The organism is Streptomyces sp. NPDC051576 (assembly GCF_040681835.1).
Lineage (GTDB): Bacteria > Actinomycetota > Actinomycetes > Streptomycetales > Streptomycetaceae > Streptomyces.
This window is the reverse complement of the sequence record NZ_JBFAZO010000002.1, coordinates 227,951-284,755: the sequence shown is the minus strand read 5'-3', so window position 1 is coordinate 284,755 and position 56,805 is coordinate 227,951. Positions and strand designations below refer to the sequence as shown.

Annotated in this window: 53 protein-coding genes and 1 riboswitch (2 of these 54 only partly in view); of the genes, 39 read left to right on the top strand and 14 right to left on the bottom strand. The window is 71.1% G+C overall.

Annotation, left to right across the window (positions count from 1 at the left end; translation table 11 throughout):
* The 3 genes from AB0M63_RS07215 to AB0M63_RS07205 form a co-directional block, all read left to right on the top strand.
* Positions 1–599 carry the 3' end of a metallophosphoesterase family protein gene (locus tag AB0M63_RS07215; RefSeq protein WP_366018709.1) on the top strand. It extends 1,009 nt beyond the left edge of the window, so 599 of the gene's 1,608 nt are visible here — the last part of the coding sequence; the start codon falls outside the window, past its left edge; it ends in the stop codon at positions 597–599.
* A gap of 252 nt (positions 600–851) precedes the next feature.
* Positions 852–1,559, top strand: a complete 708-nt coding sequence (locus tag AB0M63_RS07210; RefSeq protein WP_355907431.1) for a response regulator transcription factor — start codon at positions 852–854, stop codon at positions 1,557–1,559.
* Positions 1,560–1,562: 3 nt separating this feature from the next.
* Positions 1,563–2,675: a HAMP domain-containing sensor histidine kinase gene (locus tag AB0M63_RS07205; protein WP_355907219.1), complete on the top strand. Its 1,113-nt coding sequence runs from the start codon at positions 1,563–1,565 to the stop codon at positions 2,673–2,675.
* Between the two features lie 64 nt (positions 2,676–2,739).
* Here the strand turns inward: AB0M63_RS07205 and AB0M63_RS07200 are convergent, their stop codons facing one another.
* The gene (locus AB0M63_RS07200; RefSeq protein ID WP_366018708.1) at positions 2,740–3,093 is read right to left on the bottom strand and encodes a metalloregulator ArsR/SmtB family transcription factor; all 354 of its coding nucleotides are present in this window, start codon (positions 3,091–3,093) and stop codon (positions 2,740–2,742) included.
* Positions 3,094–3,197: 104 nt separating this feature from the next.
* Positions 3,198–3,387, top strand: a riboswitch (cobalamin riboswitch).
* A 27-nt stretch (positions 3,388–3,414) separates the two neighbouring features.
* Here AB0M63_RS07200 and AB0M63_RS07195 point away from each other — a divergent pair.
* The 14 genes from AB0M63_RS07195 (at position 3,415) to AB0M63_RS07130 (ending at position 19,361) form a co-directional block, all read left to right on the top strand.
* Positions 3,415–4,509 carry a HoxN/HupN/NixA family nickel/cobalt transporter gene (locus tag AB0M63_RS07195; RefSeq protein WP_355907213.1) on the top strand — a complete coding sequence of 365 codons (1,095 nt, stop codon included), beginning with the start codon at positions 3,415–3,417 and terminating at the stop codon, positions 4,507–4,509.
* 161 nt (positions 4,510–4,670) lie between these two features.
* Positions 4,671–4,937, top strand: coding sequence for a hypothetical protein (locus AB0M63_RS07190; protein WP_366018707.1), 267 nt, complete (start codon positions 4,671–4,673; stop codon positions 4,935–4,937).
* The gene (locus AB0M63_RS07185) at positions 4,937–7,192 is read left to right on the top strand and encodes a heavy metal translocating P-type ATPase (RefSeq protein WP_366018706.1); all 2,256 of its coding nucleotides are present in this window, start codon (positions 4,937–4,939) and stop codon (positions 7,190–7,192) included. The genes AB0M63_RS07190 and AB0M63_RS07185 overlap by 1 nt, the downstream gene beginning before the upstream one ends.
* Entirely contained in the window at positions 7,189–7,701 is a 513-nt protein-coding gene (locus AB0M63_RS07180; protein WP_366018705.1) for a copper chaperone PCu(A)C, read from the top strand. Before AB0M63_RS07185 ends, AB0M63_RS07180 begins: the two co-directional genes overlap by 4 nt.
* Before the next feature lie 119 nt (positions 7,702–7,820).
* A complete protein-coding gene (locus AB0M63_RS07175; RefSeq protein ID WP_366018704.1) occupies positions 7,821–8,480 on the top strand; it encodes a hypothetical protein in 660 nt (219 codons plus the stop codon).
* 194 nt (positions 8,481–8,674) lie between these two features.
* Positions 8,675–9,292, top strand: a complete 618-nt coding sequence (locus tag AB0M63_RS07170) for a sigma-70 family RNA polymerase sigma factor (RefSeq protein ID WP_355907198.1) — start codon at positions 8,675–8,677, stop codon at positions 9,290–9,292.
* A 232-nt stretch (positions 9,293–9,524) separates the two neighbouring features.
* On the top strand, positions 9,525–10,598 hold the full coding sequence (locus AB0M63_RS07165; RefSeq protein WP_366018703.1) for an ABC transporter substrate-binding protein: 1,074 nt from the start codon (positions 9,525–9,527) through the stop codon (positions 10,596–10,598).
* Between the two features lie 2 nt (positions 10,599–10,600).
* A complete protein-coding gene (locus AB0M63_RS07160; RefSeq protein ID WP_355907192.1) occupies positions 10,601–11,671 on the top strand; it encodes an iron ABC transporter permease in 1,071 nt (356 codons plus the stop codon).
* Complete coding sequence (locus tag AB0M63_RS07155) at positions 11,668–12,477, top strand: ABC transporter ATP-binding protein (protein ID WP_366018702.1); 810 nt, start codon at positions 11,668–11,670, stop codon at positions 12,475–12,477. The genes AB0M63_RS07160 and AB0M63_RS07155 overlap by 4 nt, the downstream gene beginning before the upstream one ends.
* A gap of 403 nt (positions 12,478–12,880) precedes the next feature.
* On the top strand, positions 12,881–14,251 hold the full coding sequence (locus AB0M63_RS07150; RefSeq protein ID WP_366018701.1) for an MFS transporter: 1,371 nt from the start codon (positions 12,881–12,883) through the stop codon (positions 14,249–14,251).
* A 16-nt stretch (positions 14,252–14,267) separates the two neighbouring features.
* Positions 14,268–16,094 (top strand): asparagine synthase (glutamine-hydrolyzing), encoded by a 1,827-nt coding sequence (gene asnB, locus AB0M63_RS07145; RefSeq protein ID WP_366018700.1) that lies wholly within the window; start codon positions 14,268–14,270, stop codon positions 16,092–16,094.
* A gap of 12 nt (positions 16,095–16,106) precedes the next feature.
* Complete coding sequence (locus AB0M63_RS07140) at positions 16,107–17,351, top strand: cytochrome P450 (protein ID WP_355907176.1); 1,245 nt, start codon at positions 16,107–16,109, stop codon at positions 17,349–17,351.
* A 134-nt stretch (positions 17,352–17,485) separates the two neighbouring features.
* Positions 17,486–18,424: an isocyanide synthase family protein gene (locus AB0M63_RS07135; protein ID WP_366018699.1), complete on the top strand. Its 939-nt coding sequence runs from the start codon at positions 17,486–17,488 to the stop codon at positions 18,422–18,424.
* Between the two features lie 187 nt (positions 18,425–18,611).
* Positions 18,612–19,361, top strand: a complete 750-nt coding sequence (locus tag AB0M63_RS07130) for an SDR family oxidoreductase (protein ID WP_366018698.1) — start codon at positions 18,612–18,614, stop codon at positions 19,359–19,361.
* Here the strand turns inward: AB0M63_RS07130 and AB0M63_RS07125 are convergent, their stop codons facing one another.
* On the bottom strand, positions 19,362–20,717 hold the full coding sequence (locus AB0M63_RS07125; protein ID WP_366018697.1) for an MFS transporter: 1,356 nt from the start codon (positions 20,715–20,717) through the stop codon (positions 19,362–19,364).
* Positions 20,718–21,011: 294 nt separating this feature from the next.
* Here AB0M63_RS07125 and AB0M63_RS07120 point away from each other — a divergent pair, with 294 nt between their 5' ends.
* The 3 genes from AB0M63_RS07120 to AB0M63_RS07110 all read left to right on the top strand — a co-directional run bounded on the left by AB0M63_RS07120 (position 21,012) and on the right by AB0M63_RS07110 (position 22,658).
* Positions 21,012–21,686, top strand: coding sequence for a TetR family transcriptional regulator (locus AB0M63_RS07120; RefSeq protein WP_366018696.1), 675 nt, complete (start codon positions 21,012–21,014; stop codon positions 21,684–21,686).
* Between the two features lie 178 nt (positions 21,687–21,864).
* Complete coding sequence (locus AB0M63_RS07115; protein ID WP_366018695.1) at positions 21,865–22,080, top strand: hypothetical protein; 216 nt, start codon at positions 21,865–21,867, stop codon at positions 22,078–22,080.
* Positions 22,032–22,658, top strand: a complete 627-nt coding sequence (locus AB0M63_RS07110) for a DUF692 family multinuclear iron-containing protein (protein WP_366018694.1) — start codon at positions 22,032–22,034, stop codon at positions 22,656–22,658. Before AB0M63_RS07115 ends, AB0M63_RS07110 begins: the two co-directional genes overlap by 49 nt.
* Here the strand turns inward: AB0M63_RS07110 and AB0M63_RS07105 are convergent.
* Positions 22,613–23,149, bottom strand: coding sequence for a hypothetical protein (locus AB0M63_RS07105; RefSeq protein WP_366018693.1), 537 nt, complete (start codon positions 23,147–23,149; stop codon positions 22,613–22,615). The genes AB0M63_RS07110 and AB0M63_RS07105 overlap by 46 nt on opposite strands.
* Before the next feature lie 275 nt (positions 23,150–23,424).
* Between AB0M63_RS07105 and AB0M63_RS07100 the strand changes: the two genes are divergently transcribed.
* From AB0M63_RS07100 to AB0M63_RS07090, 3 genes are all read left to right on the top strand, one after another.
* Positions 23,425–23,553 carry a hypothetical protein gene (locus AB0M63_RS07100; RefSeq protein ID WP_366018692.1) on the top strand — a complete coding sequence of 43 codons (129 nt, stop codon included), beginning with the start codon at positions 23,425–23,427 and terminating at the stop codon, positions 23,551–23,553.
* 145 nt (positions 23,554–23,698) lie between these two features.
* Positions 23,699–24,943, top strand: coding sequence for an MFS transporter (locus tag AB0M63_RS07095; RefSeq protein ID WP_366018691.1), 1,245 nt, complete (start codon positions 23,699–23,701; stop codon positions 24,941–24,943).
* 69 nt (positions 24,944–25,012) lie between these two features.
* On the top strand, positions 25,013–25,540 hold the full coding sequence (locus tag AB0M63_RS07090; protein WP_366018690.1) for a nitroreductase family protein: 528 nt from the start codon (positions 25,013–25,015) through the stop codon (positions 25,538–25,540).
* Between the two features lie 131 nt (positions 25,541–25,671).
* Here the strand turns inward: AB0M63_RS07090 and AB0M63_RS07085 are convergent, their stop codons facing one another.
* Positions 25,672–26,850 carry a magnesium and cobalt transport protein CorA gene (locus AB0M63_RS07085; protein ID WP_366018689.1) on the bottom strand — a complete coding sequence of 393 codons (1,179 nt, stop codon included), beginning with the start codon at positions 26,848–26,850 and terminating at the stop codon, positions 25,672–25,674.
* A 150-nt stretch (positions 26,851–27,000) separates the two neighbouring features.
* Here AB0M63_RS07085 and AB0M63_RS07080 point away from each other — a divergent pair, with 150 nt between their 5' ends.
* Positions 27,001–28,116: a winged helix DNA-binding domain-containing protein gene (locus tag AB0M63_RS07080; protein ID WP_366018688.1), complete on the top strand. Its 1,116-nt coding sequence runs from the start codon at positions 27,001–27,003 to the stop codon at positions 28,114–28,116.
* Between the two features lie 4 nt (positions 28,117–28,120).
* Here AB0M63_RS07080 and AB0M63_RS07075 read toward each other — a convergent pair whose 3' ends face one another.
* The 4 genes from AB0M63_RS07075 to AB0M63_RS07060 form a co-directional block, all read right to left on the bottom strand.
* Complete coding sequence (locus AB0M63_RS07075) at positions 28,121–28,768, bottom strand: LysE family translocator (protein WP_366018687.1); 648 nt, start codon at positions 28,766–28,768, stop codon at positions 28,121–28,123.
* A 160-nt stretch (positions 28,769–28,928) separates the two neighbouring features.
* The gene (locus AB0M63_RS07070; protein ID WP_355907135.1) at positions 28,929–29,720 is read right to left on the bottom strand and encodes a serine protease; all 792 of its coding nucleotides are present in this window, start codon (positions 29,718–29,720) and stop codon (positions 28,929–28,931) included.
* Positions 29,721–29,923: 203 nt separating this feature from the next.
* Positions 29,924–32,740 carry an AAA family ATPase gene (locus tag AB0M63_RS07065; RefSeq protein WP_366018686.1) on the bottom strand — a complete coding sequence of 939 codons (2,817 nt, stop codon included), beginning with the start codon at positions 32,738–32,740 and terminating at the stop codon, positions 29,924–29,926.
* 151 nt (positions 32,741–32,891) lie between these two features.
* Positions 32,892–33,725: a helix-turn-helix transcriptional regulator gene (locus tag AB0M63_RS07060; RefSeq protein WP_366018685.1), complete on the bottom strand. Its 834-nt coding sequence runs from the start codon at positions 33,723–33,725 to the stop codon at positions 32,892–32,894.
* A gap of 125 nt (positions 33,726–33,850) precedes the next feature.
* Here AB0M63_RS07060 and AB0M63_RS07055 point away from each other — a divergent pair, with 125 nt between their 5' ends.
* Positions 33,851–35,527, top strand: coding sequence for an AMP-binding protein (locus AB0M63_RS07055; protein WP_366018684.1), 1,677 nt, complete (start codon positions 33,851–33,853; stop codon positions 35,525–35,527).
* Complete coding sequence (locus tag AB0M63_RS07050; protein WP_366018683.1) at positions 35,524–37,131, top strand: AMP-binding protein; 1,608 nt, start codon at positions 35,524–35,526, stop codon at positions 37,129–37,131. Before AB0M63_RS07055 ends, AB0M63_RS07050 begins: the two co-directional genes overlap by 4 nt.
* Here the strand turns inward: AB0M63_RS07050 and AB0M63_RS07045 are convergent.
* Complete coding sequence (locus AB0M63_RS07045; protein WP_366018682.1) at positions 37,128–37,847, bottom strand: hypothetical protein; 720 nt, start codon at positions 37,845–37,847, stop codon at positions 37,128–37,130. The two genes, AB0M63_RS07050 and AB0M63_RS07045, sit on opposite strands and share 4 nt — an antisense overlap.
* Before the next feature lie 169 nt (positions 37,848–38,016).
* Here AB0M63_RS07045 and gcl point away from each other — a divergent pair, with 169 nt between their 5' ends.
* Positions 38,017–39,801 carry a glyoxylate carboligase gene (gene gcl, locus AB0M63_RS07040; RefSeq protein ID WP_366018681.1) on the top strand — a complete coding sequence of 595 codons (1,785 nt, stop codon included), beginning with the start codon at positions 38,017–38,019 and terminating at the stop codon, positions 39,799–39,801.
* A 95-nt stretch (positions 39,802–39,896) separates the two neighbouring features.
* On the opposite strand, the gene AB0M63_RS07035 is transcribed toward gcl, so the two are convergent.
* The 4 genes from AB0M63_RS07035 to AB0M63_RS07020 form a co-directional block, all read right to left on the bottom strand.
* Positions 39,897–40,469: a TIGR04222 domain-containing membrane protein gene (locus tag AB0M63_RS07035; RefSeq protein WP_366018680.1), complete on the bottom strand. Its 573-nt coding sequence runs from the start codon at positions 40,467–40,469 to the stop codon at positions 39,897–39,899.
* A gap of 117 nt (positions 40,470–40,586) precedes the next feature.
* On the bottom strand, positions 40,587–40,835 hold the full coding sequence (locus AB0M63_RS07030; protein ID WP_355907111.1) for a hypothetical protein: 249 nt from the start codon (positions 40,833–40,835) through the stop codon (positions 40,587–40,589).
* 451 nt (positions 40,836–41,286) lie between these two features.
* Positions 41,287–42,201: a 2-hydroxy-3-oxopropionate reductase gene (locus AB0M63_RS07025; RefSeq protein ID WP_366018679.1), complete on the bottom strand. Its 915-nt coding sequence runs from the start codon at positions 42,199–42,201 to the stop codon at positions 41,287–41,289.
* 22 nt (positions 42,202–42,223) lie between these two features.
* Entirely contained in the window at positions 42,224–43,045 is an 822-nt protein-coding gene (locus AB0M63_RS07020; RefSeq protein WP_366018678.1) for a TIM barrel protein, read from the bottom strand.
* 334 nt (positions 43,046–43,379) lie between these two features.
* Here AB0M63_RS07020 and AB0M63_RS07015 point away from each other — a divergent pair, with 334 nt between their 5' ends.
* Positions 43,380–44,126 (top strand): TauD/TfdA family dioxygenase, encoded by a 747-nt coding sequence (locus tag AB0M63_RS07015; RefSeq protein ID WP_366018677.1) that lies wholly within the window; start codon positions 43,380–43,382, stop codon positions 44,124–44,126.
* A complete protein-coding gene (locus tag AB0M63_RS07010; protein ID WP_366018676.1) occupies positions 44,120–45,145 on the top strand; it encodes a hypothetical protein in 1,026 nt (341 codons plus the stop codon). The genes AB0M63_RS07015 and AB0M63_RS07010 overlap by 7 nt, the downstream gene beginning before the upstream one ends.
* A 170-nt stretch (positions 45,146–45,315) precedes the next feature.
* Here the strand turns inward: AB0M63_RS07010 and AB0M63_RS07005 are convergent, their stop codons facing one another.
* Entirely contained in the window at positions 45,316–47,490 is a 2,175-nt protein-coding gene (locus tag AB0M63_RS07005) for a hypothetical protein (RefSeq protein WP_366018675.1), read from the bottom strand.
* A gap of 96 nt (positions 47,491–47,586) precedes the next feature.
* Here AB0M63_RS07005 and AB0M63_RS07000 point away from each other — a divergent pair, with 96 nt between their 5' ends.
* The 10 genes from AB0M63_RS07000 to AB0M63_RS06955 form a co-directional block, all read left to right on the top strand.
* Entirely contained in the window at positions 47,587–48,270 is a 684-nt protein-coding gene (locus AB0M63_RS07000; protein WP_355907093.1) for a hypothetical protein, read from the top strand.
* A 5-nt stretch (positions 48,271–48,275) separates the two neighbouring features.
* Positions 48,276–49,610: a hypothetical protein gene (locus AB0M63_RS06995; RefSeq protein WP_366018674.1), complete on the top strand. Its 1,335-nt coding sequence runs from the start codon at positions 48,276–48,278 to the stop codon at positions 49,608–49,610.
* Positions 49,607–51,973: a hypothetical protein gene (locus tag AB0M63_RS06990; RefSeq protein WP_366018673.1), complete on the top strand. Its 2,367-nt coding sequence runs from the start codon at positions 49,607–49,609 to the stop codon at positions 51,971–51,973. The genes AB0M63_RS06995 and AB0M63_RS06990 overlap by 4 nt, the downstream gene beginning before the upstream one ends.
* Positions 51,974–51,982: 9 nt before the next feature.
* On the top strand, positions 51,983–52,234 hold the full coding sequence (locus AB0M63_RS06985; protein WP_355907084.1) for a hypothetical protein: 252 nt from the start codon (positions 51,983–51,985) through the stop codon (positions 52,232–52,234).
* Entirely contained in the window at positions 52,231–52,599 is a 369-nt protein-coding gene (locus tag AB0M63_RS06980; RefSeq protein WP_355907081.1) for a helix-turn-helix domain-containing protein, read from the top strand. Before AB0M63_RS06985 ends, AB0M63_RS06980 begins: the two co-directional genes overlap by 4 nt.
* 120 nt (positions 52,600–52,719) lie before the next feature.
* Positions 52,720–53,235 (top strand): 2-oxo-4-hydroxy-4-carboxy-5-ureidoimidazoline decarboxylase, encoded by a 516-nt coding sequence (uraD, locus tag AB0M63_RS06975; RefSeq protein ID WP_355907078.1) that lies wholly within the window; start codon positions 52,720–52,722, stop codon positions 53,233–53,235.
* Positions 53,232–53,630: a hydroxyisourate hydrolase gene (uraH, locus tag AB0M63_RS06970; protein WP_366018672.1), complete on the top strand. Its 399-nt coding sequence runs from the start codon at positions 53,232–53,234 to the stop codon at positions 53,628–53,630. Before uraD ends, uraH begins: the two co-directional genes overlap by 4 nt.
* Positions 53,631–53,635: 5 nt before the next feature.
* Entirely contained in the window at positions 53,636–54,517 is an 882-nt protein-coding gene (gene pucL, locus AB0M63_RS06965) for a factor-independent urate hydroxylase (protein WP_355907072.1), read from the top strand.
* 53 nt (positions 54,518–54,570) lie between these two features.
* Positions 54,571–55,950: an 8-oxoguanine deaminase gene (locus tag AB0M63_RS06960; protein ID WP_366018671.1), complete on the top strand. Its 1,380-nt coding sequence runs from the start codon at positions 54,571–54,573 to the stop codon at positions 55,948–55,950.
* A 206-nt stretch (positions 55,951–56,156) separates the two neighbouring features.
* On the top strand, positions 56,157–56,805 hold the 5' end (the start) of the coding sequence (locus AB0M63_RS06955) for a nucleobase:cation symporter-2 family protein (RefSeq protein WP_366018670.1). The gene runs 716 nt beyond the window's last position; only the first 649 of its 1,365 coding nucleotides appear in the window; the start codon lies at positions 56,157–56,159; its stop codon lies off the right edge, out of view.

Sequence of the window (56,805 nt, the reverse complement as noted above, 5' to 3'; positions counted from 1 at the left end):
GCGCCTCGCGCGACACCGACTGGATCGTCGTCGCCATGCACCAGGTCATGGTCAGCTCCACCGACGCCAACGGCGCCGACCTCGGCCTGCGCCAGAAGTACGGCCCGCTGTTCGACCGCTACGGCGTCGACCTGGTGCTGTGCGGCCACGAGCACAACTACGAGCGCTCCCTGGCCGTCCGCGGAGTCGTCAGCGGCACCGAGACGCTCACCCCCAACCCCGTCTCCACGGCCACCGACGACATCGACACCGGTCTCGGCACCGTGCACATGGTCCTCGGCGGCGGCGGGGTCTCGGGCACCACGAACCAGAGCTTCTTCAAGGACGGCACCGGCAAGGTGATCACCGCCGTGTCGGCGACCGCCGGCTCCAACGGCAAGCGCACCTCCACCTATGTGAAGGAGCAGGCGGTCTGGATGGGCGTCCGGGACACCGACCACCCCTACGGCTTCGCCGCCTTCACCGTCGACCCCGGCCGGCACGCCGGTGACATCACCCGCATGCACGTGACCTACTACAACGTGAACAAGCCGAACGGCGACCTGTCGGTGTTCGAGAACTTCACCCTCCACCGCAAGCGCTCCGACGGCCACAGCTGACCAGCGCGGTCCCGCACGTCCACATCGACCGGTGGGTGTGCGGGGCCGCCGCCGTACAGGATCCGAACTCACCGTCCGTCAGCTATAACTACAGGGAGTGACCACCGTCCGGCGGTGTTCCGGTCCTTACGAAACGCGGACGTCCGGGGCGCGCGGCCGCACCGGCGCGCGGCTGGTGGGAGGCTGGATGGTATGCAGCAGCCGTACGAATCCCCAGGTGCCGTGCCCGCCCCGAGCGGGCACCGGGACACGATGCGTGTTCTCGTCGTGGACGACGATCCGACCGTCGCCGAGGTGGTCTCCGGCTATCTCGACCGCGCCGGATACGTCGTGGACCGCGCCGAGGACGGGCCGCAGGCACTCGCCCGGGCCGCCGCCCACTGGCCCGATCTCGTGGTGCTCGACCTGATGCTGCCGGGCATGGACGGCCTTGAGGTGTGCCGACGGATGCGGGCGCGCGGACCCGTACCGGTGATCATGCTGACCGCGCGCGGCGACGAGGACGACCGGATCCTGGGCCTGGAGGTCGGCGCCGACGACTACGTCACCAAGCCGTTCAGCCCCCGCGAACTGGTGCTGCGGGTGGAGTCGGTACTGCGCCGCACCCGGCCCGCGACCACCGCGCGCGCCCTGCGGTCGGACGGCCTCACCGTCGACCCCGCCGCCCGCCGCGCCACCAAGAATGGCACCGAACTCGCCCTCACCCTCCGGGAGTTCGACCTGCTCGCCTTCTTCCTGCGCCACCCCGGGCAGGCGTTCAGCCGGGAGGACCTGATGCGCGAGGTGTGGGGCTGGGACTTCGGTGACATGTCGACCGTCACGGTGCACGTCCGCCGGCTACGGGGCAAGGTCGAGGACGACCCGGCCGTGCCCCGCCTGATCCAGACGGTGTGGGGAGTCGGCTACCGCTTCCAGGAGCCCGCGCCCGCCACGCCGGACACGCCCACGGTGGAGTCGTAGACCATGCACGACATGCTGCTCATCGCCCTCTACGCCTTCCTCGGCGCCGCGGCCGCCGGACTGCTCGGCGCGGGCGCGCTGTGGCTGCTGCGCCGCCGCTCGCTGACCTTCTCCGTGGCCGTGGTCGCCGCCGTCGCGGTGGCGGCGATGCTCGCGGGCACGCTGGCCGTGGCGGAGGCGATGTTCCTGTCCTCGCACGACCTGTCCGTGGTCACCACCGTCGTGGCCATGGCGGCCGTCGTCTCCCTCGCCACCGCGCTGCTGCTCGGCCGCTGGGTCGTCGCCCGCAGCCATGAACTCGCCCTCGCCGCACGCGACTTCGGCGACGGCGGCGACTTCTCTGCCCCGGACGGCCCGGCGACCGCCGAACTGTCCGAGCTGAGCCGCGAGTTGGCGGCGACCAGCGCCAAGCTCGCCGAATCACGGGACCGTGAGCGCGCGTTGGAGTCCTCCCGGCGCGAACTCGTCGCCTGGATCTCGCACGACCTGCGCACCCCGCTCGCCGGTCTGCGCGCGATGTCCGAGGCCCTGGAGGACGGGGTGGCCGCCGACCCCGCCCGTTATCTCCGCCAGATGCGCACCGAGGTCGAACGCCTCAACGACATGGTCGGCGACCTCTTCGAACTCTCCCGCATACACGCCGGAACACTCGCGCTCTCACCCTCCCGGATGTCGCTGTACGACCTGGTCGGCGACGCCCTCGCGGGTGCCGACCCCCTCGCCCGGGAACACGGCGTACGCCTCGTCGGAGACCTGGTCGAACCGGTGCCCGTCGAGGTCGACGGCAAGGAGATGAGCCGCGTCCTGGGCAACCTCCTCGTCAACGCGATCCGGCGCACCCCGGCCGACGGCACGGTCGCGGTCGCCGCCGAACGTTCCCCCGACGGCGTGGTCCTGTCCGTCACGGACGGCTGCGGCGGCATCCCGGAGGAAGACCTCCCCCGAGTCTTCGACACCGGCTGGCGCGGCACGCACGCACGAACACCCCCGGCCGGCGCGGGCCTCGGCCTCGCGATCGTCCGCGGCATCGTGGAGGCCCACCAGGGCAGTGCCGCCGTACGAAACGTCTCGGGCGGCTGCCGGTTCGAGGTGACGCTTCCGGCGGCGGAGGTGTGAGCGCGGCCTCGACGTCACGAAGGGGACAACCCCACCACCCGCGCCATGTCGGCGGCTGGGAGTGTCAGTCGGCGGTGCAGTGCTTCAAGAGGTCGGCGACCAGCGGGTCGACGACCCGGTAGCGCACCACTCGCCCTTCCTTCTCGCCCACCACCGCGCCGGCGGTGCGCAGCAGGCGCAGGGCCTGTGAGACGGCCGGGTCGTTCATGCCGGTCGCGACGGCGAGGTCGGAGACGGCGAGCGGCCCCGCTCGGTGCAGAGCCAGCAGGAGAGCGAGGCGTCCGGGGTCGGAGAGCAGGGCGAACCGCTCGGCCCAGGTGCGGACGTGGTCGGGCTCGCCGATGGCGGCGATCGCGTCGCAGACCCGGTGGCCGTCGATGGTGCGGCGGTCGGCGCGTTCGGCGGGGACGAGATGCATGCCGCCATCCTCGCAGGCGCCTCTATGTGTTCTTCCATGTGTTCTTCGATGTGATCTTCCATACCTGCGCAGGTGCGCAGCTATGCAAGTAAGCGTGAACGGCCCTACGGTGGGCGGGCCGTGGTGCTCGGGAAGTCGGTGCGAAGCCGACGCGGCCCTCGCCACTGTGATCAGGGAGTTCGTCGCCCACGTCCCGCAAGGGACAGCCACTGGCCGTCGCGGGACGGCCGGGAAGGCGGGCGGCGGACGTACGACCTGTCAGCCAGGAGACCGGCCACGGCATCTCACGAAGTGATCCACGAGGTGCTGGAGCGTGACCGCATGACCCTGGCCGAGACCAAGCCCGCCTCCTTCCGGTGGCGGCGCGAGGACACCGTCAAGACGATCGGGCTGATGGCGGTGATCGCCGCCCTGCACGTCGTCGCCTTCGGCATCCTGTTCCTTCTCGTCGTGCCCGGTCACTACGAGATCGGCTCCAAGGCGTTCGGGATCGGACTCGGCGTCACCGCCTACACGTTGGGCATGCGGCACGCCTTCGACGCCGACCACATCGCGGCGATCGACAACACCACCCGCAAGCTGATGGCCGACGGCAAGCGGCCGGTGTCGGTGGGGTTCTGGTTCGCGCTCGGGCACTCCAGTGTGGTGGTCGTGCTGGCGGCCCTGGTGGCCGGCGGAGCGGCCATCGCGGGCACGCTCGTGAACGACGATTCCAGTGCGCATCAGACGCTCGGCGTCATCAGCACGACCGTCTCCGGCTCCTTCCTCTACGTCATCGCCGCCCTCAACCTCGTGGCCCTGCTGGGCATCCTCAAGGTGTTCCGGGCGATGCGGGCGGGGACGTACGACGAGGCGGAGCTCCAACAGCACCTGGATTCGCGGGGCTTCATGAACCGCATCCTCGGCCGGCTGACCAAGTCCATCACCCGGCCCGGCCAGATGTTCCCCATCGGCCTGCTCTTCGGCCTCGGCTTCGACACCGCGACCGAGGTCACGCTGATGGTGATGGCGGGGTCGGGCGCGGCGGCCGGCCTGCCCTGGTACGCGGTCCTCTGCCTGCCCCTGCTCTTCGCGGCCGGCATGAGTCTGTTCGACACGCTCGACGGTACGTTCATGAACTTCGCCTACCAGTGGGCGTTCTCGAACCCGGTCCGCAAGGTGTTCTACAACCTCACCATCACCGGCCTCTCCATCGCCGTCGCCTTCTTCATCGGCACCATCGAACTCGTCGGCGTCCTGCACGACAAGCTCGACCTGACCGACACGGTCACGAACTGGATCTCCGGTCTCGACCTGGACAACGTCGGCTACGTCATCGTCGGCCTGTTCGTCGTGGTGTGGGCGGCGGCGCTGGCCTACTGGAGGCTGGCCAGGGTGGAGCAGCGGTGGGCGAACCGGCTGGCCGAGGGCGACTGACACTTCGCGACCGAACAGCCGGCGGGTTCTCACACCCTGGTTTCACGTGACGCGTGCCACACCTCCGTACCGGAACTCGGCCGACGGCCGTTCCGACTCCTGAAGCGAACGGAACGGCTCGATCCGGCCGACGCCGTACGACGTGATCTGGAGATCCGGTGATGGACGAGTCCCGACCTTCGTTCCCCGACGCCGTGGCGGTGCTACGGAAACTCGCGCCCCCGCCCGCACTGTGCGGCTTCCTTCTGCTGCTGGCCCTGATGTTCGCCGGCTCGTACGCCGCCGGGGCCTCGGCCGGCCCCGTCGCACCCGGCATGCACGGCACCGGCACAGGTGCGAGCACCGACGGCGGCACCGGCACCGGCACCAGCGGTGGGGGCGGTATGAGCGACATGGACGGAATGGGCATGCAGGGGGGAGGCAACTGATGGGCGCCGAACCGGCGGTGGCTCTGCTGACGACGGATCTGACCGTCGGCGGCATGACCTGTGCGGCCTGCGTGAAGCGGGTCGAGAAGAAGCTCGGCAAACTGGACGGGGTCACGGCGACCGTCAACCTGGCCACCGGACGAGCCCGGGTGAGCCATCCGCCGCAGATCAGCTCCGACGAACTCGTCTCCACCGTCGAGAAGGCCGGATACACGGCCGCCCTGCCCGAGCCGCCGAAGAAGCGACGGCGCGAGGAGGGAGAGACGGACGGGCAGTCCGAGGACGCCCGGCAGCGGGAGCGTGACCGTCTGCTCATCACCGCGCTGCTCGCGCTGCCCGTCCTCGTGCTGTCGATGGTGCCCGCCCTGCAGTTCCGCAACTGGCAGTGGCTGTGCTTCGCACTGACCGCGCCGGTCGCCGTGTGGAGTGCCTGGCCTTTCCACACCAGGGCCGTACGAGGGCTGCGGCACGCCGCGGCCACCATGGACACGCTGGTCTCGCTGGGCGTGGTGGCGTCCTTCTCCTGGTCCGCGTACGCGCTCTTCCTCGGTGGCGCGGGCGACCCGGGGATGCGGATGCCGTTCAGCCTCGTGCCCTCGGCCTCCGACGGCGCGGCGCACATCTATCTCGAAGCGGCCGTCGGCGTACCGCTGTTCGTGCTGACGGGCCGGTTCCTGGAGGCGCGGGCGCGACGGGGGACGGGTGCGGCGCTGCGGTCGCTCGCCCAACTCGCCGCCAAGGAGGTCGCGGTACGGGAGGGGGAGTCCGAACGGCTCGTCGCCATCGAGGAGTTGAGTGCCGGACAGATCTTCGTCGTACGGCCCGGCGAGCGGATCGCCACCGACGGCGAGGTCGCGCAAGGCAGTTCGGCCGTGGACCTGTCGTTGGTCACCGGAGAGAGCGAACCGGTCGAGGTCGGGCCGGGCTCGGCCGTGGTCGGCGGCGCCGTCAACTCCGGTGGACTGCTGCTCGTACGGGCCACCGCGGTCGGGGCGGACACCCAACTCGCCCGGATCACACGGCTGGTGACCGAGGCGCAGGCCGGCAAGGCGAAGGCGCAGCGGCTGGCCGACTCGGTGGCCGGGGTCTTCGTCCCCGTGGTTCTGGCGCTGGCCGTGACGGTGCTCGGGTTCTGGCTGGGCGCCGGCGCCGATCCACAGGCGGCGATCACCGCGTGTGTCGCCGTTCTGGTCGTGGCCTGTCCGTGTGCGCTCGGCCTGGCCACTCCCACCGCGCTGATGGCCGCCACCGGGCGCGGTGCCCAACTGGGCGTCCTCGTCACCGGTCCGCAGGCCCTGGAAGGGCTCCAGCACCTGGACGTCGTCGTCCTCGACAAGACCGGCACCCTCACCTCGGGTCATATGAGCGTCGCCCGGATCACCGCCGTAGCGGACGGACTCGGCCATGATGCGGTGCTGCGGCTGGCGGGGGCCGTCGAGCAGGGATCGGAGCACCCGCTGGGGCGGGCTGTCGCCGCCCATGCCCGGAGGGAAGCGGGCGGACAACCGGCCGTGGTGGACGAGTTCCGCGCGCTGCCGGGGCGCGGCGTGCGGGGCCGGGTCGAGGGACGACTGGTCGAAGTCCTCGCTCCGGACGACGAGTTGCCCACGGGACTGTCGGTGGAGGAAGGCACCGCGCACACACCGGTGCTGGTGTACGTGGACGGTGTGGCCGAGGCTCTGATCGAGGTCGGGGACGTCGTACGGCCCGGCAGCCACCGGGCCGTGGACCGGCTGCGGCGCCTGGGTGTACGGCCCGTGCTCGCCACCGGAGACCGGGAAGCACCCGCTCGGGCCGTCGCGAAGGCGCTGGGCATCGACGAGGTGCATGCCCGCTGTACGCCCGAGGGCAAGGCCGATCTCGTACGCGACCTCCAGGAACAGGGCTACCGGGTCGCCGTCGTCGGCGACGGCGTGAACGATGCCGCGGCACTGGCCGGTGCCGACCTCGGGATCGCCATGGGCACCGGTACCGACGTGGCGATCGGGGCAGCCGACGTGACGCTCGTCCGTGGCGACATCGAGGCGCTGGCGGACGCGGTCCGGCTGGCCCGGCGCACCCTGGGCACGATCCGCGCGAATCTCGTCTGGGCGTTCGGCTACAACGTCGTGACGGTGCCGCTCGCCATGGTCGGCCTGCTCAACCCGATGCTCGCCGCCGCGGCGATGTCGGTCAGTTCGGTGCTGGTCGTCGCCAACAGCCTGCGGCTGCGCGGCCGGCAGCCCTCGCCGCCCGCTCGGAGGCGTACGCGATGACCGCCCAGTCCCTCTGGCGGCCGACCCGGCGCCGCCTCACCGACACTCTGCTGGCCGCCCTCGCGCCCGTCGCCGTGTGCGCCATCGCCCTGGGCGGACTGACGACCTGGGTCCAGGCCGGGAAGGCGGGCAGTCCGGCCAGGATCGCCGTCTCGAACAGCCGGGTCTTCCTGCCGTACGGCGACAACGCGGAGACCGCCGCGTTCTTCGACCTGGCCAACCTCGGAGGGTCGGACGACCGGCTGGTGAAGGTGACCTCGTCCGCCGCGAGCGGGGACATCACCCTCAGCCGCCACCGCATGCTCGACGGCGGGGCCGCCTCCAAGGCCGACGTGACCTCGGCAGCCGTCCCCGCGGGCGGCGAGTTGACCATGTCCCCCAGCAGCCTGGACGTCACGCTGACGGCCAGGACCCGCTTGCGCGCCGGCGACCTGGTCCCGTTCACGCTGCACTTCGAGCGCGGTGGGCCGGTCGAGACGATCGCGGTGGTGGTCCGGCCGAGGTCATGACCCGCCGCGCGCGGTTCGCCTGTGTGCTCTGGATCACACCCTATGGATTGAGTGTGGTCCCCTGTGGGTTTCCGTACCCTCGCACGACGAGCGACGCCCGGATGCCAGGATGAGGCGCCATGACAGCAGGGTGGGGTTCACGCGCAGTACGGGCCGCGTTGTTCGCGGCCGTCTGCGTGCTGCTCGCCGCCCTGGGGCACGTCATGTCGTCCGGTGGAGACGTCCCGTCGTGGGCTCTGCTCGCCGGCGCGGTCGTGACGAGCGGGACCGGCTGGTGTCTGGCGGGTCGTGAGCGGGGGCTGCCGTTCGTCGTGACGGTCGTGGTCGCCGTCCAGGCGGGACTGCACGTGGCCTTCTCCTTCGCGCAGTCGACAGCCGGGGACACGACGTCCGCGGACATGGGCTCCATGGATATGGGTTCCATGAACATGGGCTCAGCGCACATGCAGTCCATGCAGTCCATGCAATCCATGGACATGGGCCCCATGGACAACTCCATGGGCGGTTCGTCGTCCGTCGGTATGCTCGCCGCCCACCTGTTGGCCGCGCTGCTGTGCGGGCTGTGGCTCGCGCACGGGGAGAGGGCGGCCTTCCGCATCCTGCGGGCCGTGGCCGGGTGGCTGGCGGCGCCGCTACGGCTGCTCCTGGCACTGCCCCCGGTCCCGGACCAGCCGCGCGTCCGCCCGAGCCGCCCTCGCTCGGACAGGGCGCCGAGCCTTCGGCTGCTCGTCCACGCGATCACCACTCGCGGGCCTCCCGCCGGAACGGCTGTCGCCTGACGACAGCTGGATTCCCGAGGCAGCCGTAGTGCGCTTCGGGCCCCGGCCGTACGCCCGCGCAAACGCCGTAGCGACTCCATGCCTCCGCGCATGCCGCCGCGCCTTTGTGCCGTAGGGCCGTCTCCCCACTCACCGGACCGTTCGCGCCCTCGCGCGCCCCGGTCCGGATCACGGATCTCGATTGAGGACACCAGGTGATCACCTCTGCCTTGCTTGATTCGCCCAGTAAGACGGACAAAAGGGCATCCGCCGACGAGTCGATAACCGCCTGGGCGCTGGCCGCCCGAGGCGGCGACACGGACGCCGTCGAGCACTTCGTCAGCGCTCTGCAGCGCGATGTCCAGCGGTACGTCGCCCACCTGTGCGGCGACCCCCAGGCCGTCGACGACCTCGCCCAGGACACGTTTCTGCGCGCGCTCGGCAGCCTGCACCGCTTCGAGGGCCGCTCCTCGGCGCGCGTCTGGTTGCTGTCCATCGCCCGTCGCGCGGTGATCGACAGTTACCGGTACGCGGCTGCCCGGCCCCGGCTGTCCGACCTGCCGGACTGGCAACTGGCCGTCGAACTGGCCCAGCCGACGGGGCTGCCCGGCTTCGACGACGGCGTGGCCCTGCTGGACCTGCTGGCCGCGCTGCCCGACGAGCGCCGGGAGGCGTTCATCCTCACCCAGCTGGCCGGCCTCCCGTACGCGGAGGTGGCCGAGGCCAGCGACTGCCCGATCGGCACGGTCCGCTCACGTGTCGCCCGCGCCCGGGCGGCTCTGATCGACCTGCTGGAGAAGGCGGAGGAGCCTGCCGCGCCGGCGGCGGTCTGAGGGTTCCCTTCGCACCACGAGGGTGCCGGGGCCGCACGTCCCGGCACCCTCGGCGGCACATTCCGGAGCGAGAGCCGATGACACGCACCCGGGCGGGCAGCACCACATCGTGGTGGTCCCGCTCTCCGACACGGAGGTCCAACTGGCCGGGAACTCAAGGTGTGTTCGCCCCGACTACTGGACCGGGTGACGGACGTTCGCCCATGTGCCGAGTGGATCCGGGAGTTGTTCGATGCGTTCTCGTTCTCGTGTGTGGGGCGGTACGGCGGCCGTCGTGCTGGGCGGTCTGCTGGCGGCCGGCTGCGGGGCCTCCGAGAAGAACGACCCGGCGGAGGAGAACGCGGGGAAGGCGGTCTCGGGCGGCTACCCGGTCTCCGTCACGGACTGCGCGGGCGTGAAGACCACCTTCTCCGAAGCCCCCGGGAAGATCGTCACCAGCAACGCCTCGAGTCTGGAGTTGCTGCTGCGCCTCGGAGCCGGCGACAAGGTGATCGGCACCGGCTTCCCGCCCGGCAAGGGCACCCTGCCCGGCGCCCTCGACACGGAGGCGCAGAAGGTCAGGGTGCTCAGCCAGAGCGTGATCCCGAAGGAGAAGCTCCTCGGCAGCGGCGCCGACCTGTACATCGACACCTTCGCCGACATGAGCATGGGCGGCGGCATGGGAGACACACCGACCGAGGCGGAGTACAAAGCCGCCGGGATCAAGCACATCTACCTGAAGTCGACCGCCTGCGCGGCACAGAGCAGGAGTGCCCTGACCGATCTGTCCGCCGTCGAGGCCGACATCACCTCCCTCGGCCGGATCACGGATACCAGTGCCAGGGCGAAGGAACTCGTCACCGGAATGAAGTCGACGGTGGCCGCCGTGCAGAAGGCCGTCGGCTCCACGGCGCAGAGCGCACGGCCGACGTACTTCTTCTTCGACTACGACGCCGGCACCAAGCAGCCCACCGTCGTCTGCAACCGCCAGGTCGCCAACGCGGTGATCACCCTGGCCGGGGCCCGCAACGCCTTCGCGGACTGCGACGGCGACTACAAGCAGGTCGGCTGGGAGGACGTGATCGCCAAGAACCCGGACTGGATCCAGCTCGGCGTCCGCGACCGGGGCAGCGAGGCGGCGAACAAGAAGGCGTTCGACGAGGCCGAGGCGTGGCTGAGGTCCAACGCGGCCACCAAGGGCCTCAAGGCGGTCAAGGCGGGCCACTTCCTGCGCATCGGTTCCGAACACACCACCATCGCAGGGGTCGAGAACGCCGACACGGTCGAGACGATCGCCAAGACCCTCTACCCGGGCAAGGTCGGCTGACCATGGCCACCTTGCTGTTACGGCGTCGTGAGGCACCCGAGGAGGCCCGCGCGCTGCCGGTCGGGCCGCTCGCCGCGCTCCTGGGCCTGGCCCTGCTGGCCGCGCTGACGGCCGCCGTGGCCTGGGGGTCGACGTCCATCCCTCCCGGGGAGGTGTGGAGCGTGGTGTGGCGACGGCTCCTGGGCGAGGCGCCGCGCCCGGGGACGGACGACCTCATCGTCTGGCAACTCCGCGTGCCGCGTGCCCTGTTGGCCGCGCTCGTCGGCGCGGGTCTCGGTCTCGTCGGTACGGCCGTGCAGGCGCTGGTGCGCAATCCGCTGGCCGATCCGTATCTGCTGGGCATCTCCAACGGCGCCTCGCTGGGGGCGGTCGCGGCGATCGTCCTCGGCCTCGGTGCGGGCGGGGCCCTGGGGCTGGGCCTGTCGGGCGCGGCCTTCGCCGGAGCCCTGGCCACCTTCGCCCTGGTGTGGGCGGTCGCCCGGCGCGGCGGGGGCTTCGCCCCGCTGAGACTGGTCCTGGCCGGAGTCGCGATCGGCCAGTTCCTCTCCGGCTTCACCAGCTATCTGGTGTTGCGGGCCGGAGACGAACAGCAGACCCACAGCGTGCTGTTCTGGCTCATGGGCAGCCTCAGCGGGGCGAACTGGGAGCTGCTGGCGGTGCCCGCCGTCGTCGTACCCGTTGCCGGGCTGTGGCTCCAGGCGCGGGCCCGTGGCCTCAACGCCCTGCTGATGGGCGACGAGACGGCGGCCGGCCTCGGCGTCGACGTGACCCGGTTGCGCCGTGAACTGTTCACCGTGACCAGTGTGTTGACCGGTGTCCTGGTCGCGGTCTCCGGGGCGATCGCCTTCGTCGCGCTGATGGTGCCGCACGTGTGCCGCCTGGTCGTCGGCGGCGACCACCGCCGACTCCTGCCCCTTTCCGCGCTGTTCGGCGCCCTGCTGCTGGTCGTGGTCGACATCGTCTGCCGTACGGCCATGGACACCCAGGAGCTGCCGGTCGGCGTCGTCACTTCGCTCATCGGGGCTCCTGCCCTGCTGTATCTGCTGGACCGGCGCCTGGGGAGCGGCAGTTGAGGATCGACATCGAGGACCTGCACATCGCCTACGCGGGCCGGACGGTGGTGGCGGGCGCCCGTCTGGTGGCGGCCGAGGGCGAGATCACGGGTCTGGTCGGGCCGAACGGCAGCGGCAAGTCCACGCTCCTGCGCACGGTCTACCGGCATCTGAAGCCGGTGGCCGGGCGGGTGCTGCTGGATGGCACCGACATCGGGGACATGGCCCCGGCCCGGTCGGCCCGACATGTCGCGGCCCTGCCTCAGGAGCGGGGCAGCGACTTCGAGTTGAGCGTCCGCGAGGTCGTCGCCATGGGCCGCACGCCCTACAAGCGGGCCTTCGCCGGAGAGGACGCGACCGACCACGACATCGTCGCCCGTGCCCTCGCGGACGTCGGCATGGCCGGGCACGCGGGCCGCCGCTTCACGGCCCTGTCCGGCGGTGAACGCCAACGGGTGCTGCTGGCAAGGGCGTTCGCGCAGGACCCCGATGTCCTCGTCCTGGACGAGCCGACCAACCACCTGGACGTACGCCACCAGGTCGAACTGCTCGCCCTGCTGCGTGCCCAGTGCCGTACGACCCTCGTGTCGCTGCACGATCTCAACGCCGCGGCGTCCGTGTGCGACCGGCTGCACGTGCTCCACGCCGGAGCCGTGGTGGCCTCCGGCCGCCCCCGCGATGTCCTGACGCCCGCCCTGATGGCCGAGGTGTTCGGGGTGCGGGCCGCGGTGGTCGATCACCCTTTGACCGGGGACCCGTTGATCGCCTTCGACCACCGGGTGCCGGCCGAGACGGAGCAGCCCGTGGACGTGCGCGCGGGCGGCTGACGAAGAGGCCGGGCAGCTGACACACGGGGGCTGCCCGGCCTCTTCGGGTACTCAGGCGGCGATCGCGTCGGCGAGGCCGAAACCCGCCTCGACGATCGCGGCGCGCAGCAGTGTGTCGTCCAGGTCTCTTCTGGGCCATGGCACAACTCCTGGACGCCGATGAGGCTTCGGGGTGGTTTACGGATGCACCGGGGCAGGTGTTCGGTCCTGCCCCGGTGCTCCATCAGTCGGCCCGACGGAGCCCGGAGTTCCGCGGTGCCACCACGATTTTGTCGCGGACTCGGGCAACTCCCTTTCACAGCAAGGCATTTGGCTGTATCCGGGAACTCATCCCGATGTCCCCCCGACTTGTGGGACGAGGCTGCCGACCGGCAGCCCACCCACGACGGTGAGGGGCGGATGCGTGACGCATCACGATTCCGGCTCGGCAGGTGAGGATCGCTGGCTGCTGGTGGCGGTGGCGGGTCTGCTGTCCTTCGTGGCGATGCTCGACATGAACATCGTCAACGTGGCGCTCGCGGACATCGCCGACGGACTGCACGTGTCCGCCGCGACCGCGCAGTGGGCCGTACTGGGCTACCAACTGCCTGTCGTAGCACTGCTGTTGCCCGTGGGCCGGTGGCTGGACGGTGTCGGCACGCGTTCCGCCCTGCTGGTCTCCACGGCCGGCTTCGGCCTGTGCAGCGCGCTGGCCGCAGCGGCGCCCTGGGCGGCCTGGCTGATCGCCGCCCGGCTGGTGCAAGGCGTGTTCGGGGCGGTGCTGTTCGTGTTGATGCCGGTGCTCGCCATGCGGTCGGTACGGCCCGAGGCCCGGGGGAGAGCGATGAGCGTGCCTGCCACCCTGGGCCCGCTGGGGGCGGTCACCGGTCCGGCGGTCGGCGGCCTGCTCCTCGACCACTTCGGCTGGCACGCGGTGTTCCTGGTCAAGATTCCCTTCTGCCTGCTCGCTCTGCTGGTGGCCCGGCGGGCGATGCCACAGGACACTCGTCCGCCGTGGCCGGAACGCCGCTCGCTGGCGGATGCCGTGCTGGTGGCCGCCGGTGTGGCGGTGCTCCTCCTGGCCTTCACCCTGGCCTCGGACGAAGCGTGGTGGCTGCTGCTCGTCCTCGCCGCGACACCACCGCTGTGGTGGTGGCTGCGCGGTCCTGCCGGACGTCCGGTGGCCGTTGTGCTGCGCGTCTCAGGGCTGTTCCGAACACACGGAGCGGTACTGGCGCTGGCGATCGGCTTCGCCGCGATGCACTACGTCGTCGCCCTGCATCTCCGGCGCGACGACGGAGTCAGCGCCACGACGACCGGTCTGATCGTCCTCGCCTTCCCGCTGGGGATGGGGGTGGCCGGACCGCTCGGTGGACGCCTGGCCGACCGGTACGGCGCCAGGCCGGTGGCCGTCACCGGTGCCGCCCTCACCGCGATCGGACTTCTCCTCCTCGTCCCGCTGGGCGACGGGTGGGCACCGTGGCAGGTCGCCTGGCGACTGGCCCTCGCCGGTGTCGGCATGGGCCTCAACGGCGGCCCCACCCAGGCCCTGGTCATGGGCGCCGCCCCGCCGGACCGTATCGCCACCGTCGGGTCGACCGTCCAACTCGCCCGCAGCCTCGGCTTCACGCTCGGGCCGGCCCTGGCAACCGCCGCCTGGGGACTGGCCGGTGCGCCACGGGCGGGGCTGGCCCTGGCGGCCACCGCCGCCTGCCTCGCCGTACCCCTCATCGCGCTGCCCGCCCGACCACCCGCACCCGTGGCCGAGCAGACCGCCGACGCCGCCTACACCTGACCCAGGAGACCTCCCCATGTGCGGAATCACCGGCTGGGCGTCCTTCCACCACGACGCCCGAACCCAAGCTCACGTCATCGAGACCATGACCGCCACCCTCACCCCGCGCGGCCCGGACGCCGGAGGCGTCTGGATCGGCGAGCGGGCCGCGATCGGTCATCGCCGCCTCGCCGTCATCGACATCGAGGGCGGTGTGCAGCCGATGACCGACCGGCCCGACGAGCCGGCCCTCGTGCTCAGCTACAGCGGCGAGGTCTACAACCACCACGAACTCCGTTCTCGGCTACAGCACTTGGGACACCGCTTCAGGACCCGGAGCGACACCGAGGTCGTGCTGCGCGCGTACGCCGAGTGGGGTGAGAGTGCCGTCGATCAACTGGAGGGCATGTTCGCCTTCGCCGTATGGGACGAGCGCGCGCGGCGGCTGGTGCTGGTGCGCGACCGGCTCGGGGTGAAGCCGCTGTTCTGGGCGGCCGTCGACGGAGGTCTCGCCTTCGCCTCCGAACCGAAGGCGCTGTTCGCCCACCCGGAGATCCGGCCCCGCGTGGACGCCGACGGACTGCGGGAGGCGTACAGCCTGCTGTTCAACACCGGGCCGACCCTCTGGTCCGGCGTACGCGAGGTCGAGCCCGGCGGGATCCTCGTCCTGGACCGGGACGGCATCCGCGAACGCCGGTACTGGCAGCTGGAGGCGGGTTCTCACGGCGACGGCCGGGAAGCGACCGTCTCCCGCGTCCACGACCTCCTGAGCGCCGCCGCCCGCAGCCAGTTGGAAGCCGACGTCCCGCTGTGCAGCCTGCTCTCCGGCGGTATCGACTCCACCGTCCTGACCGCCCTGGCCGCCGACGAACTCCGGTCGCGCGAGGGCCCGGACGCCCGCATCCGCTCGTACGCCGTCGACTACAGCGACCAGGCGTCGCGGTTCAGGGGCGACGTCCTGCGCACGGGCCACGACACCCCGTTCGCCACCGAGGCCGGCGCCTTCATCGGCACCGACCACAGCACCGTCGTACTCGACCCGCGCACCCTGCTCGACCCCGAGCACCGCACAGCGGTCGTGGTGGCGCGGGACTCACCGATCGGCGTCGGCGACATGGACACCTCGCTGTATCTCCTCTTCGGACAGATACGACAGCACTCGACCGTCGCCCTCTCGGGCGAGGCGGCGGACGAGGTCTTCGGCGGCTACCCCTGGTTCCACGACCCGAAGGCACTCGCCGCCGAGACCTTCCCCTGGCTGCTGGTGACCGGCGACGAGGCCGCCATGCCCCTCAACCCCGAACTCGACCTGCGTATAGGCGAGTTCCGCGAAGACACCTACCGCAGCGCCCTGGCCGCCGTACCGCACCTGGACGGAGAGTCCGCGACCGAGCACCGGCAGCGCGAGACGCAGTACGTCTCCCTGACCCGCTGGCTGCGCCAACTCCTGCACCGCAAGGACCGGTTGAGCATGGCGCAGGGCCTGGAGGTCCGCGTCCCGTACTGCGATCACCGCCTCGTCGAGTACGCCTTCAACACGCCCTGGAGCCTGAAGAGTCACGACGGCCGGGAGAAGAGCCTCCTGCGCGCGGCGGGTACGGGCCTGGCGCCCGAGTCGGTTCTCTGGCGCCCCAAGAACCACTACCCGGCCACCCACCACCCCGACTACAACCGCGGCCTCCAGGACCTGGCCCGCGACGCCCTCGCCACCGAACAGGTCCGCGCCCTGGCCGACGAGACGCTCATCAAGCCCTGTCTCGACACCCCGCCCGACCGACTGGAGTGGGGCCACCGGCTGAGGCTGGAGCGCGTCGTCGACCTCGCCCTGTGGCTGGACCACCACCGGCCCGAACTCGCCCTCTGAGGAGCCTCGTTCATGACCATTCAGGAACCCGGGACGGACCCGGACGCGGTACCCCTCATGGGCTGCCCCTACAAGGCCGACCCGTACCCCCTCTACGAGCGGATGCGCGAGGCCGGTCCGGTCCACCGCGTGCTCTTCCCCAGCGGCGTCCACGCATGGCTCGTCACCGGCTACGACGCCGCCCACTCCGCACTCAACGACGACCGCCTCGGCAAGAACCACGACCGCGGCAACGACCGCTGGCGTGCCCGCGCCTCGATCATGCCCGAGCCGCAGCACTCCCAGCTCCAGGCCCACCTCCTCCACCAGGACCCGCCGAAGCACACCCGCATGCGCAGCTTCGTGACGGACGCGTTCACGCCGCGCCGGATCGAACAACTCCGCCCCCGCTTCCAGGAGTTGGCCGACACACTGGTCGACGCCCTGCCGCCGTGCGGCCCGGCCGATCTGGTGGCGGGCTTCGCGGCCCACTTCCCCTTTCGGGTGCTCGCCGAAGTGATCGGCCTGCCACAGGAGTTGGCGGTCCGCTTCGACCGCGACTGGGGGAAGGTCGTCCAGCCGGTCGGGCCCACCGACCCCGGGCGCCCGATGTACGAGGCCCGCCTGTACGGACTGCAGAGCTATATCGCCGAGGTCGTCGCCCACAAGCGCGAGCACCGGGAGGACGACCTGCTCAGCCGCCTCGTGGTGGCCCACGACCGCCGCGAACTGTCCCAGGAAGAGCTGGACTCGATGATCTTCCAGCTCCTGGTCGCCGGCCAGGAGCCGGTCACCAACCAGATCACCACGGCCCTGATCGCCCTCTTCCGCAACCCGGACCAGCTCACCCGCCTCCGCGACGACCCGTCCCTCCTGCCCGGCGCGGTCGAGGAACTCCTGCGCTACGACAGCGCCTTCGAGCTGACCACCTGGCGCTTTCTCGACCAGGACGACGACCTGCACGGCACCGAGATCCCGGCCGGCGACTCGGTGATCGTCTCCCTGTGCGCGGCCAACCGCGACCCGCGCCGCTTCCCCGACCCCGACACCCTGGACTTCGACCGCTCGCCCAACCCTCACCTCGCCTTCGGCCACGGCATCCACTTCTGCCCCGGCGCCGCCCTCGCCCGAGCCGAACTCCGGACAGCCCTGGGCACCCTCCTCGGCCGCCTGCCCGGCCTGCACCTCGCCATCGCCGACGAGGACATCGAGTGGATCCCGGCCGTCCTCGGCCGCGGCACCAACCACCTTCCCGTCGGCTACGACCGACGCGTCTGACACCAGCCCGCCGACCGGGTCCGGCGACACCGCCAGGCCCGGCTTCGACCGACCACCCCACCCGACGGACGGCGCCCGGCCGTGACCGCCACGGCGCCATGCCGTCGTGCCCGCACGCCTCCCGGAGGAACGACATGCCGTTGACGACCGCGCCGGACACCCTCCCCACGAGCACCGGCGCCGCGATCCTGAACCTGCTGCTCACGCACCACCGCACCACCGACCAGGGCCACGACCGCGCCCGGGCAGAGGCGTTCCCGCATCAACTGCGCCGGATCACCGCGTTCGTGCGCGAGGGCGCCCCCGTCGCCCTCACCCTGCCCGGCTTCCCCTGCAAGTCCCCCAACCCGGCCAAGGTGCTGGGCCATCTCCCCGACATGGGCGAGCGCCTCTCCCTCACCTTCCTCGACACCCTGTGCACGGAGATAGGGCGGATCTATCCGCCGGGTGCCCGCATGGTCATCTGCTCCGACGGCCATGTCTTCGGCGACCTCATCGGCGTCCCCGACGAGCACATCGACGCGTACGCCGACGAACTCCGTCTCCTCATAAGCCGATGGGGACTGGAGAGACTGTCGGTCTTCGACCTGCGCGACCTACTGGGCGACCTCCCGCACCACGCGAAACGCGCCCACGTCCACGACCACCACGCCCCGGCACTGGACGCGCTGCGCGCCGAGACCCGTGCCGACGGCCACGCACTCGCCCTCTACCGCGGCATCACCCGCTTCCTCGTCGAGGACACCGCCGACTGGACCGGCACCCGCTCCGCCCTCCAACGCGCCTGCCGGCAACGGGCCTACGGTGTCATCCAGCGCAGCCGAGCCTGGGGCGACCTGATCGCCGAGCACCATCCCCGCGCTGTCCGACTGTCCATCCACCCCCAGCCCGTCGGCGCCCCCAAGTTCGGCATCAGCCTTCTCGACGCACCCGACGCCTGGACCACCCCCTGGCACTCCGCGGCCCTGCGCCGCCCCGACGGCACCTGGACCCTCGCGCCCCGATCCGAGGCCGCCCGGCTCGGCCGACTGGCTCATCGTGACGGCAGACCCAGCCACTTCGAGCAGGACTGACCGTGGGGGAGGAAGACGGACGCGGTCACGGCCTGCGAGCCGTCGGCGACCTCGAACCGGAACGCGTTGGTCTGGAACGTCCAGGTGGGGCCCGGCTACGGTGATCAACTGGTTCAGCGGTGCGGTCCGGTGATTCTGCATAGGATCACACGGCCTGTTCCCCCGCTGGTGAGGAGCCCTAACTGCCATGGCTGACGAACGAGTTGTCATTGTTACGGGTGGAGGTACCGGAATCGGGGCCGCGACCACTCGGTTGCTGAGTGCCGACGGACATCATGTCGTCATAGGCGGACGGCGGCCCGGGCCACTGCGGCAGGTGGCTGACGAAACAGGCGCTCTGGCTCATGCCGTTGATCTCACGGACGCGTCGGCCGTCCAGGATCTTGTCGAGACCACGGTCTCTCGCTGGGGCAGGCTCGACGGACTGGTCCTCAACGCGGGTGTCGGACGCGGCGGCGCGGTGGGAGACCTCTCGGACGAGACGTGGGACCTGGTGATCCGTACCAACCTGACCGCCCCTTTCCAGTTGTTGCGCGCTGCTCTGCCGCACCTGTTGAAGGCCCGCGGTTCCGTTGTCGCGGTCGCCTCCGTCTCGGCGCTGCGCAACGGGAAGGGCAATGCCGCGTATGCGACGTCGAAGGCCGCGCTCCTCACCACCGTCCGACCCCGCCGGCCAGGCCCGCCGCCGGGAAGCGCCGCGGCCAGCTTCCGTCGGGCCCGCTCGGTCCGCCGGCCGCCGCAACAGCACCACCCCCGCGTGCCCGACCAGCCCTTCCCGTCGGCCCGCGCGACGAGGCCCCGGTCCCACCCTGTGGCCTCGCCCACCGGAAGGGTGCCCGGTTCTCTGCTGTGGATTCGATCTGGACACTCGCATCCTCGCAGGTCAGAGGCGCCATTCAGCTGTCAGGGCGCCGGGTCGGTCAATTCCCGTGAATGATCAGGGTTCGTCCTGCGGTGCGGCACTGGGGCGACGGCGCCGACTCAGCGGCAGCAGGATCGCGGCGGCGGCGGTGAGCACCCACCCGACGCAGGCGACCACGCCGATGGCCGAGTAGCCGCTGTCGGCGGCGAAGCTCTGCCCTGGCGAGGTGTGAGCCTGGAGGATGGTCACGCTCAACGCTCCGCCGGTGGAGTAGCCCACCGTCCGCAGAATCTGGTTGAAGCTCATCGCACGGCTTGTCTCGTGCGCAGGCACACCGCGCAGGAGGTACCCGGGCAGCACCGCGAGAATGCTCCCGGTTCCGACCCCCGCGATCGCCATCACCACCACGATCTCCCAGATGCTGCCGCGCGCCAGGCTGAACACGATTGCGCTGCTCAGCATCACCGCCGTGGACAGCGGCAGCGCCACCTCGTAGGACGTGCGCCGCACCAGCCACGGCACCGCCTTCGCGATCAGATAGCTGGCCGCGGAGAACGGGACCAGCACCAAGCCCGCGACGACGACGGTGCCACCCAGCCCGTACCCGGTGCTGAGCGGCGTCTGCACGAGCGTGATCACCGGCGTGATCAGCATGTACATCCCGACAGCGGCAGGCAGGGTGACCACGCTCGCCGTGAGCACGGCGCGCTGTCCTAGCAGCCGCAAGGGAATCAAGGGATGGGCCACCCGCAGCTCCCACCACACCCAGACGGCCAGCACCGCCACGCCCGCGACGAGAAGCCCGGTCACCGGTCCCGATTTCCAGCCCCGCTTCTCGCTTTCGCTGAGCGCCAGCAGCAGACTGGCCAAGCCGACGCCGAGCAGCACGGCACCGGCGATGTCGAGCCGTCCCTGGCGCCGCTGCGCAGACTCGGGGACGACGCGCCAGGAGACGATCAGCGCGAGCGCGGCGACTGCCGCCCCGAACCAGTAGGCCAGGTGCACGCCGCCGGCCTTCGCCAGCAGCCCGGTGACCGGGTAGCCCAGGCCGATCCCCACCGCGGTGGTGGTCGAGAGCACCGCGATACCGGCCCGTGTCCGCTCCGGAGGCAGGGCTTCGCGGGCGGCCGCGACGGCCAGGGGCGTCAGCCCGAGTCCCATCCCTTGCAGACCACGCCCGACGAGGAACAGGCCGAACCCGACCGGCAGTGCGGCCAGCAGTCCGCCCAGCATCATCGCGACCAGTGAGAACAGGAAGAACTGCCGCCGGTACGGCCCGTCTCCCAGCCGGCCCATCACCGGGGTGACGACGGAAGCCACCAGGAGCGTGACCGTCAGCGACCACTGGGCGTCGGCGAGCGTCACCTGATAATCCGCAGCGAGGGTCGGGATCAGTGGCGCGCCCAGGCTGCTGACGACCGCCACCACCATGCACGCGAGCGTCAGGCCCGGGAGTAGCGCCCGCGACGACGGCCTGGCGGCGAGCGGCCTCTCCGTCACCATCACCGGACCGTTTTCCGGTTCCCCGCGGGGGTTTCCGTCGGCATCCGCGCCCGGGTCGGCGGGACCCGGTCCTTCCCCTCGGTTGTCCATGAACCCTTCCCCTCGGTCGCCCATGAACTGATACTACAGTTCAAATGAGACGGCGTGTCAAACGTTTGGAGTCGCCTCTGGCACCGAAGTGCGCGTGGCGCAAGTCGAAAGCGCGCGTGACACAATCGGCGTGTGAGCCTGCGGGAGCGGAAGAAGGAGCGCACGCGCGCCGATCTGCAGCGTCATGCCCTGCGCCTGTTCCGCGACCAGGGGTACGCCGAGACGACGGTGGACGACATCGCCGCGGCGGCCGAGGTCAGCCGAAGCACCTTCTTCCGGTACTTCGGCACCAAGGAGGACGTGCTCCTCTTCGACAACGTCGACCCGGTGATGTTCCGCATGATGGCCGCGGTGCCGGAGGGGGTCCCGCTGCTGGAGGCCGTGCGCGGCGTGCTGCGGGACTCGTTCGCCGCCCTGGACGACGAGGCCCGCGACATCGAGGAAGCCCGTATGGAACTGGCCCGGACGCCCGCCGTCGCGGCGATCCTGCGTGAGCGCAACGCGTTCGGGATCGAGCAGTACACCGGGATGATCGCGTCCGCCACGGGCCGCGAGGCCGACGACCCCGACGTGCTGCTGTTCAGCGCCATCCTGATGGGCGCCCGCCATGCCGCCCGGGCCCGGGTCGACGCCGGGCACGCCAAAAGCCACATCGACGAGCTGGACGCCATGCTTGAGCGTCTCGTCCCCGGCGTCCCGCTGGCCGCCGAGCCGGTCCGCGGCCGGGACAAGGCCAGGGCGGCGTCGTTCAGCCGGCGTATCCCGGTTGATGAGGTCTCAGGAACTCAGGACGGTCGCACGGGCTGACACGGGGGGCAGGCACGGCTCCATGCGGTCGGCTCACGCGGCTTCCTCGCCTCCTTCCCGCTGGAGCGCAGACTCCGCGACGCGAAGGCGACCGCGTTGATGGGGCCGTCCGACGAACTCATCCGCGACGGCATCACCGACCGCCTGCTCACCATCGCAGCACCGCCGGAGGCCGACCATGAGCACCCCTGACAGGACGCCGCAGCACCACCTCTGCCCGGACCCCGTCGGCGCGGGTTATCTGCACCACTGCATGCCGGCTCACCAGGACTACCACCGCAGGCTGACCGAACTCGGCGCCCGCATCGACATGGTCCGCAGGGCACGATCGAGCGGCTGCAACGGATGGCCGACGTGTCCAACTGCCGCTGGATCGGCGAGCACATCGGCATGACGGGCACCCGGGCCACGTACAGCGGAACCTTTCTCCAGCCGCTGGGAACCGACGAGCAGACCCAGGTGTTCATCGACAACCTCCGCCGGGCCAACGAGACCTCGGCGGTCCCGCTCATCGTCGAGAACCAGCCGCAGGTCTTCAACCAGGTCGGACCTCGCGCGGTCTGCGAACAGGTCGCGGACATCGCCGTCGGCGCCGACGCGGGCATCCTGCTCAGCCTGTCGAACATCGTGATCTCCGACGCCTTCCACCCCATGGACCGGGAACGCGAGATCGCCCACATCCCGCTCGACCGCGTCTGGCAGGTCCATCTGCCGCTCGCCAACGAAGCGGAGTTGGCCGAACCCGGCCACGAAGTCACGCGGCAGAACGAGAAGTGGCACTTCGCCACCCTCGAAGCCCTGTTCCGCGAGAAGGACTTCCGGCCCGCCGCGGTCATCCTGGAGATACAGGCCAGTGGCACCCCGTCCCGCCCGGAGCCCGAACGCACCCGCGACCGGCTCGACTGGATCCACGACCTCATGCGCCACTACGCGGACGCCGCGGCGGGCGCCGGAGCGGGGGCCGCCCGATGAGCCTCGCCGGACTTCAGCAGCTCTTGGCCCGCTCCGTGCGCGACGCGGACTTCCGCCACACCGTGCTCGCACCCGGCGGTCTCGACACCGCCGCCACCGAACTCGGCCTCACCGAGGAGGAGAAGCGCCTCTTCACCGAGATCGAGGCCTCGTACCTGCACGGCATAGCGGACTTCGTCCTCGCCCAGCGGATCCAGCGCCGTGAGGCCGAATTCGCCCTCTTCCTGAACGCGTTGTTCCGCTACACCCCGCGCGACGCCTTCTTCCGCGCTTACCACCAGGCCACAGCCGTCGGACAGTTCGACCGTATGGAGGAGCTGCGGCGCTTCGCCGACTTCTCGCTGGACCACATCGTGGCCCACGCACTTCCCGAACACCTCGTCGACATCCTTCGGTTCTGCTGCCACATCTGCGAACTGGCCGAGACGCCGAAGGAGTTGCCCACCGAGCCCGAGGGCCCGGTCGCGGCCAGCAGCACACTCGGCGCTCACCGGGGCGCCGCTCACCCTGCTGGATGCCGGCGCGGAACTGCCGTACGGCAGCCACGGGTTCGTCAGGGAGCTGGTCGAGAGCCTGCACGAGCGGCAGATCGTGCACCTGATTCTTCCCACCGAACTGCGACAGGCCGGACGGTTCGGACGGGACGGCACCGATGCCCCGACCGCGAGGGGGGTGAAGACCAGCACAGATCCGGCCCAAGGCTGCCGATCGGGCTCCGGCCACAGCAGCCGAACACCCCATCAGAGCACCGAACGAAGGGTTTCCCATGAGTTGGACCACTAGCGACACGGGCTTCGGTCCGGGCACGGTTGTGGCGAAGAACGATGCGTCCTACGGTCCGGGCACGGTCGTCGCCAAGAACGACGCCGTGGTTGGGCAGTTGGTCGGCGTCTGATGGCGGCAGCCGACGGTGACATCTGAGGCAGTCCGCCGTCGGCATGCCCTCCTCACACCGAGCCGGTCCGTGCGCACGGACCGGCTCGGTCCCCACAGTAGGACCCTGCGGCGACCGTCGCCGTGCGGTGACCCACGGAGCTGTGTTGATTTCCCTCCCTACCCGCAATGGCAACGTCGTCCTCCTGTGGGCCGCGAGCGCGCTGTCCTCGGGATCGACCTGGGTGATGCAGATCGGTCTGTTCATCCGGGTGCTCCAGGACTTCTCCCCGGCCGTCCTCGCGGTCGTCGAACTGGTGGGCACCCTGCCCGCTCTGCTCTTCACCGTCCTCGCGGGCACCCTCGCCGACCGCATGGACGTCCGCCGACTCGCCATCGGCTCGATGCTCGCGCAGACACTGTGCGTCCTCGGCATGACGCTGGTGCTGCACACCAGCATCTGGTTCGCCGCCGGTTTCTACGCCCTTCAGGGAATCAGCAACACCGTCTGGGCCCCCTCGCGCCAGCAGTGGCTCTACGGCGTCATCGCCGTCGAGGCACGGGCGTCGGCCAACGCCGCGATCGGCTCCATCGGCGGGGTCATGACCATCATCGGGGCCTCCCTGGGCGGTGTGCTGGCCGCCTGGAGTCCCACCGGCGCCATGGCGACGGCATGCGGCATCCAACTGCTGGCGGCCGTGCCGCTGCTACGGCTGGCCCGGAAACCGCTGCACCGGCCGACGGCCCCGTCGACCGCCGACCGGGCCCGCCGCGAACCCTTCTTCCGTGAACTCGCCGCCGGAATACGGGTCCTGCGCGATCTGCCGCTGGCCCGCTCCGTGGTGTGGATCGGCATCGCCTGGGGCTTCATCGGCGGCGCCTACAACACCCTGCTCGCCTCGTACGCCACCACCACCCTGCACGGCAACGGCACGGTCCTCGGCGTCCTCTACGTCGCCGACGGCGCCGCCGTGATCATCGGCACTCTCATCGCGGCCCGCACCGCCCTGCGCCACCACCTCTCCGCCTACGCCACGTCCTACATGATCCAGGGGCTGGCATGGAGCGCGATGTTCTTCGCGGGGCACCCCGTCGTGGCGGTCGTCCTCCTCGCGGTGATGCGGCTGGCCAGCGGCATCATCATCGGGCTGGACACGACCCTGCTCCTGGCGACCGTGCCCGCGTCACTGCGCGGCCGGGTCTCCAGCATCCACATGACCACCTACAACGGCGTCGCCCGCCTCTCGCTCGCCGTCTTCGGCGGTCTGCTCGCCGTCACCGACATCCGCACCATCGGCGTCTGCACCGGCATCGCCTCCGTCCTCCTCGGCGCCGTCTGGTGGTGGCGCCGCGACCCGGAGGCCGAACGCCTCTACGCGGCCGGCGGGGTGGAGAACGCCGTCGCCGGGTGAGCCGCTTTCCGGCCGTCCGCACCGCATCCGTCAGCAGGTGTCATCACCCGCCCGTTCCCAGGAGGGACCATGGCCACGCCCGACCACCCCGTCCTCGACGCGCTGGCCCGGCGCGCCAGCAGCCGGGACTTCACCGACGCACCGGTGCCGCCCGCACTCCTGGACCACGTGCTCGACGCGGCGGTACGGGCTCCCACGGCGTTCAACTTCCAGCCCTACTCACTCGTCGTCGTAAGCGACCCGGCGCGGCGGGCGGCGCTCGCCCGGATCGCGGGCGGCCAGCGGCATGTCGCCGCCGCCCCTGTGTGCGTCGTGTTCTGCGCGGACACCCGCAGGATCGAGCGGCTCTGCGGCCTTCCCGGGCAACTGGTGCCCGAGGAACACCCCGATGCCATGATCACCGCCGTCATCGACACATCCCTGGCCGGGATGTGCGCCACGCTCGCCGCGCAGGCGCTGGGTCTGCGCGCCGCTCTACCACCACCTGGCGCTTGGACGTCGCGTGCCGAGCCGCGCTGCTGGTGCTGTGGGACGGCGACTGGCACGGGCTCACCGAACTGCGTCGGGCCGCAGGAGAGAAGGCATGGCCGGATGTAGCGGGCTTCCTCTCCGACCTGGTGGACAAAGGACTGGTGAGCGCCGGGCCGGACCGCTGACCGGCGCCGACTTCCGGATCGGGACGATCTACTGCTACACCGGAGACCGGGAGCGCCTCCCAGGGCGATTACTCAGAGCCAGTCTTTCCGCTTAAAGATGACGTACAAACTGGTGCATACGACCGCCATCAGGAGGATTGCGAAGGGGTATCCGAGCACCCAGTGCAACTCCGGCATGCGCCGGAAGTTCATCCCGTAGATCGTGCCGACCAACGTCGGCGCGAACAAAATAGCCGCCCAAGAAGAGATCTTCTTGATCTCCTCGTTCTGCTCGAACCCCGCCTCCGCCAACGCCCGCATCTCCGCGTTCTGTTGCTGGGTGACCAGGGTCGCGTTCACCGTGAGGATGTCGGTGAGGGCCTGGCGGAAGCCGTCCACTTGTTCGCTGGTGTGGGTGACGTGGTCGGCGACGTCGCGGAGGTAGCGCTGGAGTTCCTCGTCGGTGCGGTACTTCGCGAAGCCGGCCATCAGGCTGTGCAGCATGCCGACCAGGGGGCGGGTGGCGCGTTGGAACTCGACCATTTCGCGGGAGAGTTCGTAGATGCGGCGGGAGACCTCCGGGTCGCCGCGGAAGACCTCCGTCTCGATCTCGTCGATGTCGGTCTGGACGCCGGCCACCACAGGCGCGTAGCCGTCGACGACCGCGTCGAGGATGGCGTACAGCACCGCCTCGGGGCCGAGTTTCAGCAACTCCGGTGATTCCTCCATGCGTTGGCGGACCGCCGAGAGGTCGGGGGCCGCGCCGTGCCGGACCGTGATCACGAAGTCCGGGCCGACGAAGACGTGCAGCTCGCCGAAGTCGACCTCCTCCGGAGTGTCCAAGTACCGGGCGGCGCTGAGGACTACGAACAGCGTCTCGCCGTAGCGCTCCAGTTTGGGGCGCTGGTGTGCCTCCATCGCGTCCTCGACCGCCAGCGGGTGGAGGTCGAACTCCTCGGCCAGGGAGAGGAGTTCGCGTTCGGTGGGGCGGGCGAGGCCGATCCAGGCCATGCCGGAGGGCTGTTCGCGCAGCTCGCGGAAGGTGTCGGCGAGGGTGTCCGGTGCCGAGACCCGTACGCCGTCCCGGTACAGGGCGGCCTGGACGACGCTGCCCGTGTCGGACGGTTCGGAGGGGGGTGTGTCCGTGGCGGACTCCGGCGGTGTCGGCGCGGAGGGCGGGGGCGGGGCCGGTGTGCGGAGCCACCCGGACCTTCTGCCGAACCTGCCGTTCCCGGCGTTCTTCGAGGTGGGGCGGGCGCGTCGCTGGGGCATCGCGGTGCCTCTCGATCGAGCCTACGGGTACGTGATCACAGGGCATGAGCAGGATATACGGGGCAAACAACCTGGGCGGGTGAACCAGGTCCCGGATTCGGTGAGAGTTGCGGACGGAAGGTGTCCGCGACTGCGACTAGCTTGCGGAGCATGACGACCAAGGCGGCTGCCTCTCACCCTCCCGTACTCGACAACCGCGCACTGAACCGCGCCACCCTCGAACGGCAACTCCTGCTGCGCCGCTCCCCGCTCTCCGCCGGGGCGGCCGTCGAGCATCTGCTCGGACTGCAGGCGCAGAACGTCAAGCCGCCGTACTACGCGCTCGCCGCCCGCCTCGACGGCTTCGCACCCGAGGCGTTGTCGGAGCTGATGGCCGAGCGCGCGGTCGTCCGGATCGTCACCATGCGCTCGACGATCCACACCCACACCGCCGCCGACTGCCTCACCCTGCGTCCGTTGGTGCAGGCCGCCCGCGATCGAGAGCTGGGCAATTTCCGCAAGGGGCTGGCCGGAGTCGACCTGGACCGGCTCGCCGCGCTCGCCCGTGAACTGGTCGAGGCCGAGCCGCGCACCATGAAGGAGTTGCGCGAGGAACTGCTCCTTGAGTGGCCGGACGCCGACCCGCAGGCCCTTGCCATCGCCGCCCGCTGCAAGCTCCCGCTCGTCCAGGTCACCCCGCGCGGGCTGTGGGGGCGGAGTGGGCAGGTCGCACTCACCACCGCCGAGCACTGGCTCGGCCGGCCCACCGAGCCTGCGCCCGACCCGGACGGGACCGTGCTGCGGTATCTCGGTGCCTTCGGGCCGGCCTCCGTCAAGGACATGCAGACCTGGGCGGGGCTGACCCGGCTGCGCGAGGTCTTCGAGCGGCTGCGACCGGGGCTGGTCACCTTCTCGGACCCGAACGGCGTCGAACTCTTCGACCTCCCGGACGCGCCCCGGCCCGCCGCCGACACCCCGGCCCCGCCGCGTTTCCTGCCCGAGTTCGACAACCTGCTCCTCTCCCACGCCGACCGCACCCGGGTGGTACCGCCCGAGTACTGGGGTCGCGCCTGGCAGGGCAACGTCGCTTACCGCACCTTCCTCGTCGACGGATTTCTCGCCGGGGTCTGGAAGATCGAGGACGGTCACCTCGTCGTCGAGGCCTTCGGCCGGCTGACCAAGAGGCAGCGGGACGAGGTGAGCGCCGAGGGGGCTCGGATGCTCGACACCATGCACAAGGGGACGTCGTACGACATCCGGTTCGGGACGGTCGTGGCGCGGCCGTAGGCGGTCAGTCCGCGCGGCCCGTCACCGCGACCGTCACGCCCAGGCCGATCATCGTGAAGCCGCCCGCGCCGCCGATCAGGGACAGGCGGCGGTCGGAGCGGGCGAACCAGGTGCGGGCCGCCGAGGCGGTCAGGCCCCAGAGGGTGTCCGTGACCAGGCCGATGGAGATGGGGATCAGGCCGAGCAGAAGCATCTGGAGCGGGACGTGGCCCGCCGAGTGGTTCACGAACTGGGGGAGTACGGCGGCGAAGAACACCACGCCCTTGGGGTTGGTGACGCCGACCAGTGCGCCGTCGAGGACCGTGCGGAGGTCGCCGCGCGGTTCCGTCGTGGCGGCCGTGCTCATCGCCGAGGCCTTCAGGTCCTTGCGGTGGCGGAAGGCCTGGACCCCCAGGTACATGAGGTAGGCCGCGCCCGCCAGTTTCACCGTCAGGTAGATCGTGACCGACCGCTCCACCAGCGAGCCGATGCCGAACGCGACCGCCGTCACCAGCAGATACGAGCCGAAGACATTGCCGATCGCCGTCGCCACCGCCGTCCGGCGGCCGTGGGCGAGCGCGCGGCCGATGACGAACAGGACGCTGGGTCCCGGGATCACGATCACCAGCAGGGACATCGCGGCGAACGCGAGAAAGCGGTCCGTGGACACCATGTGTACGACTCCCGTCGGTCCCGTCAGGCGCTCATTGAAACAGGCTTCGGGGTGGCCGCTCCAGGGGTGGGCACATGGATAGGGTGCGTTGCGGGCTGCTCGTGGAAGCCCGCAACGCACCCTGGTTTTTCCCTGAGGTGTGCTCAGGAGATCTTCCGGGTTACGAGTTGACCTGCGTGGTCACCAGGCTGGAGAACGTGGTCAGCCGGGTGTAGACACCCGGGTAACCCGCCTCGGCACAGCCCTCGCCCCAAGAAGTGATCCCTGCCAGGACGCCCCCGATGAGCAGGGGACCGCCGCTGTCGCCCTGGCAGGTGTCTACGCCGCCGGAGGTGAGTCCGGCGCAAACCATGTCGGACGCGATGAAGTCCGAACCGTAGGAGCTCTTGCAGCTTGAGTCGGACACGATCGGCACGGTCGCCGTCCGCAGCTGGTTGGAGGAGCTGCCGTTCTCCGAGGTGGTGCCCCAGCCGAGGATGCGGGCGGTGGTGCCGGCCGCGTACACGCTGGTCTGGGATGAGGAGACGTAGGACGCCGGGGTGTACGACATCGCCGTCGACAGGGTCAGGACGGCCACGTCGTCGCCGTTGGTGGCGTCCGTGTAGCTGGGGTTGATCCAGATCTTGCTGACCTTGCTGACCGTGCCGTTCGTACCGTTGAGGTACGTACGGCCGCCCACGACGCGCACACTGCTGGTGGTCTCGCCGACCATGCAGTGGGCGGCGGTGACCACCTTGGTGGCCGAGACGAGCGTGCCGCCGCAGAACTGGTTCTGCGAGGCGTCCGTGATCTGCATGACGAACGGGTACGCCGTCGTGGTGGTCGTGGTACCGCCGACGATGGGCTGGGGGGCTGCCACAGCGGTGGGGGCGCTGAGCAGTGCGGTCGCGGCAGCGGCGGCGGTTGCCACTACGACGGCCGTGGTTCTCTTGGCGCGGTTGAGCCCGAACATGAGTCTCCTCATTGGGTTGCCGGTGGGGGGTCGCGCGGGTGTGGGGGTGTGCAACGGGGGTCGCGGGACCGACCCCCGTATGCCCGGGCGAGCGGCACACCCATAAGCTAGAACCAGGCACGCCCTGCTCCCAATGAGGGAACCCCCTAGGGGAGTTGGGCAGGGAAAACCCTCGGTCGCCGCACAGTAAACCCGTAGGGTCCTCAGTTCGGACGGCGCCCCGCCGCCAGTCGGACGATATCCACCCGCGAGCGGATCCCCAGCTTGCGGTAGACCCGGGTCAGGGTCGCCTCCACCGTCTTGACGCTGATGAACAGCCGGGCGGCTATCTCCCGGTTGGTGGCGCCCTCCATGACGAGCGCGGCGACCTGACGCTCCATCGAGGCCAGCCCGTCGAGCCCCTCCAGGGTGGGGGCGGGCGCGACGGCGGGCGCCGGCTCCGGGGTCCGGACCACGGCGGCCTCGTCCACCTGGCGCAGCCAGGGCAGCGCCCGGCAGCGGCGGAACAGCCGGGTCGCCTCCTCGTACGACGTGGGGCCGGGCTGCCCGGTGCGCAGCGACGCCAGCGCGAAGGCGGCGCGGGCCTCCTCCAGGCCGTAGCCGAGTTTGGCGAGCCGGTCCTGAACGGACGTCAGTTGGGCCACGGCCGCGTCGTGTTCGCCGCGTTGCGCGCGCACCAGGGCCTCGGCGCGGTCCAGTACGGCGAGGACGCTCTCGCGGCCGAGGCGCAGGGCGCGCTCGCGGGTGACGTCGATGACGTCCTGGGCCTCGGCACTCTCGCCGATGCGGACGAGGGCCTCGGCGAGGTCGCCGTGCCAGCGTCCGCGCGCCGGGTCGGTCACCCCGAGGGCGTGCTCCAGCTCCCGCACCCGGCGCAGCGAACGGACCGTGCCGTGCGCGTCCCCGGCCACCAACTGGGCGTATCCCAGGGCGCCGAGGGCACGCGACAGATACATCTGGTCGCCGTCCTCCTCGGCGTGCTCCACCGCTTCCCGGGCCAGGGCGAGGGCCTCCTCCACGTCACCGCCGGAGGCCTCGGCGAGCGCGGTGAGCATCGCGGACGCCGTCTGGCCGATGCCGGAGTCCCGGGCCAGCCTGAGGCCCTCGCGGGCCAGGTCGAGGGCGCGTCCGCAGTGCCCGGAGCGCAGTTCGGTCTCGGCGAACCCGCGCAGGAAGTGCACCTCGCTCTCCACCGACCCGCGCCGCCGCACCTCGCGCAGCAGCGCGGTGATGGTCGCGCGTGCCTCGGGCAGCTGATCGCTCATCACCAGCCAGCGGAACCGGGCCGAACCGGCACCGTTGTGATGGCACGACACCCTCGGGTCCTGGGGCTCCTTCAGCGCGCGCTTGATGGTGCGCGGGGCGTCCGGATGGCCCATCAGGGTCTCGGTCTGGGCCTGGAAGGAGAGCGCGAGGAGTTCGGTACGCCGGTCGCCGGCGCGCGCGGCCAGCTCGGCGGAGCGCGCGGTCTCCGCCCGGGCCTCGGCGAAGTCGCCCTCCACGAGCAGGGCGCGCCAGGCCAGTTGGTAGCGGACCAGGGCGAGCAGCCTGGGGTCGTCGCCCGCGTCGGCGAGGGCCTGCGGGAAGACGGCGTCGACGTCGGCCATCGAGTGGCCCGCCGTGTCGATCACGATGATCCAGGCCCGCACCCGCTCGGCGGGCACCGAGGTCCGGGTCAGCACCTCGCGCGCGATGTCCCGGGCGAGGTCCAGCTCGCCGGCGGTGATCGCGTCCTCGGCCGCCTGCAGCCGCCGCTCGTCCGGCCCCGGCACGCCGTCGCCGGGGGTGTGCCGGGCGGCGAGCAGTCCGAGCGAGGCGGCGACCGAGGGCGCCCCGCGGTCGCGGGCCAGGGTGGCGGCCTCGGCGAGCCGGGCGGCGACCTCCGGGTCGGTGCCGGTGGTGGCCAGGGCCAGGTGCCGGGCGCGCTCGATGGGGTCGGAGGCGGCGGTCGACAGCGCCGCGTGCGCGGCCCGCCGCTCCTGCGCGGGGGCCTCCGCGTACAGCGCGGCGGAGATCAGCGGATGCGCGAACCGTACGGCGGGACCCTCGGGTTCCGTTGCCAGCAGGCCGAGTTCGGCCGCCTGCGCGGTCTCGGCCTCGGCGTTCTCCCGGCCCGCGGTCTGGAGCAGGGCCACGGTGGGGCGGGCGCCGGCGCTAGCGACCAGCAGGGTGCGGCGGGCCTCGGCGGGCAGCATGTCGAGCCGGCTCAGCACCAACGCGCGTAGCGAGGTGGGCACCGGGAGCGGCTCGCCCGCGCGCGGCGGGGCCGGGTTCTCGGCGAGAGCGCGGCCCAGTTCGAGCGCGAACAGCGGGTTGCCGCCGCTGGTGCGGTGGATCTCGCGCACGGTGGAACGGGGCAGCCCGGTGTAGCCGCGATGGTCGAGCAGCGCCGAGACCTGGGCCCGGGAGAGCGGGCTGAGCCGGAACGCGAGGGTGTCCGGCGGGGAGGCGTTCAGATACCGGTCGTACTCCTGGCCCTCGGTGCGCACCGCGAAGACCATCTGCACCTGGGTGTCGCCCAGGCGCCGGGCGGCGAAGCCGAGGAGTTCCGCGCTGGCCGGGTCCAGCCACTGCAGGTCGTCCGCGACGACGAGGACGGGGCCGTCGGCGGCGAGCGCGCGCAGCGCGGACAGGACGGCGAGGCGCAGGGCGAGTCCGTCGCGCTGGAGGGAGGACTCGCCGCGTCCGGTGAGGGCGGATTCCAGTGCGGTGCGCTGGGCGGCCGGCAGCCGCTCGGAGACCTCGTCGAGGACCAGACCGAGGAGGTCGGCGAGGGCGAGGAAGGGGAGGTGAGATTCGGACTCCGTGGCGGAGCAGCGCAACACGGTCCGTGCCGTGTCGCCGTATTCCGCGGCCAAGGCGCGCAGGAGGGTCGACTTTCCTATTCCGGCGGGGCCGTGGAGCAGCACACTGCCGCCCTCGGCGAGCTGGCCACGGGCGGCGGTGAACATCTCCTCCCGGCCGATGACCAGGTCGGAGCGGAATCTGGCAGGCTCCTTGAAGTCCCGTCGCACGGTCACCGCTCCCCTCGTGTGTCGTGTCCGGGCCAATATTAGGCAATCAGTCCTTGAAATTCGGATGGATGGGGTCGTGAGGGAAATAACAACGGCCAGGCATAGGGAAATTCAAAGCTCCGGCGAATGAATAGCGGGTCGCCACGCGGGGCTCCTCTCATGGCAGCACCCCCGCCCGCCGGGCCGCCACCACGGCCTCCCCGCGGGTGTGCGCGCCGAGCTTCCGCATCGCCGAGCGCAGATACCCCTTCACCGTCTCCGGCCGCAGCCCGAGCCGCTGTGCCGCCACCGCGTTCGTCGCCCCGGCCGCCACACACGCCAGCACATCCAGCTCCCGGGGTGCGAGACCGACCTCCCCGGTGACCGTCTCCCCGGTCAACAGCCCGCAGGCGTCCAGGAGTTCGGCGCGCAGCGCCGGGTCCGGGATGCGCGGGGCCAGCGCCCGCAGCGCCGCGTGCGCCTCCCGCACCTGCTCCCAGACCGCGCTCGCCGCCGGGTCGGGGGCCGGTGCCGGGCGCGCCGCGCTCAGCAGGTCCCGCACCTCCTCCCGGACCACCAGCGCGTGTTCCACGTCCCGGGCGGCGTCCATCGCCGCGCTCAGCATCCGGTCGCCCAGCGGCTGGGCGGTGCGCAGCGCGCCGTAGAGGACACCGCGCACCCGGCGCCGTACGACGACCGGGACCGCGAGGATCGCGCGCAGGCCCTCGGCGGCCACCGGGGCGTCGTACTCGTGGCTGATCTGCCGGGACGCGGAGTAGTCCAGGACGGCGCACGGGCGGGCGAGGGCGACCGCCTTGCCACCCAGGCCGTTGCCCGTGTTCACCGCGAGGGCGCGCAGGGCGGGCGTCGCCGTGCCGCTCAGCTCGCTGATGCGCATCTGCTGGCGGCCGCTCTCCACCAGGCCGCCGAAGGCGACCGGCAGCCCCGTGCCGCGCCGCAGCCGTACCAGTGCCGACTGAATCTCCACCATCCCCGCCGCGTCCGTAGCCACCCGTTCGCCCCTTCATTGCGGCCGCTCTGCTGCACACACCCCCGTACGGGGGTAGTGAGACCCACATCACGGATTACACGATGTCAGAGAGCCGCCCGGCAATGGTCCGGTTACTAGGAGGACAGATGACGACGGCGAGTGAGTCGTTCCGTAGTGCGCGGGATTTCCTGTTGGCGCATCGCGAGGACTATGCCACGGCCTACGAGGGTTTCTCCTGGCCCCGGCCCGAGCACTTCAACTGGGCGTTCGACTGGTTCGACGTCATCGCGGACGGCAACGCGCGCACCGCGCTGCACATCGTCGAGGAGGACGGCCGCGAGACCAAGCTCTCCTTCGGTGAACTCTCCGTCCGCTCCGACCAGGCCGCGCACTGGCTGCGCACCCGGGGCGTCCGCGCCGAGGACCGCATCCTGGTCATGCTCGGCAACCAGGCCGAACTGTGGATCACCGCCCTGGCCGCGATGAAGCTCCGCGCCGTCGTCATCCCGGCGACCCCGCTGCTCGGCCCCGCCGACCTGCGCGACCGCGTCGAACGCGGCCGGGTCCGGCAGGTGATCGTGCGCTCCGAGGACACCGGCAAATTCGACGAGGTGCCGGGCGACTACACGCGCATCGCCGTCGGCGCGGAGCGGCCCGGCTGGCTGGACTTCGAGGAGGTCTACGACACCTCGGCCTCCCTCTTCGTACGGGACCCCGCCCCGACCCTGGCCGACGACCCGCTGATGCTCTACTTCACCTCGGGCACGACCGACCGCCCCAAGCTGGTCGAGCACACCCACACCTCGTACCCGATCGGCCATCTCGCCACCATGTACTGGATCGGGCTCCAGCCCGGCGACGTGCACCTCAACATCTCCTCGCCCGGCTGGGCCAAGCACGCCTGGTCGAACCTCTTCGCCCCCTGGAACGCCGAGGCGACCGTCTTCATCCACAACTACACGCGCTTCGACCCGGCCCGGCTGATGTCCGAGATGGACCGGGTGGGCGTCACCACGTTCTGCGCCCCGCCGACTGTGTGGCGCATGCTCATCCAGGCCGACCTGACCCAGCTCCGCACCCCGCCCCGCGAGGCCCTCGCCGCCGGCGAACCGCTCAACCCCGAGGTCATCGAGCAGGTCCGGCGCGCCTGGGGCGTCACCATCCGGGACGGCTTCGGGCAGACCGAGACCGCCGTCCAGGTCTCCAACAGCCCCGGCCAGCCGCTGAAGACCGGCTCCATGGGCCGCCCGACCCCCGGCTACCACGTCGAACTCCTCGACCCGGTCTCCGGCGCGCCGGGCGCGACCGAGGGCGAGATCGCGCTGGACCTGTCCGACCCGCCGGTCGGCCTGATGACCGGCTACCACGGGGACCCGGACCGTACGGCGGAGGCGATGGCCGGCGGCTACTACCGCACCGGCGACATCGGCGCCCGCGACGCGGACGGCTACATCACCTACGTCGGCCGGTCCGACGACGTCTTCAAGGCCTCCGACTACAAGATCTCCCCGTTCGAGCTGGAGAGCGCCCTGCTGGAGCACGAGGCGGTGGCCGAGGCCGCCGTGGTGCCCGCGCCGGACGAACTGCGGCTGGCCGTACCGAAGGCGTACGTCGTCCTCGCGGAGGGCTGGGAGCCGGGGCCGGACACCGCGAAGGTCCTCTTCGAGCACTCGCGCGACGTCCTCGCCCCCTACAAGCGCATCCGCCGCCTGGAGTTCGCCGCCCTGCCCAAGACCGTCTCCGGCAAGATCCGCCGGATCGAACTGCGCGAGGCTACGGCCGCCGGGTCGGCCGCCGAGTACCGCGAGGAGGACTTCCGATGACCTCGTACACCCATGGAACCAGCGGGACCTCACTCCTCGGCGACACCATCGGCGGCAACCTCGACCGGGCCGTCGCCGCTTGGCCCGACCGGGAGGCGCTCGTCGACGTACCGTCGGGGCGGCGCTGGACGTACGGTCAATTCGCCGCTGATGTGGACCGGTTGGCGTCCGCACTGCTCGCGAGCGGGGTGGCGAAGGGCGACCGGGTCGGCATCTGGGCGATCAACTGCGCCGAGTGGGTGCTGGTCCAGTACGCCACCGCCCGCATCGGCGCCATCATGGTGAACATCAACCCGGCGTACCGCACCCACGAGGTCGAGTTCGTCCTCAAGCAGGCGGGGATCTCGGTCCTGTTCGCCTCGCTCAGCCACAAAGGGAGCGACTACCGGGCGATGGTCGACCAAGTCCGCGGCGCGTGCCCGGAGTTGCGTGAGGTCGTCTACATCGGCGACCCGAGCTGGGAGGCGCTGCTCTCGCGCGGCACGGGTGACGAACCGTACCCGGAGCTGTCCTGCGACGACCCCATCAACATCCAGTACACCTCGGGCACGACGGGCTTCCCCAAGGGCGCCACGCTGTCCCACCACAACATCCTCAACAACGGTTATTTCGTAGGGGAGTTGATCGCGTACACGGAGCGGGACCGGGTCTGCGTCCCCGTGCCCTTCTACCACTGCTTCGGCATGGTGATGTGCAACCTGGCGGCCACCTCGCACGGCGCGTGCATCGTGATCCCGGCCGCGTCCTTCGACCCGGCGGCGACCCTGAAGGCCGTACAGCAGGAGCGGTGCACGTCGCTCTACGGCGTCCCCACCATGTTCATCGCGGAGCTGAACCTCCCCGACTTCGCGTCCTACGACCTCTCGTCGCTGCGCACCGGCATCATGGCGGGGTCGCCCTGCCCGGTCGAGGTGATGAAGCGGGTGGTCGCCGAGATGCACATGGCGGAGGTGGCCATCTGCTACGGCATGACGGAGACGTCCCCGGTCTCGCTCCAGACCCGGACGGACGACGACCTCGAACACCGCACCGGCACGGTCGGCCGGGTCCTCCCGCACCTGGAGGTCAAGGTCGTCGACCCGGCGACCGGTGTGACCCGACCCCGGGGCACGGCGGGGGAGTTGTGCACCCGCGGCTACAGCGTGATGCTCGGCTACTGGAACGAGCCCGAGAAGACCGCCGAGGCGATCGACGCGGGCCGCTGGATGCACACGGGGGACCTGGCGGTGATGCGTGAGGACGGGTACGTCGAGATCGTCGGCCGCATCAAGGACATGATCATCCGGGGTGGCGAGAACATCTACCCGCGCGAGATCGAGGAGTTCCTCTACACCCACCCGAAGATCGCCGACGTCCAGGTCGTCGGGGTCCCGCACGAGCGCTACGGCGAAGAGGTGCTGGCCTGCGTCATCCCGCGCGACGCGGCGGATCCGCTGACGCTGGACGAGCTGCGCGCCTTCTGCGAGGGCAGGTTGGCCCACTACAAGATCCCGACCCTGCTTCAGATCATGGACGCCTTTCCGATGACCGTGTCGGGGAAGGTGCGGAAGGTCGAGCTTCGGGAAGGGGCTGTTCGGGGAGTTGTGGGCCCGCCCTCGAACTAACCCCCCGCCGCGTCGAGTTCGTCCGCCAAGTCGTTCACCGGCTGTGGGGTGCCCGTGAGGTCGAGGATGAACAGGGGGATGTGGAGGGCGTCGGCTCGGGCGCGGGCCTCGTCGGTGTAGCCGGCCAGGGAGAAGTAGACGCAGGTCGTGGATTCCGTCATGGCGGTCAGCCACAGGCATTCCACGTCGCGCGGTGAGGCCGGGCGTACGGTCGGGTCCACCTGGGCCAGGATGCCGCGGGCGGCGAGGCCGATGCCGGACGGGGGGCGCTGGTCGGCGCGGCGGATGTCGCGGTAGCCGAGCCAGCGCAGATAGAGCGCCGCGGCGGTGACCGCGTCGCGTGCGGTGCGGATCGTGATGGGCTGGAAGGCGGGGCGGCCACGGACATCGGTGCCGGTCTTGGCGGCCCGGGTGGTCGGCTGTGCGGGTGGTTCGCTGGTCGGTTCCGTGCCCGCGACGGGAATCCGCAGCAGGGTCCCGCACGGGCAGCCCAGCTCCGGGTACGGCCACTCGTCCAGCCGGCCGCAGGCCTCGCAGCGCACCGCGATCCAGTCCTCGTCCCAGACCCGATGGGTCACCGCCGTCGCCACGCCACGCCGATCCAGCGGCGGGGCGACAGGGGCCCCGCACACACACGGGTACGACGGCGCGGCGTAGACGTGCTCACGTCGGCAGGCCGGACAGCGCACCGGCACGCTCTCGGACATGCGCCCCATCGTCCTCCTGGAAACCCCTGCTTGTCCCTCTCTTGACGGTCTTGCCCCCTCCACTTACATTACTTCCAGATAGCAGAATTCAAATTCCATGATACGGAAACTCGGAGGTACTCACCGCGGGCGCGACGGTGACGCCAATCCGACAGCCGAAGCGAAGCAGGAGTACTCCATGGCTCGTATGACCGCTGCCCGCGCGGCAGTCGAGATCCTCAAGCGCGAGGGCGTCAGCGACGCGTTCGGGGTCCCGGGCGCGGCGATCAACCCCTTCTACGCCGCCCTCAAGGCCTCCGGCGGTATCCACCACACCCTCGCCCGGCATGTCGAGGGTGCCGCGCACATGGCCGAGGGCTACACCCGGACCCGTCCCGGCAACATCGGCGTCTGCATCGGCACCTCGGGCCCGGCCGGCACCGACATGATCACCGGGCTGTACTCGGCGACCGGCGACTCGATCCCGATCCTGTGCGTCACGGGCCAGGCCCCGACCGCCGTGATCCACAAGGAGGACTTCCAGGCCGTCGACATCGCCTCGATCGCGGGGCCGGTGACGAAGATGGCGGTCACCGTCCTGGAGGCGGCCCAGGTCCCGGGCGTCTTCCAGCAGGCCTTCCACCTGATGCGCTCGGGACGCCCCGGCCCGGTCCTGATCGACCTGCCGATCGACGTGCAGCTCACCGAGATCGAGTTCGACCCCGAGACGTACGAGCCGCTCCAGGCCTACAAGCCCGCCGCGACCCGCCCCCAGATCGAGAAGGCGCTCGCGCTCCTCAACGCCTCCGAGCGGCCCCTGATCGTCGCCGGCGGCGGTGTCGTCAACGCCGACGCGGCCGAACTCCTCGTCGAATTCGCCGAGTTGACCGGCACCCCGGTCGTCCCCACCCTGATGGGCTGGGGCCTCCTGCCCGACGACCACGAACTGAACGCCGGCATGGTCGGCCTCCAGACCTCGCACCGCTACGGCAACGCGACCTTCCTGGAGTCCGACTTCGTCCTCGGTATCGGCAACCGCTGGGCCAACCGCCACACCGGCAAGCTCGACGTCTACACCGCCGGACGCACCTTCGTCCACGTCGACATCGAGCCCACCCAGATCGGGAAGATCTTCGCCCCCGACTACGGCATCGCGTCCGACGCGAAGGCCGCGCTGGAGCTTTTCGTGGAAGTGGCAAGGGAGTTGAAGGCGGCAGGCCGACTGCCCGACCGCTCCGCCTGGGCGGCCTCCACGCAGGAGAGGAAGGCAACTCTCCAGCGCCGTACGCACTTCGACGACATCCCGATCAAACCGCAGCGCGTCTACGAGGAGATGAACAAGGCCTTCGGCCCGGAGACCCGCTACGTCTCCACCATCGGCCTCTCGCAGATCGCCGGCGCCCAGATGCTGCACGTCTACCGCCCGCGCCACTGGATCAACTGCGGCCAGGCGGGCCCCCTCGGCTGGACGATCCCGGCCGCGCTCGGCGTCGCCAAGGCCGACCCCGAGGCGTCGGTCGTCGCCCTCTCCGGCGACTACGACTTCCAGTTCATGATCGAGGAGCTCGCGGTCGGGGCCCAGCACCGGATCCCGTACGTCCATGTCCTGGTGAACAACGCCTACTTGGGCCTCATCCGGCAGGCGCAGCTCGGCCTGGACATCAACTTCCAGGTCAACCTGGAGTTTGAGAACATCAACTCTCCCGAGTTGGGCGTCTACGGCGTCGACCACGTCAAGGTCGTCGAGGGCCTCGGCTGCAAGGCCATCCGCGTCACCGACCCCGCCGAACTCGGCGCCGCCTTCGACCAGGCGAAGAAGCTCGCCGCTGAGTTCCGGGTCCCGGTCGTCGTCGAGGCGATCCTGGAACGCGTCACCAACATCGCGATGAGCAAGACCAACGACATCAGCGCGGTGGTCGAGTTCGAGGAACTCGCGACCGAGCCCGGCCACGCACCGACGTCGATCAAGCCGCTGAAGGTCTGAGAGAAGAGAGTCAGGGGGCTGTCCCGTCCTTCCGGACGGGACAGCCCCCTCTTGCTTGTCATGCGTGGGCGCGAAGTGCCACGAACCCGCCGGGCCTACACGACCCCGCAGGTGAACCCGCCGCCGGACCCCCCACCCCACGACTGCGGCAACCCCCGCTCGGTGTCCCCGCCCCGGCCGACCAGCCCCGCCGCCCCGGCGAAGCGCGGTACGAGCGAGGACAGCGCCCGGTCCCCGTACAGGGCGACCGCGAGCAGTAGCTCCTCCGCCGACAGCCCCTCCCGCCCGGCGGGCAACGGGAGTTGAGCACGCAGGGACTTCAGCAGGGCGCGCGCCGTACGGGTGCGATACGGCGGGAACCCGCGCCGCAGGCCGGCGGTCACCAGATCGCTCCGCAACTCCGCGAGGGCGTCCCGCACGACCCGTCGTTCCAGCAACTGCCGTATACCCGCGGGACGGTAGAGCGCGGAGTGCACCGCCTTGGCCAGGTGCGGGAGCGAACCCGCGTCCGCGGCCGGCCCGTACGTCCGCATCGTGCCGGGCTGACCGGCCCGGACCGCGCCCCGCAGATGCAGCGTGAGGACGGCCACCGTGACGGCCGCCCGGTCGCCGCCCCGCAGCAGCGCGACCTCGTGAGGCTGGAGCCGAATCGTCGGGCCACCGCTCATGACACCCCCTGAGACGAGGCCCGCCGCCCCCGTGCCGGCGGGCCTCGTGCGACGAATGTGCCCGCGTCCAGGGGTGGTTGAAGCCTCGGGAGCGGAGTTCAGAGGTTTATTTGAGGTTCACTGATCGTGTTGCCGGTCGTCGTGCTCCGACAGGCCGGGCCAGTCCTCCGGGCCGCCGCCCTGCCACTCGATCAGATCGCTCTCCTCGACCTCGATCCGGTCCAGGTCGGCCAGGCGCAGGATCTCGACGACGTCGTCCAGGTGGGAGGCGATGCCGAGGGTCTGGTCGCCGGTGGTGACCCGGCGGGAGCCGTCCAGGGCCGGGGCGTGGACCACGATGTGCGGGTGTTCCGGTGGGTGTGCCATGCCTTCAGGCTGCTGCGCCGGACGCGGATCCGCACCCCGGAACACCGCGTCGGAACACCGAAGAGCGCCGGATACGGGATCCTCCGTATCCGGCGCTGCTCGTGGTGTGGCCGTCCGACGGCGCGAGGCTGGGCGCGACAGGACGTTCGCGCCGCCGGACGGGGTCATCGGGTGGGTGTTTCGGCAGGGTGTTTCGGCTGGGACCGCGGCGGTCGCGACGGAACCGGGGTGCTCCTTCCCTCAGGTCGGGAGGGAGGCCTCGGAACCTTCACCACCGCACTGGCTCGCACTCCGCCGCGGTCCTCGCCCTGCCCGCGCGGTGCCGGTGGACCACCCCTCATCCGGGTCGTCCGGCACCCACGGGCCGCTTGTGGGGTCGATGTGGTTTCCGGGCGGCACCGCCGCCTGGGCGCGACAGGACAGTTGTCGGCGCCGGCGCCGCCCGGAAGTCTCAGAGCCGGGCGCCGGAGAGGCGCTCGACGGCGCGCAGCAGCGCCGAGTGGTCGAGGCCGCCGTCGCCCTGGGCGCGCAGCGAGGCGACCAACTGCGCCACCACGGCGCCGACCGGCAGCGCCGCGCCGACATTGCGGGCCGCGTCCGTGACGATGCCCATGTCCTTGTGGTGCAGGTCGATCCGGAAGCCCGGCTTGAAGTCGCGGTTGAGGAAGTTGTCCTTCTTCCGCGTCAGCACGGTCGAGCCCGCGAGCCCGCCGTTGAGGACGTCGAGCGCGGCCGCCAGGTCCACGCCCGACTTCTCCAGGAAGACCACTGCCTCGGCGCACGCCTGGATGTTCACCGCGACGATGAGCTGGTTGGCGGCCTTCACGGTCTGTCCCGAGCCGTGCGGACCGCACAGCACGATGGTGCTGCCGAGGGCGTCGAAGATCGGCTGCGCCTCGTCGAAGTCGGCCCGGTCGCCGCCGACCATGATGGACAGTACGGCCTCGATCGCGCCGGCCTCGCCGCCGGACACCGGCGCGTCCAGGACGCGGATGCCCTTGTCCCGGGCCGCCTTCGCCAGGTCGACCGAGGTCTGCGGGGTGATCGACGACATGTCGATCAGCAGGGCGCCGGAGCGCGCGTTCTCCAGGATGCCGTCCGGGCCGTAGGCGATGGCCTCGACCTGGGGGGACGCGGGCACCATGGTGATCACCACGTCGGCGTCGCGCACGGCCTCGGCGATGGAGCCGGCCGCGCTGCCGCCGGCGGCGGCCAGCCGGTCCAGCTTGTCCTGTTCCAGGGTGAAGCCGGTGACGTCGTAACCCGCCTTGATCAGGTTCTCGGACATGGGGGAGCCCATGATGCCGAGGCCTATCCAGGCAATCGCCGGGCGGGTCGGGTGGGAAGAGTCTGCGAGCTTGCTCATCGGGGGTGCCTTTCGGTAAGGGTCAGCGGGGCAGCCAGTCGAAGGCCTCGGCGCTCGGGCGGTCGCCCGGCTTGTACTCAAGGCCGACCCAGCCGTCGTAACCCGCCTTGGCCAGCCGGTCGAGGAGGTCTTCGAGGGGGAGCGACCCGGTGCCCGGCGCGCCGCGGCCCGGGTTGTCCGCGATCTGCACATGGCCGGTCTTGGCCGCGAACCGCTCGATCACCGACGGGAGTTCCTCGCCGTTCATGGACAGGTGGTAGAGGTCCATGAGGAAGCGCGCGTTGCCGAGGCCGCTCGCGTCGTTGACCTTGTCGACGATTCCTACGGCGGCCGGGGCGCTGACCAGTGGGTACAGCGGCGACTCGGGCTTGTTGAGCGCCTCGATCAGCAGGATCGCGCCGATCCGGTCGGCGGCGCGGGCCGCGAGGACCAGGTTCTCCAGCGCGAGCGCGTCCTGCTCGGCCGGGTCGACGCCGGCCACGCGGTTGCCGTAGAGCGCGTTGAGCGCGGTGGCGCCGAGCGAGTGGGCGAAGTCGGCGGCCACGTCGATGTTGGCGCGGAACCGCTCCGACTCCTCGCCGGGGATCGACAGGGCGCCGCGGTCCGGTCCGGGGAGCTGTCCGGCGTAGAAGTTCAGGCCGGTGAGCTGGACGCCCGCGTCCTCCAACGCCCGCTTGAGCGCGTCGAGTTCGGACTGTGCGGGGGTGGGGGAGTCGACCCAGGGCCACCACAGCTCGACCGCGGTGAAGCCGGCCGCGGCGGCGGCCGCGGGGCGTTCCAGGAGCGGGAGTTCGGTGAAGAGGATCGACAGGTTGACGTTGAAGCGCTGGTCTGCGAATCCCATCGGGGTCGCGCTCCCTTCCGTGTCGGGATGCCGTGTCGGGTTGCGGTATCAGGGTGCGGTATCTGGGTGCCGCCTTGAGATTCCGTATCGTGGAATATTGTTTCTGCTTAATGGAAGATTGCCGTTCCGGGTCGGAGCTTGTCAAGAGGGCTCGGCGGAAAACGGCGGCGCGTGGCCGGGGCCGGCGCTGTCCGAGCTTGTCCGGGCATCCCGGACGACGCTGACACACCGCCCCCGCCTGCGCTGTTCTGGGGGCGGGCGGCCCCGACCGGGGGTGCGGGGCCGTCCACCCGACGGCCGCACCCCCTGAGACGTACATCCGGAGGGCGGGCGTATGACGGACGTCGGCGCAGTGCGGACCGGTCCGGGCGCGGATCCCCGGCGGGAGCCCGGACATCTCGCGGAGGCTCGGCGGAGCCTTCGCGCGCGGGGGTGGGCGTATCTGACGGAGGCGGGTTTCACCGACGGCACCGTCGTGGACCGCCGGCGGTTGCTGGAGCTGGCCCGCTGCTTCGGCACGCCCTCCGATCATGACGCGGGGGCGGCGGTGTGGCCGGTGCGCGCCCGGCGATCGGGCACGGCGGACACCTTCTCGCTGCGTACGGGGCCTGCGCCGCTGCACACGGACGCCGCCTACAGTCCCCAACCCGAGGACGTGGTCTGCCTGTTCACCGTCCGGCCCGCCGCCGACGGAGGGCACAGCAGGTTGCTCCCGGCCCGGGAGGCGATCCTCGGACTGCCGGGGGGCACCCTCGCCGAACTGCGCAGTCCTGTGTGGCGCTGGAGCACACCGGGCGTGTTCCGGACTCCGGAACGGCGCGTCGCCGGTTACCCGGTCCTGGAGGGAGCGGACCGGATGCGCTGGCGGTCCGACAACCTGCTGTCGGCCGGGCGCTGCCGGGACTTCTTCGCCGCCCACGTGGAGCGGCACCCCGCCGTGGTCGAACTGCCGTCGCTGCCCGACAGCGTGCTGATCGTCGACAACCGCACCGTGCTGCACGGCCGGACCGCCTTCGACGACCCGGACCGGCTGCTCTACCGGGTGCGACTGCGCCGGCCCGACCCGGCGCCCGCATGCTGAGGGACCGTCACCCGCTGGTGGAACTCGCCTGGGACGTACCGGCCTCGGGTCAGGAAGCGACGGACTGGCGGTGCAGAGGGCTGGCGGAACTCCTGCTGCACGCCGTCGTCCGCGGCGACCGGCGGTTGCTGCGGTCCGTCGACCGCGCGGCCGTGCGGCTGGCCCCGGCGCACCATCGATTCGCCGACCGGCTGCGGGGACTGCGTGGTGCCGTGGGCCGCGTTCCTGCGGGATATCCGCGTCCGCGCGAGCACGATCTTCCGCCGTGCGGGCCTGCCGCCGGGGTGCGCCGTGCGGCGGTCGCCCTGGCCCGCCTGTGCGACCGGCACGGCGGACCGCCGTCGCCCGCCCCCTTGCCACCGGAGTCCGTGGTGGACGCGGCGGAGGCGGCGGACGCCCTGGACCGGCTGGCCGGCCTGAGGCCCCTCGGCCTGCGCGGCCACACCTGCCTGCGTGCTCCCGTGCCGGCCGAACTGATCTGGCGGGGCTGGCTGGTCCAGGGCGCGGAGCCGGTCTTCGTGGTGGCACCGCACGCCCTTCCCGGCAGCCGGATCGAGACCTCGTTCGGGCTGCACGTGGGCGTCCACCTCGACCAGGTACGGGACCTCGTCGGGCTCGGACTGCACGAGTGGGCGGTGCGCCTGCAGTTCGGCGAGGGGCTGCTGGTGGCCGAGAGCGTGGCGATGACCGCCGAGATCCTCGCGCTGGCGGCCCCGTCCCGCCCCCTGGGCATCGAGCTGTCCGAGGCCCTGCGCACCGGAATCGTCGAACGGCTGGCACGACTGCCGAGGCTGGCCCGCTGGGGCGTGGACCTGGCACCCGGCTCCGCCACCATGCTCGCGGCGGCGGAACGCCACGACCGGGAGTTCCCGACCCTGCCCAGGCTCGCCGAGGCCTATGTGGTCGGCCCGTTCCACCTCGCCACGGCTTCGTTCCGGCACGCGTCGATCTCGCCCCGGTTGCGCCGGTCGCTGGTGGAGGGGTGGCGGCGGGCGGGGTTGCCGAGCCGGGTGTGGTGAGGGGTGGGGGTGGTTCGCACGGCGTTCCAGCGGTGTCGTGTGTGGTGGCTCGCAGGATGCCCCGGCCGTGCCACATGTGGGCGGCTCATGGGCCGTCCCAGCCGGCCTCGCGATGCGGTGAGGGGTGGGGGTGGCTCGCACAGTGTCCGGCCGTGCCGTGTGCGAGCGGCTCACAGGTCGTCCCACCCGACCGACCCGCCCGCGTCCGCCTCGGGCAACCGCGCCTGCAGCTCTCGCGCCCGGCGCAGGACCGGGTGTCGTTCGTCGATGCGCAGGGTCTCGGCGGCCGGTGTGGTGAAGGGCCGTGCGAGGCGTTCGGCGTCGGTCGGTCGGCCTTCGTCCAGGGCGAGTTCGAGCAGGGCGCAGTGGGCCGCGAGGCGGTGCGGGTGTGCCGGTTCCAGGAGGTCGGTCGGCAGGGCGAGTACGTCGTCGAGGAGTTGTCGTGCCTCGGTGCGGTCGGCGGTACGGCCGTGTTCGGTCAGCAGGCGGGCGAGTTCGCGGTGGAGGGCCGCCCGCTGCGGGCGGTAGCCCTCTGCGGCCGGGTCGGGCAGGTCGGCGGCCGCCGCCCGGAGCAGTAGGACCGCCTCGTCGGGGCGTCCGCTCGCGGTCAGCCAACGGGCCCGGCTTCTGGCGAGGGCGCCCGCCAGTGGATCGGTACCCGTGACCCCGTGCCGGGCGAGCAACTCGGCGCACTGGTCGAGCAGTTCACCCGAGAGGGAGAGTGCGTCCGGAGTCTCGGGCCGGGCCAGCAGGCTCTCGGCGTGATAGCGCCGCATGCCGCACGAAAGCCGGAAAGACACCGTTGTCTCGTACCAGGCGCCGAGGCCGGGGGCGGCGGCGAGCAGATCCCCCGACTGCTCGGGCTCGCCGGACAGCAGCAGGCAGCGCGCGAGGTCGGCGACCAGGCGCTGAGTGGAGGTGTGCGCTTCCTCCCCTCGCCGACGCCGTTGTGCGAGGGCCCCCCGCAGGACCCGTTCGGCGCCCGCCAAGTCCCCCTGTTCCAGGAGCGCCAGGCCGAGCAGACGGTCCGCGTCCAGCACACCGGAGGGCGTCAGGGGCCCGGCGCGCAGGTGGGCCCGCCGGTCCGCGAGCAGTTCTGCCGCGCCCTCGGCGGCGCGCGAGGGGGTGCCGGAGTGGCAGAGCGCCAGGACGCGTGCGGCCCGGCTGAGGGTCAGCCGCCGCCAACTCTCCTGGCCGGGCCGTCTCTCGTAGCGGACCGTGCGGGCCCGTTCCGCCCGCTCCGCCAGCTCCCGGGCCGGTCGCGGCCTGCCCGCGACAGCGGCGATCTCCGCCTGGAGGGTGAGCGCGCGGGCGACGCGGTCGTCCTCGGGGCCGAAGGCGGAGAGCGCGAGATCGAGCGACCGTACGGCCTCGGTGTCCGCGCCGGTCAGGTCGCCGCCGCGCAACAGGGCGAGGCCGAGCCTGCTGGTGGCGTCGGACGCCTCCTCCCATCGCTCGGCGGCGGTGAACTCCGCTGCCAGCGGCCGGAATTCGCGGGCGGCCCGCCGATGATGGATCCCGGTGGCGAGCGCGGCCCTGGCCCGCAGCATCGAGGAGGCCGCTGCGAGCGCGGAGCCGGTGGGCATCGCGGCGACGGCCTGCTCCGCGCCGTCGAGTGCGCGCAGCGCCTCGGTGTGCGGAACTCCCGAGTCGCCGAGCACGAACCGCTCGAACCAGTACGCCGACAGACCCCGGCCCAGGGTGTCCGCGTCGGCCGACGGATCCTGGACGGCGATCCGGAAGGCGAGGTCGGACAGCTCGCTCGCGGCCTGACCCACCTCGGACGGCGCCTGCCAGCCGACGGCGGCCCGGGCCTCTTCGAGCGCGGTGGTCAGCCAGTCGGTGAACACCGCGCAGCGGCCGTGCCGCGCGGCCGCCGCGGTCCGGCCCAACAGGCTGTCCGGCAGGGCCCGTTCCTTGGGCCGGGACCGTGGGGCGGGGCCGCGGTGCGAGAGGTCGGACAGTCCGCTGGCCAACTGCTCGCACAGTGGGCCCTCGGCCCGTACGAACCGGCAGACGGCGGCCACCGCCTCGGCGACCCGCGCACGCGCCTCAATCAGAGTCTCCGGGAGCCGGTCCCGGGCGGCTTCCCCGTCCGCGCGGGCGGTCGCCACATGGTCCTGCCAGGCGGTCGCGACCCCCAGGGCCACGGCCTGCCCCTTGCCCTGGATCACCGTGTAGACCCACATCAGGCTGCGTCCGGCGCCGGTCGGCTGCCGCCCCCGGGCAGGGGCGGGCAGCCGCACGGCGGCTCCCACGCGCTCCAGTCCGACATCGCGGTAGGGCGCCTCGCGGAACAGGACGGCGGCGGCTTTTCCGATCTCACTCAGCGCGTTTTCGATCACAGTTTTATTGTATCAGTTATATTGAAAGGCTCTATTTATTTTCCTATACCAGATACAGATTGTGGGCTACGGTAGTCGCCAGTTCAGGGAGGGGCAATGACTGGCACACTTCTGCGGGTGGCACTGCATGTGCTGCTCATCGGCTCGATGCTCACGTTCGTGGCGTGCAGCATCGCCGTGATCTTCAAAACCGCCGACCCCATGGAACGCGTCATCCGGGTCGGCGCCGTCTTCAGCGGCGCGCTCGTCGTCCTCGGCGCCCAGGCCGCGGGGCTGGACTTCGCCGACTTCACCGTCACCGCGCTGGCCCAGAGCGGACCCGGCGCGCACACCGCGGTGGCGGCCGGTGCCGTGATCCCGGGAGGCGCGGGCGTCGGACTCGGCTATGTCCTCCGCCGACTCGCCACGAGACCGGCGGCCACCAATCAACTCGCGGTTCGGGTCATGGCGTTCGTCGGCATGCTCGCCGCGACCGAGTTCGCGATGATCTACACGACGGCACTCAGCAGGGACGGTGCGGACATCGGCGCCGCCGCCGTGCCCAACTGCACGTTCGTCGTGGGGATCATCCTCACCATCGTGTTCACCTACGACCCGACGAAATCGACCCGGGGCGGGGCGGCGAACAACGGAAAACGCCTCCGCGACGGAATCAAGGCCGGCGTCCGCTGGAACGTCAGCGTGCACGGCGGCCGGGAATACCAGAACAACCGGAACAGCGACAACTCCGGTGAGGACAGCGGGAATCCGGAGCCGGAAGCATCGGGGGGACTCCAGTGAAGGCCTTGACGCACGCCACCAGAACCTGCCCCTACTGCTGGCAGAAGATCAAACTCGGCAACTGCGAGATCGTCGCCACCCACTACACCGAGCCCGCGCCCGACGCGGCCCCCGACTGGGGACCCGGCGCCGAGCACCCCACCCCGCCGACCGTACGGCCGTACTCGGGTGCCCGGTTTCTCGGCCTGGCCGGCGGCTACCCCGTCATCGTGGCGCCCCAACTGAAGCCCGAGCGCAACGCGCCCAAGGAGGAACCCGAGCCGGGCATCGGCCCGTTGCTGGCCTCGTACGGCAGACGGCTGGTGCCCAGGTTCGTCTGGCAGCACCTGCCGCGCCCGCTCCAGCCGCTCAACGCACGCGCCTCGTCGCAGGACATACCCGCCCGCAGTTGCTACAAGTGCGGGCATCCGCTGCCCCCGGCCCTGGACAACCGGCGGCTCATCACCGTGGCAGTCGCCGGGACGACGAGCGCCGGCAAGACGCACTACCTGGCCAGCATGTTGCTCCTGGCCGCCCGGGAACAGGGGCTGGAGCAGGTCGGCTGCAAGGAGTTCGCGCTGGACGAGGACAGCGAACGGCGTTTCCAGGAGGACTACTTCAGCCACGTGTTCCAACTGCGCGGGCAGATGGAACCGACCAACCCCGCCGGCCACCAGGAAAGGCCGCGCGCGCTCACCTGCAACATCACCTTCGAGGGCGGGGACCCGGTGGCCCTGCTCTTCCACGACGTCGCCGGCGAGACCCTCACCGACCAGCGGCAGCGAGCCACCGACGCGGACTTCGTCGGACAGGCCGACGCCCTGATCTTCCTGGTGGACCCGGTGCAACTGGACCGCGCCGACTGGCGCAAGCGCGAACGTTCGCACGACGAGGCGGCTCAGACGCAGAGCCAGGTCGGGCTGCTGAACGCATGCGTCGAGGATCTCGCCCGACACCACGGTTCGAAGCCGTGGCACCGCCGCACCGCGAGCCCGGTGGCACTGACGATCTCCAAGTCCGATCTCCTGGCCGAACTCCTGCCCGGGTCCGTCTTCGGCTTCTCCCAGCAGGCTCCGGCGCACAAGTCGGAGGATCCGGTCGGGAACGCGGAGAGGTGGCGGGCGGACATCGAGGCGACCCAGAAATACGTGATCAAAGTGCTCCAGGACTTGCGCGCCCCCGATCTGCTGGCCGCCGCCAACGCGTTCCCCAAGGACCGCCTGTCCTTCCACGCGGTCGCCGCGATCGGCTCCACCCCGGTGGACGGGAGGATCGAGGTGCTTGACCCCCTGCGCTGCCTCGACCCGCTGTTCACACTGCTGCACCGCATCCCGGGTGTCGTGCCGGGAACGGGCTGGTGAGCGTGGCCGTGACCCGCTCGGTCGAGCAACTGCACTACACCTGGGCGCTGTCGGGTCTGGACCGCAGCGCCGGGTTCCAGCGGGTGGCGGCCAGCCCGGCGCTGGCCGCCGGCCGCAGCGCGAGCCTCGCCGCGGCCCTCGCCCTCTGCCGCTACAGCCGTCCCCTGCCGAGGAAGGAGGACGAAGAGCCACCGGTCTCCTTCGGCTGGACCGACCTCGGCGAACTCCGCCTGGTGTTCCACCGCACGTACGCGGGAAGGGACGGCGGTGGCCGCCCGGGCAACTTCCGGGCCCACGTCCTGGTCGGCCCGCGCGCCGAACTCCCGGTGAGCGAGCTGGCCTTGCGCCATGCCTCGGACTTCTGGTGGCGCGCGACGCAGGACACCCCGCTGGTCGCGGACGACGAGGAGCGGCACCTGCCGAGGATCAGCCTCGACGACATCCCGCACGGCCCGCCCCTGGCCCAGGTCGACCGCGACGAGATCGCCCCCTTCCTCGACGCCGTACTGACCGCCGCGGGCCGTGCCCCGGCCTGTCTGCGCCGGCGCCCGGAGATCGCGGTGGCACTGACCGCGAAGTTGGAGCACCTGCTGCCCGGAGCCGCCGAACGCTTCTCGTTCTCCACCTACGAGACGGGCCGTGCCGTGAAGGAGTTCGGGATCGTGGGCATCACCGCCCGCGAACAGACCCCCCACGGCGCGGTGATCGCGGACCTCCCCGACGACACGCGGCCGGGCCGGACCGCCGAGCCCCGCGCGACGGTACGACCCGCCGTCGCCGCCCTCCGTGACCTGCTCCTGGATCCGGACGCCGTCGACCGGAGCCTGTTGCGGGTCGCGGCCGTGTACGCCTCGGACGGTCAGGGGCGGCCGTCCCTGGCCACCCTGCCCGAGGGGCTCGCCTTCGCCCGCAGCCTCGAACGGGGAGTACGCCCGGACCCCGCCCTGGTGGTCCGCTGTCTGGCCGATCCGCCCACGGCCGGCCATCTCATGCGCCTGCCCGAGGCCCGGGCCGCCTGCGCCGAGGCGCTGGCCTCGGGCGACGACTCCGCGTGGACCTCACTGGCCGCGGGCCTCGGCGGAGTCCCCGACGAGCAGCAACGGCTGCTGGCCCACGACGTGGCCGACCGGCCCACGGGCGGACGGGCGGACACCCTGGTCGCCCGACTGCATCCGGCGCGCACGGAGTTCGCCCGCGCATGCCTGGGCGAGCTGCTGAGCGCGGCCGCACTGGGCGCGCTCACCTCCGTACGGCCGGACACCCGGCTGTCCCTGCTCCAGCACGCCGAGAGGCACCCGCCGCTCCCGGAAGGGACGGCCTACCGGCTCATCAGGGACTCCGGCGCGAGCTTCTCCACGATCGCCGCCGACAAGGATCTGCCCACGGCATGGCGCGCCGCCGCCCTGAACGTCGGAATCGCCCAGCGGGACGCGGAATCCGAGCACCGGGTCCGGGCGTTCCTCGACGCCGACCCGGCGCTCGTCACCCCGCTCGCGCTCGCGCTGAGCCGGCCCGAGCTGCTGCTGGACGTGCTGACCGGCCCGGACATCGAACCCCAGGTGTGCGCGGCGGCCCGGGAACTCGATCCGCCCGGACGGTTCCGGCTCCTGTCGAGCTACGGCAAGCGCCTGGGCCCCGCCGGGGCGCTCGCCTTCTTCGCCCGTCAACACCCCCGGTCCCGGCTCCGCCCGACCGCCTCGGAGTGGAACGCGCCGCTGGCCGCGGACATGGCCGACTTCGTGTCGGCCAGGCTGCACGGGCGCGTCGACGCGAGCCCGATCCCCTCCCCGGAGGTGATCGGGCTGCTGTCCGTCATGCCCGCGGGCCCCGCCCAGGCGTGGGCGGTGCTGCTGACGCACCTGCACCCGTACGAACCGGATCGCCCGATCACCCTGTCGGAGGTGCGCACCGCCCTCGGGCCGGCACTCGCACAGCTCGACCCCACGGCCCGGCAGACCGCGTTCGACCTGGCCCTCCGCTGCTGGTTCATGCGGTCCGAGCCCGGCGCGGCGGAGCTGCGCGACCTGATCGTCATCAGTGGCGAAGGCCTTCTGACCGCACACACGGTCGGTGTGCTGAAGATGTCCTACCGTGCGGCCCTGCACGGCTACCCCACCGCCGTGCCCAGTGCTCTCGGCTGCGTCGCCCTTCTCATCGAGGACGGCAGACTCGGCCGCCGGCTCTTCGGCACCCCGGACGCGGAACGCCTCATCGACCGCCTCGCCGTCGAACTCGCCCGTATGTCCCCCTCCGGACTGGGCTCCGCCCTGCCCGAGGGCGTCCTGCGCGGCCATCGCGCCCGCACCTGGTGGAAGCGCATCACCAAACTGGCCGCCTCCCCGAAAACGCGTACGGGGCGTTAGGTTGAGCGCGTGCGATTGCGAGTGGAGTTCACGACAGAGCCCTTCGATCTCGACGAGGCCCCCGCGCATGCGCTGGTCGCCAGGGAGGTCATCGAGGCGGCGGAGCTGGACGCCGTGGACGTCGGGCCGTTCGGCAACACGGCCGAGGGGGGCACCGACGCGGTGCTCACCGCCGTCGACGCGCTGCTGCGCAGGACCCTGGAGGCGGGTGCCACCCGCATCTCGCTCCAGCTCAACGTCATCGGCGAGGGCGACCGGTGACCGGCATCGGGGACGAGCCGTTCATCACGGCCGTCAAACCGCTGGTCGACGCCATGGGCGGCGAGCTGCTCCCGCCCGACGAGGCCGGACCCGACGACGTCGTGCTCGCCTGGGAGGGCGCCGACGTGCTCGCCGTACGCCTGCCGCAGCTCGCCGACTCGCTGGACCACATCTTGGCGGCCATGGAACGCAAGAAGGGCAAGCCCCTCGCGGACCTTGACCGCAAGGCCAAACAGGAGGTCGTACGGATACTGGAGGCGCGCGGCGCCTTCTCGGTACGGCACGGTGTGGAGACCGTGGCGAGCGCCCTCGGGGTCAGCCGGTTCACCGTCTACAACTACCTGAACCGCGAGAAGGACGCCTGACCTGGGCTTCCGGGCGACTCGGGGGTTTCGTTGCCCGGAATTTTCAACAAAGTGTTGACGTGGTGTTGTCGAGGGCGTTAGCTACTGCCAGCCCGTTCAGCACTAGCCACGGAGGCTCCGGTGACTTCGACTTCCACGCCGCCGGGCGTCGCCCGGTTCAACGCCCTGGAGGAGCACGCGGCCTTCGCCGTCCTCCTTGAGGCGTGTGCCTCCACGGCGTGGGCGCGGCGACTGCTCGCCGCCCGTCCGTACGCCGGCCCCGAGGACCTGTACTCCGCGAGCGACGCCGCGATGGCCGCCCTGACCGCCGACGACCTCGGCGAGGCGATGTCCGGCCACCCGCCCATCGGCCGCCCCAAGCCCGGCGACCCCACCTCCGCCCGCGAACAGCGCGGCATGGCGGGCGCCTCCGAGGAACTCAGGGCGGAGATGCTCGACCTCAACCTGGCGTACCAGGAGCGGTTCGGCCATGTCTTCCTGATCTGCGCCACCGGGCGGACCGGCGAGCAGATGCGGGACGCCGTCAAGGAGCGGATCGGCAACTCGCCGGAGCGCGAACGCGAGATCGTCCGGGTCGAGTTGGGGAAGATCAACCGCATCCGGTTGGCCAAGCTCGTAGAGGAAGAACAGGCATGAGCACCAGCACCACCGCCTCCGTGTCCACCCACATCCTGGACACCAGCGTCGGCCGCCCCGCCGCGGGCGTCGCCGTCCAACTGGCCGCCCGTAGCGGCACGTTGGCGCAGTGGCAGCAGCTCGGCGGTTCCGCCACCGACGCCGACGGCCGGTGCAAGGACCTCCCGGCGCTGCCGGAGGGCACCACCCATGTACGGCTCGACTTCGCCGTGGAGCCGTACTTCTCGCAACAGGACAACAAGCAAGCCGATGCGCAGCAGGACGCCCCCGCGAATCGGGACAGCGGTGCGTTTTTCCCAGAGGTAGCGATCACCTTCGCCGTCGAACCCGGCGAGCACTACCACGTACCGCTGCTGCTCAACCCGTTCGGCTACTCCGTATACCGAGGGAGCTAGCAGACATGCCCACGCTTGGACAGAACCAGTACGGCAAGGCCGAGAACCGAGTCGTCAGGATCACGCGGGACGGCGCCACCCATCACATCAAGGACCTCAACGTCTCCGTGTCGCTGAGCGGCGACATGGACGAGGTCCACTACTCCGGCTCGAACGCCAACGTGCTGCCGACCGACACCACCAAGAACACGGTGTACGCGTTCGCCAAGGAGCACGGCATCGAGTCCGCCGAGCAGTTCGGCATCCACCTCGCCCGGCACTTCGTGACCTCGCAGGAGCCGATCCACCAGGCCCGCATCCGCATCGAGGAGTACGCCTGGGAGCGCACCACGGGCGGCCACTCCTTCGTCCGCAAGGGCCAGGAGACCCGGGTCACGCAGATCACCTACGACGGTCAGGCCTGGGAGGTCGTGTCGGGCCTGAAGGACCTGGTCGTACTGAACTCGACCGACTCCGAGTTCTGGGGCTACGTCAAGGACAAGTACACGACCCTCCCCGAGGCCTACGACCGCATCCTGGCCACCCAGGTCTCCGCCCGCTGGCGCTTCAACTGGACCGACGACGAGCAGGAGATGCCCGGTTGGGAGGAGTCGTACGAGCAGGTCCGCGGGCACATGCTCCAGGCCTTCGCCGAGACGTACTCGCTCTCGCTCCAGCAGAGCCTGTACCAGATGGGCGCGCGGATCATCGACAACCGCGACGAGATAGACGAGGTCCGCTTCTCCCTGCCCAACAAGCACCATTTCCTTGTGGACCTGGAGCCCTTCGGCCTCAAGAACGACAACGAGGTGTACTTCGCCGCCGACCGGCCCTACGGCCTCATCGAGGCGACCGTCCTGCGGGACGGCTGCGAGCCGAAGATCCCGGTCGACGTCACCAACCTCTGACCCGCCTCCTTTTCCTCCCACACAGTCCACTGAGCGAAGAGGACGCACCCACCATGACAACAGCTCAGCGCATCGTCATCGAGAACTGTTCCATCGCGACCGTCGACGCCGCCGACACCGAGTACGCACACGGGTACGTGGTCGTCGCCGGCAACCGCATCGAGTCGCTCGGCGCGGGCCCGGCGCCCGAGGGCCTGGAGAACGTCGTACGCCGTATCGACGCCTCGGGCCATCTGGTGACCCCCGGCCTGGTCAACACCCACCACCACTTTTACCAGTGGATCACCCGGGGTCTGGCCACCGACCACAACCTCTTCGACTGGCTCGTCGCGCTATACCCGACCTGGGCGCGCATCGACGAGCCGATGGTCAGGGCCGCCGCGCAGGGTTCCCTCGCGATGATGGCCCGTGGTGGCGTGACCACCGCGATGGACCACCACTACGTGTTCCCGAAGGGCTCCGGCGACCTCTCCGGTGCCATCATCGGCGCCGCCCGCGAGATGGGCGTCCGCTTCACGCTGGCCCGGGGCTCCATGGACCGCAGCGAGAAGGACGGCGGACTGCCCCCGGACTTCGCCGTCGAGACCCTCGACGGTGCCCTCGCCGCGACCGAGGCGACGGTACGCGAGCACCACGACGCCTCCTTCGACGCGATGACCCAGGTGGCCGTGGCTCCCTGCTCACCGTTCTCCGTCTCCACCGAACTGCTGCGGCAGGGCGCCGAGTCGGCCCGTCGGCTCGGCGTACGGCTGCACACGCACGGCTCGGAGACGGTCGAGGAGGAGCAGTTCTGCAAGGAGCTGTTCGGCATGGGCCCGACCGACTACTTCGAGTCCACCGGCTGGCTCGGCGAGGACGTGTGGATGGCGCACTGCGTCCACATGAACGACTCCGACATCGCCGCCTTCGCCCGGACGAAGACCGGTGTCGCCCACTGTCCCTCGTCCAACGCCCGGCTCGCGGCCGGTATCGCCCGCGTCCCCGACATGCTCGCCGCCGGCGTCCCGGTCGGCCTCGGCGTCGACGGCACCGCCTCCAACGAGTCCGGCGAACTCCACACCGAACTGCGCAACGCGCTCCTCATCAACCGCCTCGGCGCCCACCGGGAAGCGGCTCTCAACGCCCGCCAGGCCCTGCGCCTCGGGACCTATGGCGGCGCCCAAGTCCTGGGCCGGGCAGCCGAGATCGGCTCCCTGGAGCCGGGCAAGCTGGCCGACCTGGTGCTGTGGAACCTGGACACCCTCGCGCACGCATCGATCGCCGACCCGGTGACCGCGCTGGTCTTCGGCGCCGCGGCCCCCGTCACCGCCTCCTTCGTGAACGGCCGTCAGATCGTCGAGAACAACCGGCTGTTGCGCGTCGACGAGGACGCGATCGCCCGCTCCACGCGGGAGGAGGCTCGGCGGCTGGCACAAATCGCCGCGCAGGGCTGAGCAGTTGAGCAGAAGTTGAAGATCTCCGGTTGAGGGGGACGGCCCTCGACCGGTGGCTGTGGCCGGGGCGCGCATGAACGTGCGCGCCCCGGAACGGCCCTGCCCATTCCCCTTGTTGGGCTCCGTTCCCCCGGTCCCGCACGACCGCGCACCACCTCCTGAAACCCACGTCAGAGCCGACGTGTTACCCGCCCGGAGGAGCCGCCGTGATCACCCACCCCGTCGACGAGAAACTCCCCGCACTCAAGATGGCCACCACGGGCCTGCAACACGTGGCCGCCATGTACGCGGGTGTCGTCGCCCCGCCGCTGATCGTCGGGGCGGCCATCGGCCTCTCCGGCACCGAACTCACCTTCCTCACCGGCGCCTGCCTCTTCACCGCGGGCCTCGCCACCTTCCTGCAGACCCTGGGCATCTGGAAGATCGGCGCCCGACTGCCCTTCGTCAACGGCGTCACCTTCGCCGGCGTGGCCCCGATGACCGCCGTCGTGGCCTCCACCAAGGACAAGTCCGACGCGCTGCCCATCATCTTCGGCGCGGTGATCGTCGCCGGACTCCTCGGCTTCCTCGCCGCCCCCTACTTCAGCAGGGCGGTCCGCTTCTTCCCACCGGTCGTCACCGGCACGGTGATCACCCTCATAGGCCTGTCCCTGCTGCCCGTGGCCTTCGGCTGGGCGCAGGGGCCCGACCCGGCGGCGCACGACTACGGTTCGATGACCAACCTCGGTCTGGCGGCGGCGACGCTCGTCGTCGTTCTGCTCATCCGCCGGTTCACCGACGGCTTCGTCAAACAGATCGCCGTCCTGCTCGGCCTGGTGATCGGCACCCTCGTCGCGATCCCGTTCGGCGCCGCCG

Excerpts from the sequence above, each read along its gene's own strand:
- AB0M63_RS07130 (WP_366018698.1), top strand. The coding sequence starts at position 18,612 with ATGGCTGACGAACGAGTTGTCATTGTTACGGGTGGAGGTACCGGAATC.
- uraH (WP_366018672.1), top strand. The coding sequence starts at position 53,232 with ATGAGCACCAGCACCACCGCCTCCGTGTCCACCCACATCCTGGACACC.
- AB0M63_RS07185 (WP_366018706.1), top strand. The coding sequence starts at position 4,937 with ATGGGCGCCGAACCGGCGGTGGCTCTGCTGACGACGGATCTGACCGTC.
- AB0M63_RS07010 (WP_366018676.1), top strand. The coding sequence starts at position 44,120 with ATGCTGAGGGACCGTCACCCGCTGGTGGAACTCGCCTGGGACGTACCG.
- AB0M63_RS07125 (WP_366018697.1), bottom strand. The coding sequence starts at position 20,717 with ATGGTGGTGGCGGTCGTCAGCAGCCTGGGCGCGCCACTGATCCCGACC.
- AB0M63_RS07175 (WP_366018704.1), top strand. The coding sequence starts at position 7,821 with ATGACAGCAGGGTGGGGTTCACGCGCAGTACGGGCCGCGTTGTTCGCG.
- AB0M63_RS07075 (WP_366018687.1), bottom strand. The coding sequence starts at position 28,768 with ATGGTGTCCACGGACCGCTTTCTCGCGTTCGCCGCGATGTCCCTGCTG.
- AB0M63_RS07090 (WP_366018690.1), top strand. The coding sequence starts at position 25,013 with ATGGCCACGCCCGACCACCCCGTCCTCGACGCGCTGGCCCGGCGCGCC.
- pucL (WP_355907072.1), top strand. The coding sequence starts at position 53,636 with ATGCCCACGCTTGGACAGAACCAGTACGGCAAGGCCGAGAACCGAGTC.
- AB0M63_RS07020 (WP_366018678.1), bottom strand. The coding sequence starts at position 43,045 with ATGGGATTCGCAGACCAGCGCTTCAACGTCAACCTGTCGATCCTCTTC.
- AB0M63_RS07000 (WP_355907093.1), top strand. The coding sequence starts at position 47,587 with ATGACTGGCACACTTCTGCGGGTGGCACTGCATGTGCTGCTCATCGGC.
- AB0M63_RS07080 (WP_366018688.1), top strand. The coding sequence starts at position 27,001 with ATGACGACCAAGGCGGCTGCCTCTCACCCTCCCGTACTCGACAACCGC.
- AB0M63_RS07115 (WP_366018695.1), top strand. The coding sequence starts at position 21,865 with ATGAGCACCCCTGACAGGACGCCGCAGCACCACCTCTGCCCGGACCCC.
- AB0M63_RS07055 (WP_366018684.1), top strand. The coding sequence starts at position 33,851 with ATGACGACGGCGAGTGAGTCGTTCCGTAGTGCGCGGGATTTCCTGTTG.
- AB0M63_RS07165 (WP_366018703.1), top strand. The coding sequence starts at position 9,525 with ATGCGTTCTCGTTCTCGTGTGTGGGGCGGTACGGCGGCCGTCGTGCTG.
- gcl (WP_366018681.1), top strand. The coding sequence starts at position 38,017 with ATGGCTCGTATGACCGCTGCCCGCGCGGCAGTCGAGATCCTCAAGCGC.
- AB0M63_RS07085 (WP_366018689.1), bottom strand. The coding sequence starts at position 26,850 with ATGCCCCAGCGACGCGCCCGCCCCACCTCGAAGAACGCCGGGAACGGC.
- AB0M63_RS07050 (WP_366018683.1), top strand. The coding sequence starts at position 35,524 with ATGACCTCGTACACCCATGGAACCAGCGGGACCTCACTCCTCGGCGAC.
- AB0M63_RS07035 (WP_366018680.1), bottom strand. The coding sequence starts at position 40,469 with ATGAGCGGTGGCCCGACGATTCGGCTCCAGCCTCACGAGGTCGCGCTG.
- AB0M63_RS07135 (WP_366018699.1), top strand. The coding sequence starts at position 17,486 with ATGCCGTTGACGACCGCGCCGGACACCCTCCCCACGAGCACCGGCGCC.
- AB0M63_RS07030 (WP_355907111.1), bottom strand. The coding sequence starts at position 40,835 with ATGGCACACCCACCGGAACACCCGCACATCGTGGTCCACGCCCCGGCC.
- AB0M63_RS07025 (WP_366018679.1), bottom strand. The coding sequence starts at position 42,201 with ATGAGCAAGCTCGCAGACTCTTCCCACCCGACCCGCCCGGCGATTGCC.
- AB0M63_RS07100 (WP_366018692.1), top strand. The coding sequence starts at position 23,425 with ATGAGTTGGACCACTAGCGACACGGGCTTCGGTCCGGGCACGGTTGTG.
- AB0M63_RS07070 (WP_355907135.1), bottom strand. The coding sequence starts at position 29,720 with ATGTTCGGGCTCAACCGCGCCAAGAGAACCACGGCCGTCGTAGTGGCA.
- AB0M63_RS07015 (WP_366018677.1), top strand. The coding sequence starts at position 43,380 with ATGACGGACGTCGGCGCAGTGCGGACCGGTCCGGGCGCGGATCCCCGG.
- AB0M63_RS07140 (WP_355907176.1), top strand. The coding sequence starts at position 16,107 with ATGACCATTCAGGAACCCGGGACGGACCCGGACGCGGTACCCCTCATG.
- asnB (WP_366018700.1), top strand. The coding sequence starts at position 14,268 with ATGTGCGGAATCACCGGCTGGGCGTCCTTCCACCACGACGCCCGAACC.
- AB0M63_RS07110 (WP_366018694.1), top strand. The coding sequence starts at position 22,032 with ATGGCCGACGTGTCCAACTGCCGCTGGATCGGCGAGCACATCGGCATG.
- AB0M63_RS07210 (WP_355907431.1), top strand. The coding sequence starts at position 852 with ATGCGTGTTCTCGTCGTGGACGACGATCCGACCGTCGCCGAGGTGGTC.
- AB0M63_RS07190 (WP_366018707.1), top strand. The coding sequence starts at position 4,671 with ATGGACGAGTCCCGACCTTCGTTCCCCGACGCCGTGGCGGTGCTACGG.
- AB0M63_RS06960 (WP_366018671.1), top strand. The coding sequence starts at position 54,571 with ATGACAACAGCTCAGCGCATCGTCATCGAGAACTGTTCCATCGCGACC.
- AB0M63_RS07045 (WP_366018682.1), bottom strand. The coding sequence starts at position 37,847 with ATGGGGCGCATGTCCGAGAGCGTGCCGGTGCGCTGTCCGGCCTGCCGA.
- AB0M63_RS07195 (WP_355907213.1), top strand. The coding sequence starts at position 3,415 with ATGACCCTGGCCGAGACCAAGCCCGCCTCCTTCCGGTGGCGGCGCGAG.
- AB0M63_RS07200 (WP_366018708.1), bottom strand. The coding sequence starts at position 3,093 with ATGCATCTCGTCCCCGCCGAACGCGCCGACCGCCGCACCATCGACGGC.
- AB0M63_RS07180 (WP_366018705.1), top strand. The coding sequence starts at position 7,189 with ATGACCGCCCAGTCCCTCTGGCGGCCGACCCGGCGCCGCCTCACCGAC.
- AB0M63_RS07160 (WP_355907192.1), top strand. The coding sequence starts at position 10,601 with ATGGCCACCTTGCTGTTACGGCGTCGTGAGGCACCCGAGGAGGCCCGC.
- AB0M63_RS07205 (WP_355907219.1), top strand. The coding sequence starts at position 1,563 with ATGCACGACATGCTGCTCATCGCCCTCTACGCCTTCCTCGGCGCCGCG.